40 protein-coding genes and 2 tRNA genes (2 of these 42 cut by a window edge) are annotated in these 57671 nt (G+C 69.7%); 15 read left to right on the top strand and 27 right to left on the bottom strand.

Features of this window, described 5'->3' with window-relative positions; all coding sequences use genetic code 11:
- Positions 1 to 313 carry the 5' portion of an alpha/beta hydrolase gene (locus ACZ7KI_RS21835; RefSeq protein ID WP_470274936.1) on the bottom strand. 734 nt of this gene lie to the left of the window's left edge, so the window shows 313 of its 1047 coding nt (coding positions 1–313); the start codon lies at positions 311 to 313; its stop codon lies beyond the left edge, outside the window.
- Positions 314 to 761: 448 nt separating this feature from the next.
- Between ACZ7KI_RS21835 and ACZ7KI_RS21830 the strand changes: the two genes are divergently transcribed.
- Genes ACZ7KI_RS21830 through ACZ7KI_RS21815 form a run of 4 tightly spaced genes read left to right on the top strand, consistent with a single transcriptional unit; the run spans position 762 to position 8974 of the window.
- Positions 762 to 1502: a hypothetical protein gene (locus tag ACZ7KI_RS21830; RefSeq protein ID WP_470274935.1), complete on the top strand. Its 741-nt coding sequence runs from the start codon at positions 762 to 764 to the stop codon at positions 1500 to 1502.
- A 46-nt stretch (positions 1503 to 1548) separates the two neighbouring features.
- Complete coding sequence (locus ACZ7KI_RS21825) at positions 1549 to 3294, top strand: fatty acyl-AMP ligase (RefSeq protein ID WP_470274934.1); 1746 nt, start codon at positions 1549 to 1551, stop codon at positions 3292 to 3294.
- Positions 3291 to 7493, top strand: coding sequence for a beta-ketoacyl synthase N-terminal-like domain-containing protein (locus tag ACZ7KI_RS21820; protein WP_470274933.1), 4203 nt, complete (start codon positions 3291 to 3293; stop codon positions 7491 to 7493). Before ACZ7KI_RS21825 ends, ACZ7KI_RS21820 begins: the two co-directional genes overlap by 4 nt.
- Positions 7490 to 8974, top strand: coding sequence for an MFS transporter (locus tag ACZ7KI_RS21815; protein ID WP_470274932.1), 1485 nt, complete (start codon positions 7490 to 7492; stop codon positions 8972 to 8974). The genes ACZ7KI_RS21820 and ACZ7KI_RS21815 overlap by 4 nt, the downstream gene beginning before the upstream one ends.
- Positions 8975 to 8998: 24 nt before the next feature.
- On the opposite strand, the gene ACZ7KI_RS21810 is transcribed toward ACZ7KI_RS21815, so the two are convergent.
- The 8 genes from ACZ7KI_RS21810 to ACZ7KI_RS21775 all read right to left on the bottom strand — a co-directional run bounded on the left by ACZ7KI_RS21810 (position 8999) and on the right by ACZ7KI_RS21775 (position 18492).
- Positions 8999 to 9244, bottom strand: a complete 246-nt coding sequence (locus ACZ7KI_RS21810; RefSeq protein WP_470274931.1) for a hypothetical protein — start codon at positions 9242 to 9244, stop codon at positions 8999 to 9001.
- A 98-nt stretch (positions 9245 to 9342) separates the two neighbouring features.
- Positions 9343 to 9414, bottom strand: a tRNA-Val gene (locus ACZ7KI_RS21805).
- Between the two features lie 35 nt (positions 9415 to 9449).
- Positions 9450 to 9524: transfer RNA gene (locus ACZ7KI_RS21800), tRNA-Val, on the bottom strand.
- A gap of 99 nt (positions 9525 to 9623) precedes the next feature.
- The gene (locus ACZ7KI_RS21795) at positions 9624 to 11468 is read right to left on the bottom strand and encodes a serine/threonine-protein kinase (protein WP_470274930.1); all 1845 of its coding nucleotides are present in this window, start codon (positions 11466 to 11468) and stop codon (positions 9624 to 9626) included.
- A gap of 265 nt (positions 11469 to 11733) precedes the next feature.
- A complete protein-coding gene (locus ACZ7KI_RS21790) occupies positions 11734 to 13617 on the bottom strand; it encodes a serine/threonine-protein kinase (protein ID WP_470274929.1) in 1884 nt (627 codons plus the stop codon).
- Between the two features lie 48 nt (positions 13618 to 13665).
- Complete coding sequence (locus tag ACZ7KI_RS21785) at positions 13666 to 15900, bottom strand: heavy metal translocating P-type ATPase (protein ID WP_470274928.1); 2235 nt, start codon at positions 15898 to 15900, stop codon at positions 13666 to 13668.
- Between the two features lie 149 nt (positions 15901 to 16049).
- Positions 16050 to 17171, bottom strand: coding sequence for a DUF6801 domain-containing protein (locus ACZ7KI_RS21780; RefSeq protein WP_470274927.1), 1122 nt, complete (start codon positions 17169 to 17171; stop codon positions 16050 to 16052).
- 91 nt (positions 17172 to 17262) lie between these two features.
- Positions 17263 to 18492 carry a DUF6801 domain-containing protein gene (locus ACZ7KI_RS21775; RefSeq protein WP_470274926.1) on the bottom strand — a complete coding sequence of 410 codons (1230 nt, stop codon included), beginning with the start codon at positions 18490 to 18492 and terminating at the stop codon, positions 17263 to 17265.
- Positions 18493 to 18990: 498 nt separating this feature from the next.
- On the opposite strand from ACZ7KI_RS21775, the gene ACZ7KI_RS21770 reads away from it, so the two are divergent.
- The 3 genes from ACZ7KI_RS21770 to ACZ7KI_RS21760 all read left to right on the top strand — a co-directional run bounded on the left by ACZ7KI_RS21770 (position 18991) and on the right by ACZ7KI_RS21760 (position 21362).
- Positions 18991 to 19560: a hypothetical protein gene (locus ACZ7KI_RS21770; RefSeq protein ID WP_470223345.1), complete on the top strand. Its 570-nt coding sequence runs from the start codon at positions 18991 to 18993 to the stop codon at positions 19558 to 19560.
- Positions 19561 to 19633: 73 nt separating this feature from the next.
- Positions 19634 to 20848 carry an alpha/beta fold hydrolase gene (locus tag ACZ7KI_RS21765; protein WP_470274925.1) on the top strand — a complete coding sequence of 405 codons (1215 nt, stop codon included), beginning with the start codon at positions 19634 to 19636 and terminating at the stop codon, positions 20846 to 20848.
- A 43-nt stretch (positions 20849 to 20891) separates the two neighbouring features.
- On the top strand, positions 20892 to 21362 hold the full coding sequence (locus tag ACZ7KI_RS21760; protein ID WP_470274965.1) for a GtrA family protein: 471 nt from the start codon (positions 20892 to 20894) through the stop codon (positions 21360 to 21362).
- Between the two features lie 48 nt (positions 21363 to 21410).
- On the opposite strand, the gene ACZ7KI_RS21755 is transcribed toward ACZ7KI_RS21760, so the two are convergent.
- Positions 21411 to 22607, bottom strand: a complete 1197-nt coding sequence (locus ACZ7KI_RS21755; RefSeq protein ID WP_470274924.1) for a PucR-like N-terminal domain-containing protein — start codon at positions 22605 to 22607, stop codon at positions 21411 to 21413.
- Between the two features lie 338 nt (positions 22608 to 22945).
- On the opposite strand from ACZ7KI_RS21755, the gene ACZ7KI_RS21750 reads away from it, so the two are divergent.
- From ACZ7KI_RS21750 to ACZ7KI_RS21735, 4 genes are all read left to right on the top strand, one after another.
- Positions 22946 to 24133: a PucR-like N-terminal domain-containing protein gene (locus ACZ7KI_RS21750; RefSeq protein WP_470274964.1), complete on the top strand. Its 1188-nt coding sequence runs from the start codon at positions 22946 to 22948 to the stop codon at positions 24131 to 24133.
- Positions 24134 to 24515: 382 nt separating this feature from the next.
- On the top strand, positions 24516 to 25526 hold the full coding sequence (locus ACZ7KI_RS21745; protein WP_470274923.1) for an alpha/beta fold hydrolase: 1011 nt from the start codon (positions 24516 to 24518) through the stop codon (positions 25524 to 25526).
- 339 nt (positions 25527 to 25865) lie between these two features.
- Complete coding sequence (locus ACZ7KI_RS21740) at positions 25866 to 27056, top strand: PucR-like N-terminal domain-containing protein (RefSeq protein WP_470274963.1); 1191 nt, start codon at positions 25866 to 25868, stop codon at positions 27054 to 27056.
- Between the two features lie 32 nt (positions 27057 to 27088).
- Positions 27089 to 28333, top strand: coding sequence for a PucR family transcriptional regulator (locus ACZ7KI_RS21735; RefSeq protein ID WP_470274922.1), 1245 nt, complete (start codon positions 27089 to 27091; stop codon positions 28331 to 28333).
- Positions 28334 to 29081: 748 nt separating this feature from the next.
- Here ACZ7KI_RS21735 and ACZ7KI_RS21730 read toward each other — a convergent pair.
- From ACZ7KI_RS21730 to ACZ7KI_RS21675, 12 genes are all read right to left on the bottom strand, one after another.
- Positions 29082 to 29759 (bottom strand): hypothetical protein, encoded by a 678-nt coding sequence (locus ACZ7KI_RS21730; protein WP_470274921.1) that lies wholly within the window; start codon positions 29757 to 29759, stop codon positions 29082 to 29084.
- An 11-nt stretch (positions 29760 to 29770) separates the two neighbouring features.
- The gene (locus tag ACZ7KI_RS21725) at positions 29771 to 30274 is read right to left on the bottom strand and encodes a hypothetical protein (protein WP_470274920.1); all 504 of its coding nucleotides are present in this window, start codon (positions 30272 to 30274) and stop codon (positions 29771 to 29773) included.
- Between the two features lie 5 nt (positions 30275 to 30279).
- Positions 30280 to 31380, bottom strand: a complete 1101-nt coding sequence (locus tag ACZ7KI_RS21720; RefSeq protein ID WP_470274919.1) for an MCE family protein — start codon at positions 31378 to 31380, stop codon at positions 30280 to 30282.
- Positions 31380 to 32363, bottom strand: coding sequence for an MCE family protein (locus ACZ7KI_RS21715; protein ID WP_470274918.1), 984 nt, complete (start codon positions 32361 to 32363; stop codon positions 31380 to 31382). Before ACZ7KI_RS21715 ends, ACZ7KI_RS21720 begins: the two co-directional genes overlap by 1 nt.
- Positions 32360 to 33364 (bottom strand): MCE family protein, encoded by a 1005-nt coding sequence (locus ACZ7KI_RS21710; protein WP_470274917.1) that lies wholly within the window; start codon positions 33362 to 33364, stop codon positions 32360 to 32362. Before ACZ7KI_RS21710 ends, ACZ7KI_RS21715 begins: the two co-directional genes overlap by 4 nt.
- Positions 33364 to 34374 (bottom strand): MCE family protein, encoded by a 1011-nt coding sequence (locus tag ACZ7KI_RS21705; protein ID WP_470274916.1) that lies wholly within the window; start codon positions 34372 to 34374, stop codon positions 33364 to 33366. The genes ACZ7KI_RS21710 and ACZ7KI_RS21705 overlap by 1 nt, the downstream gene beginning before the upstream one ends.
- Positions 34371 to 35384 carry an MCE family protein gene (locus tag ACZ7KI_RS21700; protein ID WP_470274915.1) on the bottom strand — a complete coding sequence of 338 codons (1014 nt, stop codon included), beginning with the start codon at positions 35382 to 35384 and terminating at the stop codon, positions 34371 to 34373. The genes ACZ7KI_RS21705 and ACZ7KI_RS21700 overlap by 4 nt, the downstream gene beginning before the upstream one ends.
- Positions 35381 to 36604, bottom strand: a complete 1224-nt coding sequence (locus ACZ7KI_RS21695) for an MCE family protein (protein ID WP_470274914.1) — start codon at positions 36602 to 36604, stop codon at positions 35381 to 35383. Before ACZ7KI_RS21695 ends, ACZ7KI_RS21700 begins: the two co-directional genes overlap by 4 nt.
- Positions 36601 to 37440 carry an MlaE family ABC transporter permease gene (locus ACZ7KI_RS21690; protein WP_007033208.1) on the bottom strand — a complete coding sequence of 280 codons (840 nt, stop codon included), beginning with the start codon at positions 37438 to 37440 and terminating at the stop codon, positions 36601 to 36603. The genes ACZ7KI_RS21695 and ACZ7KI_RS21690 overlap by 4 nt, the downstream gene beginning before the upstream one ends.
- A 4-nt stretch (positions 37441 to 37444) precedes the next feature.
- Entirely contained in the window at positions 37445 to 38248 is an 804-nt protein-coding gene (locus ACZ7KI_RS21685) for an MlaE family ABC transporter permease (protein ID WP_470274913.1), read from the bottom strand.
- A 2-nt stretch (positions 38249 to 38250) separates the two neighbouring features.
- A complete protein-coding gene (locus tag ACZ7KI_RS21680) occupies positions 38251 to 39024 on the bottom strand; it encodes a hypothetical protein (RefSeq protein WP_470274912.1) in 774 nt (257 codons plus the stop codon).
- 202 nt (positions 39025 to 39226) lie between these two features.
- Entirely contained in the window at positions 39227 to 40822 is a 1596-nt protein-coding gene (locus ACZ7KI_RS21675) for a DUF6801 domain-containing protein (protein WP_470274911.1), read from the bottom strand.
- Positions 40823 to 41178: 356 nt separating this feature from the next.
- On the opposite strand from ACZ7KI_RS21675, the gene ACZ7KI_RS21670 reads away from it, so the two are divergent.
- Together ACZ7KI_RS21670 and ACZ7KI_RS21665 are read left to right on the top strand one after the other, a co-directional pair.
- Positions 41179 to 42123, top strand: coding sequence for an ATP-binding cassette domain-containing protein (locus tag ACZ7KI_RS21670; protein WP_470274910.1), 945 nt, complete (start codon positions 41179 to 41181; stop codon positions 42121 to 42123).
- Positions 42120 to 42971, top strand: a complete 852-nt coding sequence (locus ACZ7KI_RS21665; RefSeq protein ID WP_470274909.1) for an ABC transporter permease — start codon at positions 42120 to 42122, stop codon at positions 42969 to 42971. The genes ACZ7KI_RS21670 and ACZ7KI_RS21665 overlap by 4 nt, the downstream gene beginning before the upstream one ends.
- Before the next feature lie 751 nt (positions 42972 to 43722).
- On the opposite strand, the gene ACZ7KI_RS21660 is transcribed toward ACZ7KI_RS21665, so the two are convergent.
- The 5 genes from ACZ7KI_RS21660 to ACZ7KI_RS21640 are packed head-to-tail and all read right to left on the bottom strand — an operon-like array spanning position 43723 to position 56342.
- Positions 43723 to 44853, bottom strand: a complete 1131-nt coding sequence (locus tag ACZ7KI_RS21660) for a glycosyltransferase (RefSeq protein ID WP_470274908.1) — start codon at positions 44851 to 44853, stop codon at positions 43723 to 43725.
- Positions 44850 to 45635, bottom strand: coding sequence for an alpha/beta fold hydrolase (locus ACZ7KI_RS21655; protein WP_470274907.1), 786 nt, complete (start codon positions 45633 to 45635; stop codon positions 44850 to 44852). The genes ACZ7KI_RS21660 and ACZ7KI_RS21655 overlap by 4 nt, the downstream gene beginning before the upstream one ends.
- Positions 45636 to 45639: 4 nt before the next feature.
- Positions 45640 to 45939 carry a phosphopantetheine-binding protein gene (locus ACZ7KI_RS21650; protein ID WP_465506946.1) on the bottom strand — a complete coding sequence of 100 codons (300 nt, stop codon included), beginning with the start codon at positions 45937 to 45939 and terminating at the stop codon, positions 45640 to 45642.
- A 15-nt stretch (positions 45940 to 45954) separates the two neighbouring features.
- Positions 45955 to 50010, bottom strand: coding sequence for a beta-ketoacyl synthase N-terminal-like domain-containing protein (locus ACZ7KI_RS21645; protein ID WP_470274906.1), 4056 nt, complete (start codon positions 50008 to 50010; stop codon positions 45955 to 45957).
- A gap of 8 nt (positions 50011 to 50018) precedes the next feature.
- A complete protein-coding gene (locus ACZ7KI_RS21640; RefSeq protein WP_470274905.1) occupies positions 50019 to 56342 on the bottom strand; it encodes an SDR family NAD(P)-dependent oxidoreductase in 6324 nt (2107 codons plus the stop codon).
- A gap of 302 nt (positions 56343 to 56644) precedes the next feature.
- Here ACZ7KI_RS21640 and ACZ7KI_RS21635 point away from each other — a divergent pair, with 302 nt between their 5' ends.
- Together ACZ7KI_RS21635 and ACZ7KI_RS21630 are read left to right on the top strand one after the other, a co-directional pair.
- Entirely contained in the window at positions 56645 to 57445 is an 801-nt protein-coding gene (locus tag ACZ7KI_RS21635; RefSeq protein ID WP_470274904.1) for an SDR family oxidoreductase, read from the top strand.
- Between the two features lie 2 nt (positions 57446 to 57447).
- A protein-coding gene (locus ACZ7KI_RS21630; RefSeq protein WP_470274903.1) for an aldo/keto reductase crosses the window boundary here: on the top strand, positions 57448 to 57671 show its beginning. It continues 742 nt past the right edge of the window; the window shows 224 of its 966 coding nt (coding positions 1–224); its start codon is at positions 57448 to 57450; the stop codon falls past the right edge of the window.

The following is a 57671-nucleotide window of genomic DNA, read 5'->3' as shown; positions in this document are numbered from 1 at the left end:
AGTCCTGCAGCCGCGTCTCCCCGGCGAGCAGGTACACCGACGGCCACTTCCGGTCCGGTTCGGCGGCCCAGCCCGACGGCAGGATCAGCCGGACCATCGCGTAACTCCCGACGCCGACCGAGCGCACGGTGAGGTCCAGCATCCGGGGATCACCGTCCACAGTGGTCTGGGCCACGACGTGTGTTCCGTCGTCGGCGCGGGCGTCCGGGACACCGTTCTCTGCCCGCGCCGGGGCGGTGGCGACGCCCGGCAGCAAGCAGGTCACCGCCGCCAGCACCGCGACGGCCCGCAGCCGCCTCGAAGTATCGCGCATACGTAATCCTTTGTCCCGGTCGTTCGATCGAATCTCGAAAATGTGACGGCGATTACTCGCAAATGAAATCAAGCGGTGCGGACACGTTAAGCGGAAGAGCACTCTCCAGGCAATTGTCCTGCCCACAATCCGGGAGGACAATGTGAATGCCAGGGAAACAAAAAATGCGCTCGCATCCCCCGTCCGGGTGACCCGTCCCTTACGGACCGTGAGCGACTGTGGCACGGTGGTACCAGATTGCCTCGCACACCTGCGAAAAGTACGAAAGTCGCAGGTCACCCGTAGTACACGAAGGACATTTACGTTCTCTTGATACCTTCCGGTATTCGATTTCCCGTCGTAGCCTTCGTCGTGCCGCCCGAGTTCGGCGTCCGCTGACGCGACTCTGGCGCCCGCGTCCCACCGAAGGGACCACGCCCCCATCAGGACCCTTCCGAAAGGGCTATTCATGGCTGCCCGAATTCGCCGCACGCCTCGTTTTCCGCCGCCGAAGTGGCGGGGCCGCACAGTCGCGCTCGTCGCCTCCGCCGCCGCGCTGGCCACCATTTCCGGCGCGCCCGGAGAATCGATTCAGGCGGCCGCGACACCGACCACTCCGGCCGCGCCTGCCGCGCCCGCCGCTCCCGCCGTTCCGCCCGCGGCCCTGCTTCCGCCGGAGACCGTCCCGAACGCGTCCGCGCGTGACGGTTTCGACCTGGCCCGCGCTCTGTCCACCTCGGACACCAGAGGCCGCGGGGAGAGCCGGATCGACGTCGACGGTTGCGAAGACGTCGTCCACGGCAAACTGGTCGGCGCCGACGCCACCGGGCAGGGCTTCCAGTCCGCGGTGCCCGGCGGGCAGGTCTCCGAACTCGTGGCACGTACGACGAACCCGCCCGACCTGACGGCGTGGGCCGGCCAGGCCGCGCGGTGCTCGAAGGTGACGGTCGACGACGCGGCCGGTACCGCGTTGTCGACCGTCACCGTCCACCCCGCGCCTGTTATTCCCGGCGCGAAAACCCTTTCCTACCAACAACTCCTGACGCTCCCCGGCCAGCCCCCCGAGCTGCCTGGACTGCGTCTGCGCACCGTCGCCATCGCCGCCGACGACGTACTGGTCGTGCTTCGTGACGCCGGGACCACCGGCCTCGATCTCGACGCCCTCGCCGTCGCCGCGTGGCAGCACGCCGCCGGACCGCTCGGCCGCTGAACCCCGCGCCATCCCCCAGCCTCCAGCCGAACCCCGAGGAGACGCCATGTCCCTGGCTACTGAAAACCTGCCCGCCACGGCCGGCCCCACCCTCCCCGCCTGCCTCCGGCATTGGGCGGACGTCGCGGGCGACCGGCCCGCGGTGACCTTCACCGATTTCGCGGTCGATCGCGCCGGGCGTCGGCGAACTCTGACCTGGCGGCAGCTGGCCGAGCGCGTCGACGCCGTCGCGGGCGCGCTTCCCGTCCGGCCGGGTGACCGGGTGGCCGTGCTGTGCCCGCAGAGCGCGGACTACGTCGTCGGTTTCCTGGGCGCGATCACCGCGGGCGCGATCGCCGTGCCGCTGTTCGACCCGGGGCTGCCCGGCCACGCCGGACGGCTCGCCGCGGTGCTGACCGACTGCTCCCCCACCGCCGTCGTCACCACCGCCGCGGCCGAGGACTCGGTCCGTGAGTTCCTGTCCGGTCTGCCCGGCGGCGAACGGATCGCCGTCCTCGCGGCCGACCAGCCCGACGAGGGACCCGCCCGCGCGTGGCCCGCGCCGGAAGCGGCGCCGGACGACGTGGCGTACCTGCAGTACACCTCCGGTTCGACCCGCAGCCCCGCGGGCGTGGTGCTGACCCACGCGAACGTGCTGGCCAACGTCGCGCAGGCGGTGCGCGGCCTCGGCATCGATCCGGCGACGGGGACCACGGTCTCGTGGCTGCCGCTGTTCCACGACATGGGTCTCGTCCTCGGCCTGATCACCCCGCTGGCGATGGGCATGCGGTCGGTGCTGATGGATCCGCTGGCCTTCATCGAACGTCCGGTGCGGTGGCTGGAACTGCTGAGCGACCACAAGGGAAGCTGGAGCGCCGCGCCGAACTTCGCGTTCCACTACTCGGCGACCCGGGTGCGCGAAGAGGACCGCGCCAGGCTTCGCCTCGACCGCGTCGCGGCGATCGTCAACGGCGCCGAGCCGATCAACCCCGGCGTCCTCGACCGGTTCCACGCCGCCTTCGCCGATTCCGGCTACCGGCCGGAGAAGACCCGCCCCGCGTACGGGCTGGCCGAGGCGACCGTCTTCGTCACCACCGGGCCGGGTGAGCCACCGCGCGTCGCCACGTTCGACCGCGCCGCCCTCGGAACCGGGACGGCACGGCAGGCCGACGACGGCCTGAAGCTGGTCGCCTGCGGTGTGCCCGTCGGCCAGCACGTCGCGTTGGTCGATCCGGAAACCGGTGTCGTGCTGGAAGACGGCTCGGTCGGCGAGATCTGGGTGCACGGGCCCAACGTCGGTAGCGGTTACTGGCAGAAACCCTTGGAAAGCACCGAAACCTTCGGCGCCCGGCTGACCGGCGACCACGAAGGGCTCCCTGAGTGGCCGTGGTTGCGCACCGGGGACCTCGGCGTCCGCCACGACGGCGAGATCTACATCGCCGGCCGGATCAAGGACCTGCTCATCGTCGACGGCCGCAATCACTACCCGCAGGACGTCGAAGCGACGGCGGCCTCGGCCGACCACGACATCCGGCCCGGCAGCGTCGCCGCGTTCGCCGTCGAGGGGACCGACACCGAAGCCGCGGTCATCGTCGCCGAACACCGCCGCCACACCGAACTGACCACGGCGGACGAACGCGCCCTCGCCGCGTCGATCCGGCGGCTCGTTTCCGACGCGCACGGCCTCTCGCTGCGCGACGTCGTGCTCGTCCCGGCTGGACTGGTCCCGCGTACCTCCAGCGGCAAGATCGCCCGCGCCGCCTGCCGCGGCCACTACCTCGCCGGAGACTACGGAAAGGCATTGGTGCGATGAGAAACCCGTCGTTCGACACCCCCGCACTGCGCCGCTGGCTGCTCGACACCGTCGCCGGGCACATCGGTGTGGACTCCGCCCGGCTCGAACCCGACCGCCCGCTCAGTGACTACGGCCTGTCCTCCCGCCAGGCCGTCGGCATCGCCGCGGACCTCGAAGACCTGCTCGGCACGCCGCTCCCGGCCACGCTGCTGTGGGAGAGCCCGACCATCGACCACCTCGCCCGCTTCCTCACCGGCGGCACCGAACCGGAACCGGAAACGACCGGAACCGATCGCCGCCGGACCGACCCGATCGCCGTCGTCGGCCTCGGCTGCCGCTGGCCGGGCGCGAACGGCCTCGAGGAGTTCTGGGACCTGCTGAGGTCCGGACGGGACGCCGTCCGGACGGCGCCGCCGGGCCGGTGGACCGCCGACGCCGCGCCGGTGGTCGGCGGTTTCCTCGACGACGTCGCCGGATTCGACGCCGACCACTTCGGCATCACTCCGCGTGAGGCGTCCACAATGGACCCGCAGCAGCGGATGCTCCTCGAAGTCACCTGGGCGGCGCTGGAACACGCCGGGATCGCGCCGGCCTCCCTGCGTGGCAGCCGGACCGGCGTGTTCACCGGCATCTCCACTCACGACTACGGGCATCTCACGATGGCGGGCGGCGACGTGGATCTGTGGACGGCCACGGGTGCGGCCGGGAGCATCTCCGCCAATCGGCTGTCCTACATCTACGACCTGCGCGGGCCGAGTATGGCGGTGGACACCGCCTGCTCGTCTTCGCTGGTCGCGGTGCACCACGCGGTACGCGCGCTGCGGGACGGCGAGGCGGAACTGGCCTTGGCCGCCGGGGTGAACCTCATGCTGCTTCCCGGGCCGACCGCCGCGTTCGCCGCGGCCGGGCTGCTCGCGGCCGACGGCCGCTGCAAGACCTTCGCCGCGGGCGCCGACGGCATCGCGCGTGCCGAAGGCTGCGGCGTCGTCGTCCTCAAGCGGCTGGCGGACGCCGAGTACGACGGCGACCGGGTGCTCGCGGTGATCCGCTCCACCGCGGTCAACTCCGACGGCCGGTCGCAGGGCCTCGCCGCCCCGAATCCGGTCGCCCAGCAGGACATGCTGCGCACGGCGTACCACGGCGCGCGCCTCGATCCCTCCACTGTGGACTACGTCGAGGCGCACGGCACCGGCACGCTGCTCGGCGACCCGATCGAGGCCCGCTCGCTCGGCGCCGTGCTCGGCAAGGACCGGACGGCCGACGCCCCCTTGCTGATCGGTTCGGTGAAGACGAACATCGCGCACGCGGAGGCGGCGGCCGGGATCGCCGGGCTGATCAAGGTCGTCCTCGCCATGACCCACGACGAACTGCCGCCCCAGCTGCACTTCGCCGCGCCCAACCCGCACATCCCGTTCGACGACCTGCGTCTTCGAGTGGTGACCGAGGCGACGCCGTGGCCGCGCCACTCCGGCCGTGCCACCGCGGGGGTGTCCGCGTTCGGGTTCGGCGGGACCAACGCGCACGTCGTCCTCGAACAGGCGCCGGTGCTGGAACCCGCGCCGGAACGCGCCGACGTCCGGATCGGGCTGCTGTCCGCCCGTACCTCCGACCGCCTCGCCGAACGGGCGACCCAGTTGGCGAACTGGCTGGAATCACCGGCGGCGTCGTCGGTTTCCCTCGCCGACGTCACCCACACCTTGTTCCGGCGCGACAACGGCGGGCCGCACCGCGCCGCCGTCGTCGCCGGGGACACCGCGGAACTGGCGGTACTGCTGCGCGCCGTCGGCACCGGAGCCGATCCGCTGCCCGCCGGGGCGGTCACCGGCTCCACCCGGGCCACCGGCGGACCGGTGTTCGTGTTCTCCGGCCACGGCTCCCAATGGCCCGGCATGGGACGCGGGCTGCTGGCCGCCGAGCCCGCCTTCGCCGCACAGGTCGACAAGCTCCACGACCTGTTCACCGAGCACACCGGCCGATCGCTGCGTTCCCTGCTCACCACCGAGGATCCCCTGCCACTGCCGGAAACGCAGGCGGCCATCTTCGGGACGCAGATCGCGCTGGCCGCCCAATGGGAGGCGCTCGGCGTCCGGCCGTCGGCCGTCATCGGGCACTCATTGGGCTCCGCGGCCGCCGCGGTCGTGAGCGGGGTACTCACCCCCGACGAGGCCGTTCACCTGGTCGCGACCCGCGCCCGGCTGCTCGGCACCATCGGCCCCGGCGGCGCGATGGCGGCGGTGGAACTGGCACCGGAGGAACTCGAGCTGTACCCGGACATCGAACTCGCCGTCGAATCCGCGCCGGGTCAGCTGACCGTGGCGGGCGACGCCACCGTCCTCGACCTGCTCGTCTCGGAACTGGTGGCGGCCGGGCTGACCGCGCGGCGGCTGCCGGTCGAGGTCGCCGGGCACTCCGTCCGCGTCGAACCCGTCCTGCCCGCACTCCGGGACGCGCTCGCCGAACTGGGCGGGCGACGCCCCACGGTGCCTTGGTACGACACGGTTCTGGCCGATCCGCGCGAGTTGCCGGACTTCGACGCCGGGTACTGGGCCGCGCATCTGCGCCGTCCGGTGCGGTTCCGGCAGGCCGTGGCGGCCGCCGCCGCGGACGGCCACGACGTCTTCGTCGAGGTGTCGCCCCATCCGATCCTGCGGGGTTCGGTGGCACGGACACTCGAAGCCGAGGGCGTCCACGACGCCGTCGTCACCGGAACCCTGCGCCGGGGTCAGGACGAGGTCCGCGCGCTCGGTGCCGCCGCGGCCGAACTCTATTGCGCGGGCACCCGGATCACCCCGGCCGATCCGGACGACGGCGCCAGGCTGGTCGACGTCCCGCCGATGCCGTGGCGGCACGAACGGCACTGGTACACCGCCGTCGAGGAACCGCCGACGTTCGCGGTACGCACGGCCGAACCCGAACCCGTCCGAAGCGGTGGCGGGAACCGGCTGACGGAGATCGTCGCCGCCGTCATGGGGCTGCGGCCCGACCGGATCGACGCCGACGTCCCGCTCGTCGAACTCGGCCTGGACTCCCTGATGGCGAACCGGATCCGCGAAGCCGTCCGCCGGGAGTTCGGCACCGAACCCGACGCCGCCAGCGTGCTCCGGGGCGCCACCCTCGCCGACTTGAACCGCGACCTCGCGCCGCGCGAAGACGAGGATCCGCTTCCGGCACGAGGCCGTGCCTGGGACGCGGCGGACCGGCTGGTGCTGCGCCTGTGGCAGGAGCACACCGGGTCCGAAGCGGGTGGCACGCAGGTCCGGCTGACCGACACTCCCGCGCCGGACCGCCTGGCCGGACTGATCGCCGAGGGGCTCAGCACCGAACTCGACACGCCGATCGACGCCGCGGAACTCCTGCGGCACGACTCGCTCGCGGCCATCGCCGACGTCGCCCGCGCCGTCCTCGACACGCGGGAGGAACGAGGACCGGTGCACGTCCTCACCCCGGGCGAGGCCGGTGTCGAACCCCTCCTGCTGTTCCACCCCGGCGGCAGCACCTGCACCGTCTACCGGCCACTGCTGGACCGGCTGCCGACAGCGGTGCCGTGTGTCGGGTTCGAACGCGTGCCCGGTGTCGGTATCGAGGAACGCGTCGAACACCTGCTGCCGCTCGTGCGGGCGCAGAACCGCGGTGGGGCGTACCGGCTGGCGGGCTGGTCGTTCGGCGGGGCGCTGGCTTACGGCGTCGCCGCGCGGCTCGCGGAGGAAGGCGAAGAGGTCGAGTTCGTCGCGCTGATCGACACCATGCTCCCGCTCCCCGAACCGGACCTCGATCCGCGGGCGTCGTCCGCCCGGCGGTTCCTGCGGTTCACCGGTTACGTCGAAGGGACCTACGGTCGTGAAGTCCGGCTCGGTCACGAGGAGCTGGCACCGTTGCCCGAAGAGGAGCAGATCGAGCTGACCATGCGGAGGGTCGCCGAGGCAGGATTGCTCAGCCCCGGTGTCCTCCGGCATCAGCGTCAGTCCTTTTTGGACACGCTGGCGGCGGAACGGGGCACGCCCCGCCGCTACGACGGCCGTGTCGTCCTCTATCGGGCGACAGAGCAGTACGCCGCCGGACTCGCGATGGAGCCGCGCTACTCCCGCACGGACCTCGCGGCAGGCTGGGCGGAACTGTGCCCGGGACTGGAGATCGTGCCGGTCGAGGCCCATCACCTGTCGGTGGTCGACCCGCCGCATGTCGATGTCGTGGCGAGGCATCTGGCAGGGCTCCTGTGACCACGGCCCGGGCCGAGCGGGCGGTCCGCGCCAGGCCGCTGCTGGCGGTACTCGGCGCCGGGCTCTTCCTCGTGGCGGTGGACGCGACCGTGCTGCACGTCGCGCTGCCAGACCTCGTCCGGCAGCTGCGGCCGAGCGCGGCGGCGCAGGTGTGGATCGTGGCGATCTACCCGCTGACCGCCGCGCCGTTGCTGCTGCCGTTCGGCACCCTCGGCGACCGGTACGGGCGGCGGCGCGTGCTGGTCACCGGGTACGTCGTGTTCGGGGTCGCGTCGCTCGGCTGCGCGTTCGCGCCGAACGTCCCGGTACTGCTGGGTTTCCGGGCGCTCCTCGGCTGCGGTGGCGCGATGATCATGCCGGTGACGATGTCACTGCTCCGGGAACTCTTCCCGGAGCAGCGGCAGCGCCGGACGGCGATCGCGGTGTGCAGCGGGATCGCGGGCACCGGTTCGGTGTTCGGGCCGATCCTCGGCGGCGTGCTCGTCGAGGCGTGGGGCTGGCGCGCCACTTTCCTGCTGAATCCGCCGGTGATCCTGGCGGCCGTGGTACTGGCGCTGTGGTGGCTGCCCCGGAATCCACCGGGGCGGCGGCCGTGGGACGCGCTCAGCGCGGGTCTCGCGGCGGGCGGCGTCCTCGGGATCGCGTTCGCCGTCGGACAGCCGGGTTCCTGGGTGACGGCCGTCGTCTCCGGCGTGGCCGGATGTGTCCTCATCGGACTGTTCCTGCGCCGTCAGCGCCGGACCGATCCGCCGTTGCTGGACCTGACCCTGTTCCGGCTGCCCGGTGTGCGGGCAGCGGTCGGCGGGGTGCTGCTGGTGATGAGCACGCTGGTGGGGCTCGGTCTCCTGTTCGCGCAGTACCTGCAGGTGGTGCTCGGCCTGTCCCCGACCGCGGCGGCGGCCCGGCTGCTGCTGGTGCTCGGCGCGTCGGCCGTCGGCAGCGTGGTGACCCCGGCGCTACTGGAACGCTTCGGCAACGCGAGGGTCCGCACGGCCGGATTCGCCGTGACGGCGGTGTCGTTGGTGGTCCCGGCGACGGGGTCGGCCGCGCTGACCTCGCCGGTGTTCCTCGGCGCCGGGCTGACGGGTTTGGGGCTGGGTATGGCGCTCGCGCTGACGTCGAGCACCGACACACTGCTTTCGGCGACGTCCGCCGAGCAGGCCGGAGGTGCCGCGGCGGTGGAGAAGACGGGCTACGAACTGGGCGCGGGTTTCGGCACGACGTTGTTCGGTTCCCTGGCGGCCGCCGTGTACGCGGGACAACTGGCGGTGCCGGACGCCGTCCCCGATCAGGCGCGGCTGCTCGCCTTGTCAGGGCCCGCTCAAGCGGAGACGGCCGCCTCGGGCCTCACGTCGCAGTTGGCAGGGGAATTGCTCGACGCGGCACGGGCCGCGTGCACCGCCGGGCTTCAGGTGTCGGCTGGTGTGGCCGGCGGGGTGTTCTTGCTGGCCGCGATCGCTTCCCGGGCTCGTGAGTGGTAATGACGGTTATTAATAGAACCGTCATTACCGCTCAGGAGACCAGGCACATCGGGTAACGCGTCCCGCGTCGTCGACGGCGACGATCGTGCGTTGGTCGCGCCACAGAACCACCCGGCGGATCGGCAAGTCTGATGCGACGACGCTGAACTGCTCAAGATCGGAGCTGTCCCACGTGGCGCTGTAGCCGTCGCGGGTCCACAGTGTCACGCGGCCATCGGCGTCACCGGTGAGGGCCAGGTCGCGTTCCGGGCCTCCGTCACCGGCGACCACAATTCACCTCAGCACGCTGACTGCCCACTTGGGACTGCAAGCTCAAAAAAAGTCCGCTGACCTGCGGTAACTCGCAAGTCAGCGGACTTTACACGATGTGGGCGATACTGGGATCGAACCAGTGACCTCTTCGGTGTGAACGAAGCGCTCTCCCCCTGAGCTAATCGCCCGTCGTACGAACTCCGGTCCGCTGGGGAAGCGAACCTGGTGCGCGATACTGGGATTGAACCAGTGACCTCTTCCGTGTCAGGGAAGCGCTCTCCCGCTGAGCTAAACGCGCGTGGTGAAGTTGTTCGTACTGAAGACAGCTTAGCGGACCCGTTTCCGGGCCCGCACAGGGGATCCCCTTCTCGATCGAACCCCAGGCGAGCAGGCGGATTCAGGGCTTCGGGAGCTTCGGCACGATCGAGGCGGCGATCTCCTTCGTCCGGTCGCAGGGGCTTCCGCTCCCATCCTTGGCGCTCAGCCGGACGGCGACGAGTTCGGCCTCGCGCTCCGGCAGCGGACGGTGCTGCCAGGTCACGGTGCAGTTCGTGCCCCCGAACTCCCGGATTTCGCCGGTGACGCCGTTGCCGAGGTCGACCGGCGAACCCTCGGGCACGTAGGCGCCCCGGCTCAGGTCGACGGTCAGCCTCTCGCCACCGCCCTGCCACTCGCAGATACGCAGCGTCTGCGAACCGGCCTGCGCGTTCGGGAGGTTCTTGGCGACCACCGCGGCATCAGGGACGGCGCACGGGTCGAACGGCAGCAGGCTCGCCGGGTCGCTCGGGCGGTCGACCTCGTGTGTGCGCAGTCGGGTGACGGCGGCGGTCAGCATGTCGTCGGCTGCCTTGCAGGGGTCGCCCTCCCGGCCCGGATGCGAGACGACGACGCCGAGCCGCCGATCCGCCGGGAGCTGGACGATCGAATCGCATCCGCCGCTGATCGTGCTGCGCAGCAACGGAAGTCCCTCGGCCGTCCGGTCCGTTCGCACGGCACCGCTGGTGCTCATGCCCTCGCCGAGCTGGATCTCGAAGGACTCGCCGTTGAGGCCGGTGTATTTGCACCGGGCGGGGTAGAACGAACGCGTGTCCGGCTTCAGGGTGCCGAACTCCTGCACGAACCGGCCGTCGAGGACCTTGCACGGGTCCACCAGGCGCAGGCGTTCCGGACTGAGCGCCTCGGTGACCGCCAGCGACGTCACGCCGGGGTTCTCGGGTTTGGCGTACTCGGCGATGGAGAGCACGAGCGCGACGATCCCGGTGACCACGAGCAGGACGACCGCGCCGAGCGCCCCGAACAGGATCTTCTTCGTCCGCGGCGCCATCTTCTTGGGCGGCGGCCGCCAGATCGGCAGCGGCAGCGCCAGCACCGAGCGCACTTCGGCGTCCTGCTGCTGGATGCGGGCGTGCACGGACGGCGGCCAGGGAGCCACGCCGGGCGGCACCGGGCCGAGGTGGTCCAGGATCTGGTCGGGGGTCGGGCGGCGCGCCGGATCCTTGGCGAGGCACGGCTCGGCGAGCCGCCGGATCTCGTCGGGGACCCCGGTGAGATCCGGGACGGCGTGCACGACGTTATACAGCGTTTGGGGTGCGGTCGGACCGGTGAACGGACCGCGACCGGTGGCCGCCATGACCAGGATCGCGCCGAGGGAGAACACGTCACTCGCCCCGGTGACCTGCCCGCTCCCGGCCTGTTCCGGGGACATGAACGCGGGCGACCCGATGATCGCGCCCGTCCCGGTGAGCTCCTGTGCCTCCTCCGCCACCCGTGCGATGCCGAAGTCGATCACCCTGGGCCCGTCACTCGTGAGAATGATGTTGCTGGGCTTGAGATCCCGGTGAATCAACCCCGCGCGGTGGATCTCGGTCAGCGCGGCGGCGAGCCCGGACGCCAGCAGGCGCACCGACCCGGCGGGCAGCGGGCCGGCGGCGTCCACCGCTTCCTTCAGCGAAGGCCCGGTGACGAAGACCGAGGCGAGCCAGGGGGTTTCCGCTTCCGCGTCGGCGTCCATGACCGCGGCGGTGTAGGCACCGGACACCAGCCGGGAGGTGGCGACCTCGCGCCGGAACCGTTCACGGAAGCGGGGATCGTGCGCGAACTGGGCGTGCAGCTGCTTGACCGCGACGAGCCTGCCGTCCGGCGCGAGGCCCAGTACGACGCGGCCCATGCCGCCCTCGCCGAGTTCGGCGATGATCCGGTACGGGCCGATCTGCCGGGGTTCACCGGGATTCAACGGTTTCACTGAGCTGTTCGTCCTTGGTCGAGGTCGTCACCGGGACTGTCGTGCGGCACTGTGTGGATTTTGTGTCATCTAACGCATCAAAATCCACACAGTGAAAGACACCGTCCACCGACGGGACCGGTCACCGGTACGCCGCGCCCGGACACGACACCTTGCCTCACCCTGAGTAACAACTCGCGCTCTCGTCGAACCGACACTCTTGCCTTACCTCTCGATAACCCGAATCGCCACTCACGACCAACCGGACCGGCTCGCCATCCCGGCCCTACGGTTTCGGAAGTTTCTGGATGAGCGCCCCGGCGAAGTTCTTCGCCTTCTCACAGGCCAGTTCGGCGTTCTTCTCCGCACCGCTGGTGCCGACGGTCAGCTCGACGTTCTCCCCGAGCCGGTCGTTGATCGACCGATGAAGCCAGATCAGCGAGCAGGTGGAGCGAGCGGCGCCATCGTCCGACCTCGCCAGATACACCTTGGTACCGCCGAGATCCAGGGTGGCGGTGGTCGCGTAAGCCGAATACGTCGCCTCCGTCGGCGGAGCTCCCCGCCCGAAGCTCAACCGGACACTGCCCGTCGCGTCGTACCGGCATTCGTGCAGATGCTCGCGGATCGTCTCCACCACCGGGCCGATGAGCCGGTCCACGGTCGCGGGGCCGACCAACGCGCACGGGTCCAGCGGCGCCAGCGTGCCCGCCGCGAGGTCGTGCTCGTGGCCACCGGCCCTGATCCGCTTGACCGCGTCGGCGAGGGCCGCCTTGGCCACCGAGCAAGCCTCGTCCTTTGTGGACAAGGAGTCCACGCGGGCGGTGAGATTGGTGTGCAGCAGCCCGGTGACGGGGACCGCCACCTCACACGAGCCGCCGGACCCCTTGACGGCCAAAGGAAGCCCCTCCAGTTCGCCGCCCGCTTCGGCTTCGAAGAGGTCGCCGGCGACCCGCAGGTCCAGCCACTTGCCCGCGGACGAGGAATACGTGCACCAATCGAACTGGGCACCGTTCTTCGTGCTCAGCTTGCCGAAACCAGGCACCTCGCGGCCTTCGAGCACCTTGCACAGGTCCACCTTGCGCAGGTTGTCCGGGCCGAGCGGATCCGGGTTGACCGGGGTGGCGACGGGTTCGTCCGGCGGCGGTGACGCGCTCGGTGCCGCGACGGCGGGAGGCGGGTCGTCCTTGTTCAGCGAAACCGCGGCGACGACGCCACCGGCCAGCAGTACGACGGCGGCCGCGGCGAGCCCCGCGTACAGGCCACGACGGGACCGCTTCGGCGGTGGCGGGTTCAGCAGCCGTTGGACTTCGGCCTGCTGCCTCTCGATGAGGTGCGGCACCACCGGCGGCCAGGGACTGGTCGTCGGGGGGATCGGGCCCAACCGCTCCAGCACCCAGGCGGGAGACGGCCGGTCCGCCGGGTTCTTCGCCAGGCACGGCTCGGCGAGCTGCCGGACTTCCGGCGCCAGCCGACGCAGGTCGGGCTGGACGTGCACGACGTTGTAGAGCGTGTGCGGCGTGGACGTGCCCGTGAACGGGCTGGTCCCGCTCGCGGCCATGACGAGCAGGGCGCCGAACGCGAACATGTCGCTCGCCGGGGTCAGGGGCTTGCCTTCGGCCTGCTCCGGCGACATGAACCCGGGCGAGCCGATGACCGCGCCGGTGTGCGTGAGCTCCGAGTCGCCCTCGGCGGCGCGGGCGATGCCGAAGTCGATCACCCGGGGGCCGTCACCGGTGAGGATGACGTTGCTCGGCTTCAGATCCCGGTGGATCAGCCCGGCGCGGTGGATGTCGCCGAGCGCCAGCGCGAGCCCCGCGGCGAGATACCGGATCGACATCGGCGGCAGCGGGCCGCCGGCGGCGACCGCTTCGGCCAGCGACGGTCCCGGTACGAACACCGAGGCCAGCCACGGTGTCGGCGCGTGCGGATCCGCGTCCATGACCGGAGCGGTGTACGCGCCGGACACCAGACGCGACGTGGCGACCTCGCGGCGGAACCGCTCACGGAAGCCGGGGTCGTGCGCGAAGCCCGGATGGACCTGCTTGATCGCGACCAGCCGTCCGTCGGCGGAGATCCCGAGCAGCACCCGGCCCATCCCGCCTTCCCCGAGCGCGGCGAACACCCGGTAACGCCCCACGCCGGTGGGTTCGCCGGTGTTCAACGGCTTCACGAAAGGCCCCCCTTGTCCGGGGCGATGGTACAAAACCACCCGTAAGTGTCACTCAGCGCGTCGGTCCACCCGGCCGAAGTCCCTCAGCCGGAGGCTGTTGGACACCACGAGCACGGACGACAGCGACATCGCCGCCCCGGCGATCAGCGGGTTCAGCAGCCCCAGCGCGGCCAGCGGGATCGCGGCCACGTTGTAGCCGAACGCCCAGGCCAGGTTCCCCCGGATGACACGCAGGGTGCGGTCGGCGAGCCGGATGGCGTCGGGGACCACCCGCAGGTCTTCGCGGACCAGCACGATGTCGGCCGAACGCAGCGCGATGTCGCTGCCCTGTGCCATCGCCATCCCGAGATCCGCGGTGGCGAGTGCCGGACCGTCGTTGATCCCGTCGCCGACCATCGCCACCCGCGCGCCTCCCGCCCGTAGTTCGTCGATGACCTCGGCCTTCTCCGCGGGCAGGACGCCGGCGCGGACGTCGGAGATGCCGACCTCGTCCGCGACCGCGCGGGCGGTGGCCTCGTTGTCACCGGTGAGCAGGACGGTCCGCAGGCCGAGCGCGTGCAGGGCGTCGACAGCGGCCCGCGCCGACGGCTTGACGACGTCGCGGATCACCAGCCGCCCCGCGATCCGGCCGTCCACCGCGACCAGGATCGCCGTCGCCCCGTCTCCTTGGGCGGCCGCGAACTCGTCCGGGACGCCGATCCCCCGCTCGGCCAGCAACCGCGTGTTGCCGACGAGGACCTCGTGCTCCTCGACCTCGCCTCGCGCACCGAGTCCCGGCAGCGCGCCGAACCGCTCCACCGGAGGCAGATCGGGCAGTTCGGCCCGTGCGGCGGTGACGACGGCGGCCGCGATGGCGTGTTCCGAACCGGCCTCCACCGCACCGGCGAACCGCAGCACCTCCGGCACGCTGAACCCGTCCGCCGGACGGCACGCGAGCACGGTCATCTTCCCGGTGGTGACGGTGCCGGTCTTGTCCAGCACCACGGTGTCCACCGAACGGCTGGCTTCGAGCGCGTCGGGGCCCTTGATGAGAATGCCCAGCTGGGCGCCGCGGCCGACGCCCGCCATGAGCGCCGTCGGCGTGGCCAGCCCGAGCGCGCACGGACAGGCGATGATGAGGACGGCGACGGCCGCCGCGAAACCGTCGCGAGCTGATGCGCCTCTGAGCAGCCACCCCGCCAGCGTCAGCGCGGCCACGCCGAGCACCGCGGGGACGAAGACCGCGCAGATCCGGTCGACCAGTCGTTGCACGGCGGCCTTCCTGGCCTGCGCGCGTTCGGCCAGCGCGGTCATCTGGGCCAGCTGGGTGTGCGCGCCGACCGCGGTCGCCCGCACCACCAGCCTGCCGTCCCGGTTCACCGAGGCCCCGACGACCCGGTCGCCCGCACCGGCCTCCGCGGGCACGGGCTCGCCGGTCACCGCACTGACGTCCACTGTAGACAGTCCACTCTCGACGACGCCGTCCGCGGCGATCGACTCCCCCGGTTTCACCACGAACAGGTCACCGGTGGCCAGCTCGCCGATCGGGACCATCCGCTCGGCTCCGTCACGCAGTACCCGGACGTCCTTGGCCGCCAAGGCGTCCAGTGCCGCGAGCAGCCCGGCCGCGCTCCGCCGCGACCGGCTTTCGAAGTACCGGCCTGCCAGCAGGAAGGTGGTCACCCCGGCGGCGACGTCGAGGTAGATCGCGTCCGCGCCCGCCGCCGTGGGACCGAAGCCGATCCAGTAGCCGGCTTCGGCGCCGCCGGAGAAGGCCGACCACCCCGACCACGCGAACGAAGCGAGCACGCCGAGCGAAACCAGGGTGTCCATACTGGACGAACGGTGCCGGAGGTTCCGCAGCGTGGCGCGATGGAACGGCAGCGCGGACCAGAACACCACTGGAACGGCCAGTACCAGGCAGAGCAGTTCCCAGCCGGGGAACCGCAGTCGCGGCACCAGCGCGAGGGTGATCGACAGATTCCCCAGCGGGATCGCCAGAAGGGCGGCCACGACCAGCCGACGGCGCAGATCGCGGACCCGCGCGAAGCCGGTGTCCGGATCCTCCTCGCCGCGGATCTCCGCCGTGTAACCGGCTTTGCGGACCCGTTCGATGAGGACGTCCTCGGCCAGCGCCTCGGGCACCTGCACGGTGGCGCGTTCGGTCGCGTAGTTCACCGACGCGCGGACGCCGTCCAGTTTGTTCAGTGTGCGTTCCACCCGCGCCGAGCAGGCGGCGCAGGTCATCCCCGACACGGTCAGTTCCACCGTGCGGACGGCGGCCTCCGGCGCGGAAATCGTCATTTCGTGGCACTCCCAGGGATTCACCAGTGGTTCCGGTGGTGGTGGAACAGGTGTCCCGAGAGGTGACGCGGGGGAAGATTACCGCCGCCGGGAACCGAGCCCGCCGTCGGCCCGACTACTGCGATGGTGGTGGAAACAGGTGTCCTGGATCAGGGCGTGCGCGGGGTCAGCACGAGATCGAACGTGTTGCCCTCACCTTGGACGAACGTGCTCAGGTACGGGGTGAACGCGCCGCAACCGGTCAACGGCGCGAGCACGTAGCCTCCGGTGAGCGCGCCGCCGCCCGCCATCGTGAAACCGGCCCCGGTACGCAGTTCCGCCGTCGACGGGCTCGAGGTCTTGCAGCCGGGGCCGCTGCTGACCGGCATGCCGAGGAGGGTGACGAGCGGCAGCACGGTGGTGAACCGCGGCCGGGCGACGAAGCCCGTTCCGGTGAGGTCGCCGCCTTGCGGTCCCTCGGCGACGAACTCGAGATCGGCCATGCCCGGCACGAAACCGAACAGCCGGAAGTCGGTGTGCGCCTTGTCGAACACCGGAGCGCCGGAGAAGACCGTGGCCGAGGTGGCACTCAGGTCGAACGCACCGGTCAGCGGCGCGGGGGCGCCCAGCGCCTTGACCGCCGTCTTCCCGGTGACGGTGTAGTGGCGTCCCGCCGGGGTCCCGCCGAGGTCGAAGGAGAGCAAGACCGCGTCCTGACCGGGGTCGAGGGTGCAATCCGACGTGAACGAACCAATCCCGGTGAAGGAGCCATCGGCCTTCTTCGGAGTCAACCGGGTGGTGAAGTCACCGATGGTGAGCGTGGTCTTGCCCGGCTTCGCCAGCGTCACCGTGGGAACGGAACCCGTCGCCACCGTGCTGAACGAGCCGGACGGCGGGAGGTCGGTCTTGGCGACGTTCAGCGGAATACGCACCGGGAGCGGGTTCGCGTCACCGTTGACGAGCGTGACGCCCGCCGCCGCGGTGCCTTCGACGGTGGTGGCGCCGACGAGGTTGAGCCCGCGCGCCGCCTTGTCCGGCACGGTCACGGTGATGGCCAGACCGGAAGTGGTGAGTGTGCCACCGGGCGCTGTCGGGACTTCGAAGTCGGCCTTGATCACCGCGTCGAGCTTCTGCAGCCCGATCAGCGGGAACGGACAGGTGAACGACAGCTTCTTCTCGACCGGCGTGCCCGCCGCCGCGCTGTGGACCGCCACGAACACCAGGCAACAGGCGGTGAGCAGGACGATGAGGCCCGCCGCGAGCAGCATCCGGACGTTGATGCGAAAGGGCATGGTCGCCTTCCCTGGTTGTCTGTCGGTGAATCCGCGACCGGGAACGGAGCCGGTCCCCGTCGCGGGAGGCGACGGGGACCGGCTTGCCCGACTACTTCTTGGTGAGGTTCAGATCGAGCGTGTTGCCGTCGCTCTTGGCGAACATGCTGATCATGTCGTTGAACGAACCGCAGTTCTGCAGCGCGGCCAGCGAGTAGGTGCCGGTCAGCTTCCCGCCCTTGAGCAGGTCGAAGTCCGGTCCGGTGGTCATCTCGCTGGTGGACGGGCTGACCGTGCCGCACTTCGGGTCACTGCTGATGGGGATCCCGAAGACCTGCACGCTCGGCAGGAACACGTTGAACTTGATGTGCGCCTTGAAACCGGTGCCGACGAGCTCACCGGTCTGCTTGCCGACCTGCTCGACCTTGATCTCCGAACGGCCGTCGACGAACCCGAACAGCTTGAACTGGGTGGAAGACGGGTCGAGCTTCAGGTCGCCGGTGAACGTCTTCGACGCGAGGTCCACGTCCGCGTCGAAGCCGCCGTTGATCACCGCCGTGCTGCCGAGCGCCTTCAGCGAGGTCTGGCCCTTGATGCCGAAGGCGTACTTGATCCCGCCGCCACCGGGGGTGGTGGTACCCGGCGGGGTCGTGGTGGAGCTCGGCGGCGGGGTGGTGCTGGACGCCGGCGGGGTGGTGGTGGTCGTACCGGTGGGGGTCGGACCGTCACCGATCTTGATCGTGGCCAGCGTGTTGTTCTGGCCCGGATCCTGCGTGCACGGCGCGTCGATCGTGCCGTCCGGGGTGATCCCGGTGACCGAACCGTCGGCCTTGCGCGGGGTGACCTTCAGCTGCAGGTCACCCACGGTGATCTTCGCCTCGCCGGGCTGGTTGAAGGTCAGCGAAGGCGTCTTGCCCGCCGCGTTGACCGTCATCTCGCCCGAGGTGGGGATGTTCTGCTTGGCGATGTCGTTGGGCACCTTGACCGGGAGGTTGAGCCCCGGCGCCGCCACGGTCGCCGCCGCGATGGCCTGGCCGTCCAGCGTGGTCGCACCGATCAGGTTCAGCCCGCTGACCGTGTCCGCGTTGATCGTGGAGACGGCCTTGATGTCGAACGTGCCGGTCGGCTGGCCGGTCTTGACCGAAAGCGGCAGATCGGTGTTGATCACCACCTTCAGCGACTGGGAACCCACGAGCGGGAGGTTGCAGTGGTAGTTGAGCGGGAGCGAAATCGGGTCGGCGGCACTGGACTGTGCCCCGACCACGAGTACCGCGGTGGCAAGCCCCACGGCACCGGCCGCGGCGGCGGCGACCGCCTTCTTGGTTCCTCTACGGTGACTCACGATCGTCCTTCCGTGGTATCAACGATGATACGAAACGGCGTACAATTCCCCAGAGCAATGAATATCGGCCCGAGAGAATTCTCCGGGTAGCGACGATGTCTGACGGATCGCAACCGAACAGTAAACTAACGACGCTTCCACGCCGCTATCAAGGGCTTCCCCGGAAAAGTTGACGCGTCGCCGGTAAATTGTCACGCTGGCACGGTGCGTTCGTCCGGTTCCTAGTAGCGGCACATGGGTTTCCCCAGCACAGAGCCGCTTGAGGCTGTCGCGAGAACTGCTGACGCGGGTGACAATCGCACGGATCGAAACTATCTCGCGCATGCCAATCACCGCTTTCCCCGCTTCTCTCGCCCGGCGACCTGCTTGCCTGACGGAATCATTCGTGAGTAACCTCGCTGTTCAGCAAGCCGGTCACCGCAGACTGCGCGGATTTCCCGCCGCACGTGCCGCAACCGGCCCTCTTTCGCCGAATTCGACGGGGAAACCATGAAGAGAATGCGCCGCACGGCAGCGCGAATCGCTTTCGCCACCGTCTCCGTGACCGCCTCGGCGGTCCTGCTGAGCGCCTGCGGGTCCGACGATCCCGCCGACGCCGGCCGTCACGCCGACCCCGCCGCGCTCGCCTGGGCGGACAAGGTGTGCTCCGGAGTCGCGGCGGGCTCGGCGAAGCTGTCCCAGCCGCCCGCGTTCGACCCCAACAACCCGCAGGGGGCGAAGACCGCCATGGTGGGCTTCCTGAACTCCCTCACCGTGGCGCTCGACGACATGGCGGGCGGGATCCGCAACGCCGGTGTGCCGCCGGTCCCGGATGGACAGTCCGCCGTGGACAAGGCGACCACCACACTGGACGAGACCAAGTCGAAGGTGACGGCCACCCTGGCGAAGATGCAGGAAGCGAAGGTCACCGACAAGGCCAGCCTGGAGAAGGTCGTCGCCGACGCCGACACCACGATGAGCGGGTTGAGCGAGCCGGAGGGCCCGATCAAGCACCTGCGCGCCAACTCGGAACTCAACCTCGCCTTCACCGAATCCTCGACCTGCCGCCAGGTCTACGGCATGTCGTGAGTGATCCGGGTCGTTAGAACGACCTGAATCACTCACGACCGTCCCTCGTCCCGCGCTCTCTGGAGGCCCGGCCGTGCCGATCTCGTTCCCCCGCCCCTCCCGCCGGACGCTCGCCGCCGCGCTGGCGATCGTCCTGTCCGCCGGTGTGCTGACCGCACTGAGCGTGACCCCGGCGAACTCCGCCGCCACCGCGGCGTCCGACGACTCGTTCTACACCCCGCCGTCCCCGCTCCCGGCGGGCAAGCCGGGTGACATCATCCGCTCGCGCGTCTCGAAAGCGGGACCACGTAAGGATTCCGTCAACGCCTGGCAGGTGATGTACCTGTCCACCGACGCCCTCGGGCGGCCGGACGCGGTGACCGGGACGGTACTGGTGCCGAAGAACGCCGATCCGGCGAAGGCGCCGATCGTCTCCTTCGCCGCGGGCACCCATGGCCCGGCGTTCGGCTGCACGCCGTCGAAGATGATCGACATCGGCGCGTTCTACGAGCAGTCCGGTCTCGACGACCTGCTCGACGCCGGGTACGCCGTCGCGCTCACCGACTACGAGGGCTACCGCCAAGACCCGAAGACGACCTACGTGGTCGGGCGTTCGGAAGGCCCCGCGGTGATCGACGCGGTCCGCGCCGCACAACGCCTGCCGGAGGCGAAACTGTCCGCCGACGCGAAGGTGCTCTTCCGCGGATACTCGCAGGGTGGCGGGGCCGCGGCCTGGGCCGCCGAACTGCATCCGACCTACGCCCCGGAACTGAACCTCGTCGGCGTCGCCGCCGGCGGTGTCCCCGCCGACCTCGTCCAGGTCACCCTGCAGCTCGACGGGAAGTTCGGCTTCGGTGTCTTCGCCTACGCCCTCGTCGGGCTGGACAACGCCTACCCCGAGCTGAAGCTGGATTCGTTCCTCAGCGACAACGGCCGCGCGAAACTGGCGGAGATGCAGAAGAGCGCGTGCACGTTCGAACTGCTCACCACCTACGCGAACCAGAAGATCGCCGACTACACGACCAGCGCCGGCTACGTGCGGCCGGAATGGGTCAAGCGGCTCAACGAGAACAAGCTCGGCGGCACCCCGATCAAGGCCCCGCTGTTCCTCTATCACGCCACCGGCGACCAGCTCGTGCAGTTCGCACAGGCCGACGCGCTGCACAAGACCTACTGCGCCGCCGGGGTCAAGACGACTTGGAAGACCTTCGACACCGACCACATCACGGCGGTCTACACCGGTAACGCCGACGTGCTCGCCTTCCTCAAGGACCGGGTCGCGGGCACCCCGGCGACGTCGAACTGCTGAGCCCGCGGTGCTCAGAACCGCCCCTGAGTCCTTTGTGGACGAAGTGGCGCCCGGCGGTGCGCGGAAGCGGCGCGAGCTGCTTCGTTTCGCCACCGTCGGGCTCGCCGCGTTCGGCCTCACCCTCGGGACCAACTACGGGCTGAAACTCACCGTCCTGCAGACCAAACCGGTCACGGCGCTGGCCATCGCGACCGTCGTGGCGACGGCCTTCGCCTACCTGCTCTCGCGGCGGTGGGCGTTCCACACCCGCGGCGGCAGGCCTCGCCTGCACGAGGCGGCGTTGTTCTTCGCCGTCAACGCGATCGCCGTCACGATCAACCTGTGCCCGCCGCTGATCTCGCGGTACGTCCTGCGGCTGGAAGTCCCCGAAGTCGGCTTTCTCGCGCAGGAGATCGCCGACTTCGTCAGCGGGATGCTGATCGGCACCGCGGCGGGTTCGGCGTTCCGCTGGTGGGGCTACCGCCGCTGGGTGTTCCCAGAGGCGGGCGCCCGTCAGCGCGGGCCAATGCCGTGAAGGCCTCTTTGAGGGACTCTGATTCCTTCAAGGAGGCCTTCACCGCGCTCAGACGTCCGCGGGACGCAGCCGTTCCGCGCGCAAGGCCAGCTCGATCCGCAGCCGCTGATCCGGGTCGTCCAGCCGCTCGCCGAACAACTCCGTGAGCCGCCGCAGGCGAGCCCGCACCGTCTGCGGGTGCACGGCCAGCTGCCGGGCGATCTCGGGCGCGCTCCCCCGCGTCTGCACCTGCGTGAGCAGGGTCGCCGCCAGCTCGTCGTGCTGCCTCGGCGCCAGCCCCGACAACGGTTCCAGTGCCTCTCCGGCCAGCCTGTCCAGCAGGAACTCGTCGGCGAGCAACAGCAACGTGGTGATGTGCTCCTCGCACCACAGCACCGGGCCGACCGTGGTGATCATCCCACGCTGTGCCAGTTCGGAGGCGCGGCGGGCGATCCGGAACGACTCGCCGGCCTGCGCCACCGGGACGGACACCCCGACCGTGGCCGACCAGCCGGAAGGCAGTTCCCGCAGACCACCGAGATCGGCTTCGGGGCAGGCCACCAGCGCACCGGGCGCGTCCGAGACGAGATCAGCGGGCGCCGCCGAAGGCAGCAGCCCCGAGGGGAACGCGGGCGCTGCTGGCGCGGCGGTGAAGACGACCGCGGTGATCCGGGCCGGGATCCGCCAGCCGATCGCGACGGCGAGCGCGCCGACGTCAGCCTGGGTGTAGCCCGCGCCGCCGGTCAGCAGCCGGAACAACCTGGCCCGCTGCTCGGCGGGCCCGGTGGCCTCGGCCTGTGCCGCGTTGTAGCCCTCGGTCAGCGCCATCGTCACTTCGACGACGTCGCCGAACAAGCACTCCGCCGCGCCGTAGAGGACGTCGCCGGACAGCCGCAACTGGCGGCCGGCCGTGACGATCGAACGCCACAGCACCCGGCTCGAGACCCGGAACGCCGCCTGCGCGGCCTCACGGCTGAGCCCTTGCCGGAACGCGAGCCTGCCCTGTTCGCGAAAGTCCGCCAAGAGATCGTTCTGCAGCAGTTCGGGGACGCCGACCCGGTCGATGGCGCGTTCGACGCTGCGCCGGGTCAGCTCGACGGCCGCGGCACGGGCGTCGCTGTCGCTGAAGACTTCGGCGCATTCGGCGATTTCGGCCGCCACGGCGTCGACGCAGTGCCCGGCGATCGCCGGGATCCGCGGCCGGAGGGCGTCGCCGAGTTCCCTCGGCAGGCGTGCCCACAACGAACCAACGGGCTGCCAGCTCACGTGTGTTTTCCCCCGCTCGGAAGTTTGCCGACGATTCCGGGCACCCATTCCCTTTCGTCCGCGCGCCACCGGCGCACTCGAATGCACGGAGCGTAGGACCGGCGCCACATCCGTGTCAAAAGCCGCCACACCGAAACGCCGTCCGTGGGACGGGCACGACTTTCCGTTGACAATTCAACGTCACATTCGTGGTACACGCCGTCGGCCGACCGAGTAGAAACACTCCCGGCACCGTTCCCGTCGATCCGACGTGGTCGTGCAAAGGGATTCACGTTTCCCGTCGCCCCGGTTCGTCGAAAGCAAAGGGGGTCTTCGTGGTCGAGTACCGCAGTTTTCGCATGCTGGCGACGCTGCCGCGTTCGCTCGGCGAAGAACTGCGTCCGTATACCGGGCACGCCGCGGCCGCGATGATCAAGGAGGTGCAACGCTCGGTCGCCGCGTATTCACGGCCGTTGCGCGGTGTCTTCGGCCGCGTCCTGGTCGTTTCCTGCGAACGAGCGGTGCGGCACTATGTCGACTGCATCGGCGATCCGGTGGTCCCGCACGACCGCTGGATCGACTTCTACCGCCTGCGCGGACGGAGCGAGTTCACCGAAGGCCGCGGCCTGGAACCGTTGCACGACAGCGCGACGATCGGTGCCCGTGCGGCATGGCGCGCGATGCGGCCCATCGTGCGCGGGCTCGGTGTCGGTCCCGACGTCGTCGCGCTCGCGGCGGAGTCCGTCTTCGTCTACGTCGACGAACTCTGCGCCACGACGATCGAGGGCTACCAGGAGGCCGAAGCCAAGGCCGCGGGCGCCGCCCCGCTCCGGCGCCGTCGTCTGCTCGAACTGATCGCGCAGGCGCCGGAGGGGTCCGCGTCCAGTATCGCGAGCCTGGCGAACGGGGCCGGGTGGCGGGTCCCGCGAACCGCGGCCATGGTCGCGCTCCAGCGCGCTCCTGGCGCCGGCGAATTCCCCACCCACCTCCTGGACGACGACGTGCTGCGCGACCTCGACGCCGCCGAGCCGTACCTGCTCACCGCGGATCCCGACACCGATCTCGCGGCGCTGGGCGGCGCACTCGACGGCTGGCGCGTGGCGATCTCTCCCGTCGTACCGCTCGCCGACGCCCCGGCCGCCCTGCGCACCGCGCGGCGCGCGCTACTGCTGACCAGCGAGGACGCTCCCGGGCCGATCATCTGGTGCCGGGATCATCTCGCCACACTGTGGCTGCTCGCCGAGGATTTCCTCGGCGCCGAACTGGCCAAGCAGAGCCTCGACCCGTTCACGTCGCTGAGCGAGAAGCAGCAGGAACGGCTCGGCGAAACCCTGCTGGCGTGGCTGGAGACCCGCGGCGGGGCACCGGAGATCGCGCACCGGCTGGGAGTGCATCCGCAGACCGTACGGAACCGCTTGCGGCAACTGGAAGAACTGTTCGGCGACCGGCTCAAGGACGCCGACGACCGGCTGGGCATGCAGCTGGCGCTGCGCGCCCAGCGGCTCATGCGCGCCCACCGCCGCGACGAAGGTGGACCAGGGAACTGACCCGCCGGACCCGCCGTTCCGGTGGCCGTACGGTGGGAAGCACCCAGCGCAAACCGCGGCGAGCGCGTTTCACCCTCGGCTGGTCCAGGTGGAAGTCCGCCCGGCAGGCCATCAGTGAACGGCCGCCGATCCGGCACGGGGCATCGTCGCATCCATGCTTTTCTCCGTGGTTACGGGTGTTTACGGACGCTTTCCTGAATACCGGTGCGGTCGGAAAATGTCGATGCGTAAATGTTCCGGTCGACGGGTTTTAGCATCCGACTCGGGGTCGACGCCGACATTCTTGTCACCCTGGACGCAATAGGCGGACGTGTCCAGCGACACGCTGACGAACCCGGCATTCCTCACGTTATTTTGACGCCTGACAACGGAAAGGCGGGACATGACCCTCGAAGCGCGCACACTGACCCTGCACGGGCAGGAAATCCGGCTGCGGGAATACCTGCCGTCCACAACGGACGAGGAAGGCGAGCCACTCGTGCTGCTGCACGGGATCTCCGGGAGCGGACAGACCTGGGTCCCGTTGCTCGACCACTTCGAGCGGACCGGATTCGGCCGCCGGGTCCTCGTCCCCGATCTTCCCGGCCACGGCGATTCCGGGGCGCCCCGGGCCGACTACGGCCTCGGCGCGATGGCCAGCGTGGTCCGTGACGTCCTCGCCCTCACCGGGAATCGTCGCGCGACCATCGCCGGGCACTCCCTCGGCGGCGGGATCGCGATGCAGTTCGCCTACCAGTTCCCGGAGATGTGCGCCCGGCTGGTGCTCGTGGGCAGCGCCGGACTCGGCCCGCAGGTGACCGCGGTGCTGCGCGCGACGGCGCTGCCGGGCGCCAGGGCGACCCTCTCCGCCGCCGTCAACCCGGCCACCGTCGCGATCGCCCGCGGAATCGCCGCCGGCTGCCGCAGGCTCGGCGGGAAACTAGCACCGGAGACCAAGGAGCTGACACGGCATCTTTCGTCACTGTCCGACACCGGACGACGGCGGGCGTTCCTCTTCATCGCGCGCAGCCTGATCGACCTCCGCGGCCAGCGCGCGAGTGCCGTCGACAAGCTCTATCTCGCCGAGCAGGTGCCGACGCTGGTTGTCTGGGGCGCGCACGACCCGCTCATCCCGGTCGAACACGGCCGAAAGACGGCAGAACTGCTGCCGGGTAGCCGCTTGACGGTGTTCGAAAATGCGAAACACTTTCCACATGTGGCCGACCCGGCCCGGTTCGGCGCGGAGATCGAACGCTTCCTCGACGAGACGGAACCCGCCCGGCTGACCCTCGAAGAGGTCGTCGCGGTCCTCGTTCAGGCGAGCGAGGCGGCGAACGGGGTCGAAAACCGCGTGACGACCCCGCGGAAGGCCCCGGAAAAGTTGTCACCTGGGCCCCATCTCAGGCGCGCCTAAATGTCACCCACCGCCGGATCGGACCACCCGTTCGGGTGTAGTCCATCCAGGTGGCCGATCCGGGCCCCGCCAGCCGTTGACACTCGTCACGGCCGGATTTTATGTTGCGTGAGCCACAAAATCTGGATCGGCTTCACCGTTGAAGAGGCTGATTTTGTTGCTAACAAGGATAAAAACATGACCGACTTGGATACCGGGTTCTCGCGGCACGATCTGCGGACCGCACGGCCTGACCCCGACGTGCGTCATCCCGCCACCCCGCACCGCCAGCCACCGGGTCCGGTCCAACGACCGCGCGCCTTCACGCCGGCACCGAGAACCCCTGTGGAGAACCGACCTGTGCGCAGCACCGGTGCGAATGGACTGTGGGCGTCACTGCCGAGGGAACTGGGCGAGCGGTTCCGGCCGCGCGCCGACCCCTTGGCCCGAGCCATCCTCCAGGAGGTACAACGAGCCGTCCCCGAATACGCGCAGCCACTGGAAGGCGCGTTCGGACAGACCATCACACAGGGTATCCGGCAGGCCATCCTGCACTGCCTCGACACCATCGGTCAGGGGACGGCCTCACTCGACAAGTGGTCGGCGGTCTTCCGTCACCTCGGGAAGGTCGAGTTCAAGGAAGGCCGCAGTCTCGACTGCCTGCAGACGGCCTACCGCGTCGGCGGTCGCGTCGCCTGGCGGCACGTTTCGGAATTCGGGCAGGCGATCGGAGCGGACGCCGATCTCCTCTGCACCGCGGCCGAAGCGATTTTCGCTTACGTGGACGAAATTTCCGCCCTGTCCATCGAGGGCTACACGGCCGCGCAGGAGCGGGCCGCCGGCACCAGGGCCAGACGCAGGCGCAGGCTGCTCGAACTCATGCTCTCCGATCCGCCGTCCTCACCGCAGTCGATCGCGTCCCATGCCGCCAACGCCCAGTGGGCGCTGCCCCCCGAGGTCACGGTCGTCGCGCTCGAACGCCGGAACGGTCCTCTCGACTCCGACAGCGCCGATCTGGACGCCGACGTCCTGGTCGACTTCGAGGGCCCGAAGCCCTGTCTGGTCACCGGCGACCCCGACAAACACCTGAAGGATCTCGCGGAACGACTTCCCGGCTGGCGGGCGGTGATCGGACCCGCCGTGCGGCTCACCGAAGCGCCGCGTTCCCTGCTGTGGGCCCGCCGTACCCTGCGGCTGGTCCAGCGCGGGGTACTGCCGGACAATCCGGTCACCTGGTACAGCGATCACCTGTCGACCCTGTGGCTGCTCGCCGACGAGTTCCTGGTCCGTGAGCTCTGCACGCGCAGCCTCGCGCCGTTCAACGACCTGACGCCCAAGCAGCGGGCGCGGCTCGGGGAGACGTTGCTGATCTGGTTGCAGTCCCGGGGCAGCGCTCCCGAGATCGCGAAGAAACTCAAGGTCCACCCCCAGACCGTGCGGTACCGCATGCACCAGCTCATCGATCTCTTCGGCGACCGGTTGAACAACGCCGACGACCGGCTCGACATGGAGATCGCCCTGCGCGCGGAGGCCTTGCTCGCCGAGGACTGATCAGCGTTTCCCACTCACAACGAGGTGACGAGGTGACCCGACCGCAGGATGGTCGCAGCGGGGTCGAGGCGACGTACGGCCCGCTCCTCATGCCCGCTCGGCCGGGTGGGTCGAGCGGGCGTCCGGTCCAGCTCTGGGCCCTGCTGCCGAGAGAGCTGGCGACGGTGTTCCGTCCGGTGCTCGCCGACGTGGCCGGGGAGGTGGTCCGCGAGATCCAGCGGACCATCCCCGACTACGCGCGGCCGCTGGACGGCGCTTTCGGGAAAGCGCTCAAGACCGGCGTCCAGATGGCGTTCCTGCAGTTCCTGGAGCGGATCGGGAACCCGGAGGCGCCGTCGGAAGACCGCCGGAGCGTGTTCCTGAGCCTGGGCGTCCAGGAGTTCCACCAGGGCCGCAACGTCGACGTCCTCCAGGCCGCGTACCGGGTCGGGGCCAGGGTGACCTGGCGACGGGTGGCCGAAGCGGGTCGGCGTACGGGCGTACCTTCGGCGACGCTGTGCCTGCTCGCGGAAGCCATCTTCGCCTACATCGACGAACTCTCGGCGCTGTCCGTCGAGGGGCACGCGGAGGCGCGCGAGAAGGCCGCCGGCGCGCTGGAGCGTCGGCGCCACCGGCTGATGGAGCTTTTGCTCGCCGAACCGCCGTCACCACCCGACGTCGTCAAACACGCCGCCGACCTCGCGCGCTGGCAGTTGCCGGAGCTGCTCGTCGCCGTCGCCCTCGACCAGCCGTCGGAAGAAGTTCCGGCGGCCGCTTCGAGCGCGCTGGCGGACTTCGAGAGCAGTTCGCCCTGCCTGCTGCTCCCTGCGCCGGAACCAGACGAACGAGAACAATTCGCCGAATCCCTGACAGGATGGCGAGCCGCTATCGGCCCCGCCGTCCCCCCGGCGTTCGCCGCCCGCTCCCTGCGGGCCGCACGAGAGGCACTGCGGCTCGTCGAGTCCGGCGTGCTCGCCGACGAGCCCGTGACGTGGTGCGTCGACCACCTTTCGCGATTGTGGCTGCTCAAGGAACCCTTCCTGGCCGCCGAGCTGGTTCGGGAGCGGCTCGGGCCGCTGGCCGGGTTGACCGGGAAGCAGCACACCCGGCTGGCCGGGACCTTGCTGGCGTGGCTGGAGACGTGCGGGAACGTCCGCGAGGTGGCGGAACGGCTCGCGGTCCATCCGCAGACGGTCCGGTCACGCGCGCAGGAGCTGGAGACGCTGTTCGCGGACGGGCTGAAGGACCCCGAACGGCGCTTCGAGATGATCCTCGCCCTGCGAGCGATCCCCACCTGAGCCCCACCGCGTTTAGAGGACTAAACGCGGGCGGTGAGCGACACTTCGCGACCTATCAAGCGCCAACCAAGGTGGCGTGTCCGTGAAGGCCTCCTTCCCTACCTTGAAAGTCAGGGTTGCGGCAAAGTCGCAGAGTTGCTGGTCGGCTGCACCTCTATAGCGGGACAAGACGAACGCGTCGTGGTGGACACGGCGGGAGCGGGCCCACGCAAAGGTGCCTCACCCGGGTCCGGACTGTCCATAAGGGACACTTTCCGAGACAAAAATGCCCGATTTGGGCATCTTGCACGGTTTCGCGTGGCTGGATGGATGGCGCGTGTGATCCGACGGAGGACACGTGTGACTGGATGGATGACACGCCGGAGCGGCAGGTTTCGTCGCGTGCTCTCCGTTCACTCACGCGTGGCCTCCGCCGGATCACGCGTGTCGCCCGATGGCAGGTACCTAAGACACAAGTAGCCCTCACCCGAACCGCCACTCACACCATTCCCCCGAAACCACACCTATAGCCCCGCGGCATCCAAAATCAGGCCCGCCCTACCTCGGCTCACCCTTGATCAACGGAAGATCAGGGACATTGAGTGTCCCCGATCTTCCGTTGATTAAGCTCTACCTCGACTTTGCCGGGACCCTGACCCTGAAAGTAGGGAAGGAGGCCTTCACGGACTTCCTGGCTTGAGGCTTCCGGCGAGCCATCCGACCTGAGCCCCACCGCATTTAGAGGACTAAATGCGTGAGGGAATGAGGGTCAAGCGGCGGCGAGGGCGGTCACTCGCCACTTGCCGTCGGAGCGTTCCGCGGTGACGCTCAGCTGGGCCGCACCGGTGCTCCGCTGCCCGTCGCCCCGCACGCCGGTCTGGTCGAGGAACACCAGCAGCGACGCCCGGTCGCCGTCGAGCACCTTGACACCCGAGACCACCGGAGTCGAAGTCACGACCAGTTTCTGCGTCACGGCCAGGTTCCGGACCTGGGCGAACAACTGGTCGTACTGCCCGAGTGCCGGGCCGGTCAGCACCTCTTTCGCGGCCTGTTCGCTTTTGGCCGGATCGTCGTAGCGGTAGGAAAAGACCGTGCCGAGTGCCTTGCCGACCTGGTCGCTCACCTCGGCGGTCGTGGCGACGTCGGTCAGCGCGGTGTTGTGGGTCAGCACCGCGGTGGCGTCCCGCGCCTCGATCGCGAACCACCCCGCGAGGCCCGCCATCACCAGCGCGACCGCGCCGAACACCACCGGAAGACGACGACGCCGCACAGGCGCGACCACCTCTTCGGACGCCTCGGCGGCCGAATCGACGGAATCAGGCTCAAGCACCTCATCGGCACGTTCTGGCTCGGGAGCCTCGATGACGCTCGTCCGGGCACTCCCGCCCATCTTCCCGGCCACCTTCACCGTGCGCCGTGCCGGTTTGACGGTTCGTTTCGTCGACATCGCGTCCTCCGTCAGGGCTTTCCGGTGTCGGTCACCGGCACCTGGCCGAGCGACGTGACGCGCCACCCGTCCGGCGTCCGGTTCAGGCCGGCGCGGAACCGGTTGTGCTTGGTCACGGCTTCACCGCCGTCGGGCCGGACCTCGAGTTCGACCGACGCGATCACCTCGGCGGTCCCGCCGCCACTGTCCACTTCGGTCACCGCGGCGTCGACGACCCTGCCGGTGGTGACGGTTTTCGCCTGGCCGATCCGAGCCAGCCCGCCTTCCCGGTCCCGCGCCAGCTCATCGTGCAGCGCGCCGCCGGAGAGGCTCAGCCAGTTCTGATATCCCTGGTCGGCCTGCCGATAGTCCAAAGTGGTCAATGCGGCGACCGCCTGCCTGCCCGCCTGCAACGCGTCCTCGCGGACCGTGGCCCGCGCGACGCCGTCGTCCCGGCTCGCGTCCCACCAGGAGTAACCGAACCAGACGGCGAGTGCCGTGGCGACCACGGCGAGAAGGGCGGCGAATCTGGTCATGGGCTTCACCTTCCCGGCACGTTCTGCGAACCACGCACGTTCGTCGGATTGCCCTTCGGCAAGGCACAGCGCGCGGCGGTGTTCAAAGGACGGGTCGAAGTGTCGAGTCCGTCGCGGTAGCCGGTGTTGTAGCCGGTCACGCACGGCGGCGGGTCGAAAAAGGTCAGCGACAGGCCGACGTGCGCACCGTCAGGCCCCATGATCGCGTGTCCGGCCGCGACCGCTTTCGGCGCGGTGACCAGCAACTGCTCGATGCCGTCCTGCCGTGCTTCCAGCACGTCCGCGGTGGTCAGCAGATTCGCCAGCAGGACGCCGAGGCTCGGGCCGGTCTCCCGCAGCAGCGTGCTGACCTCGTTCGCGGCCGCCGGGACGGCCGGGATCAGCCGTCGCAGGTCCCCGTCGGAACTCTTCAGCGTCTCGGCGAGCAGTTTCGCGTTCGCGCCGAACGAGCGGATCGCGTCCGCCTGCGACACCTGCGTGTCGAGCACGGTCTGCGCGTCGGTCACGAACCTGGTCAGCGGGCCGACGTGGGCGCTCGCCTCCTGGACGAACTCGATACCCCGCCCGACGAGCTGATCCAGCGCCGGCCCGGCGTCGGAAGTCGCCTTGTACAGCTCGTCGACCACGGTCCGCAGTGCGGGCTGCGGCACCGAATTGGCGAACGAGTCCACACTGGACAGAACCACGTCCACCGGCAGCGGGATCTTCGTATCCGCCTCGGAGATCACCGACCCGTCCCGCAACGTGGCGCCGTCACCACGACGAGGCCGGAGGTCGACGTACTGTTCGCCGACGGCGGATCGGTTGGCGACCACCGCTTCGGTGTCCGCGGGCACGTCCGGGCCACCCGGCTCGATGTCGAGTTCCACCTCCATCCCGGAGGCGGTCAGCCGCAGTTCGCCGACCCGGCCGATCGGCACGCCCCGGTAGGTGACCTCGGCGTTGTTGAAGATGCCACCGCCGGTGGCGAACCGCGCTTTGACGGTGTAGCCGCGGTCGAGCACCAGCTTGTCCAGTCCCGCGTATGTCGCGCCGACATAGGCGACACCGAGGACTGCGATGACCACGAAGACCACCAGCTGGGCACGGACGAACCTGGTCAGCATCAGCGGCCACCACTGTTCTTGAAGGTCAGGAACGTGTTCAGGTAGTCACCGCGGAGTGCGTCGAGCGCGGCATCGGGGAACGGGAAGGTGAAGATCATCTCCATCGCCTTCGGCAGTTTGTCCCCCGAGTCGGCCAGCTTCCGCAGCATCGGTTCGAGTGCCTTGAGATCCGCGACGAGGTCGTCCTTGCTGCGGTTCACCGTGTCGACCGCGACCGAGGTGAGCCCGTCCAGCGACTTCAGCATCCCGACCAGCGCCTGGCGCTGCTGGTTCAGCACCTCGATGCCGGGGGTGAGCCCGTTCAGCGTCGCCTTGATCTCCTCGGTGTTCGAGTTCAGCGTCGCCGCGAGCTTGTTGACGCTCTCGATGGCGCGGGTGATCTCCGCCTTGTGCTCGTCGAGACCGCGCACGAATGTGTCCAAATTGGACAACAGGCTGCGGGCCGCGCTCTCCTTGCCGCCGAGCGCGTCGTTGAGTTCGCGGGTGATGTTCTGTACCTGCGCGACGCCTCCACCATTGAGCAGCAAGGAAAGCGCGCCGAAGACCTCCTCGATCTCCGGGGTCAGCGACGAACGCGCCAGCGGGATGACCGCGCCGTCGGTCAGCCGCCCGCTCGGGGTCCCGTCGTCCGGCGGCGCGAGCTCGACGAACTTCTCGCCGAGGATGCTCGCCTGCCGCAGCCGCGCGACGGCGTTGGCAGGCAGGTTGACGTCGCCGCTGAGCAGCAGCCCGACCACCGCGCTGCGCCCGTCGGGTGCCAGCTCGACCGTCCGCACCTGGCCGACCGGGACGTCGTTCACCTTCACGCCGGATTGGGGAACGAGATCCAGCACGTTGGTGAAACTCGCCGTGACGTGGATCGGGTGCTCGCCGAGCGCGGCGCCACCCGGCAGCGGGATGTCATAGACGTCGACACCGCTGCTGCAGCCGGTGGCGGCCAACGTGACGGCTACCACGGCGAGGCCTTTGAACCGGGACTTCATTTCGCCCCCGAGAATTCGGTGAGGTTTCCTCGCCCGTCGAGTGTTCCGGCGCCCTGGTTGTACGCGCCGAGCACGTTCGCCAGCGCGTTCGGAGCGGCGTCGAGTGCCTCGCCCAGCGAAGCCTTCTGCTGGCTGAGCACCTTGGTGATCTCGGCCAGTTTGTCCACATCGGACTTGACCTTGCCGCGGTTGTCCCTGATGAAACCCTGGACGACGCTGAGCGCCTCGGTGAGTTCGGTCATCGCTCCGGAGAACTGGTCCCGCTGATCGGCGAGGATCTTGCTGATCGAGGAGATCTGCTGGATCGCCTGTTTCACCTGCCCGTCGTTGGAAGCGAGCATCGCGGTGAACTTGCTGATGTTGTCGACGGAGTCGAACAGATCCTTCTTCGAATCACTCGCCGTACGGGCGAATTCACCGAGGTTCTTGATCGCCTCGCCGAGTTTGCCGCCGTTGCCGTCGAGGTAGGCGGCGGCGTGGGTCAGGACGTCGCTGACCGCGCCGTCCTTGTTGGCGCCCTTCGGCCCCAGCGCGGTCATCAGCTGGTTGAGGCTGCCGAGGAGTTCGTCGACCTCGACCGGGGTCACGGTGCGTTCGCGGGGGATCTTGGCGTCGGCACCCAGCTCCGGCCCGCCCACGTACACCGGGGTGAGCTGCACGTACCGGTCGGCGACCAGGCTCGGCGTGATCACGACGGCGCCGACGTCGGCGGGCAGTTTGACGTCCGGCCGGACGGACATGGTCACCTCGACGTTCGTCCCCTTCGGCTCGACCTTGGTCACCGAACCGATCGCGACCCCGAGCACCCGCACCTCGGAGTTCGGGTACACCCCGACCGTCGCGGTGAAGTATCCGGTCAGGACGCGGTCGGCCTGGCGGGTCAGCAGCGGCCAGGCCGCCGTCACGAGCAACCCGGCGACGACGGCGAGCGCGAGCCGCCGCAGCCAGGCCCGCCGACGGGCCTGTCCCCCGAGATCGGCCAGCGTGAAGTGGCGCCCCATCAGCGTCCCCCGTTCCTCGAAGGCATGCAGCTGCCCGGTGTACCGCCGGTCGGGACCAGCCCGCAGATGTAGGTGTCGATCCAGCGGCCGTTGCCGACCGCGTTGCCGAGCAGCCGGTAGAACGGCCCGGCCAGCCGCAGGCTTTCACTGAGCTTGTCCTGGTTGCGCTGCAGCACGGTGGCGACGCGATCGAGCTGGTCGAGCGCGGGCCCGAGTGTCTTCTGGTTGTCCGCGACGAGCCCCTTGAGCTGCACCGACAGGTTCTTCACCCCGCTGAACAGCTTCGCGATCGCGTCCTTGCGCGCGTTCAGTTCCGTGAGCAGGGTGTTGCCGTCGCGGATCAGCGCCTCGATCTGCTGTGTACGGCCGCCGAGGGTCTGGGACACCTTGTTCGTGTTCTGGAACAGCTTCACCAGTTCCTCGTCGCGGGAGGCGAGCGTCTTGGACAGCGCGGTGATGCCGTCGAAGGCCGTCCGGACGTCCTGAGGTGTGGAGGCACCGAGTGTTTCCGACAGCGTCCCGAACGCTTTCGCCAGCTGGTCGGTGTCGATCGCGCCGACGGTGTTCGCGAGATCGTTGAACACCGTGGTGACGTCGTAGGGCGAACTGGTGCGCTGCACCGGGATCGGTTCGTTCGGATCGAGGTCCGCGTTGCCGACGGGGTCGATGACCAGGTTCTTCTGCCCCAGCAAAGTCTTGATCTTGATCGCGGCGGTGGTGCGGTTGCCGATCCAGGTGTCCTTGACCCGGAACAGCACCTTGACGCGCCCGCCTTCGAGGAGGACGTCGGAGACCTCGCCGACCTTCACGCCGGCCACCCGGACCTCGTCGTTGCGTTTGAGCCCGGCGGCTTCGGTGAACTCCGCCGCGTACGTGGTGCCACCGCCGACCAGCGGGAGGTCGTCGGAGAAGAAGGTCGCCGATCCGGCCACGGCCATCAGCAACGCCGTGATGGCACCGACGATGATCGGGTTGCGGCTGCGGAAGGGTTTGATCCTCGGTGCTTTCACCGGCACCGTCCTTGGGTCAGCGGGATGCCGACCGGCGGGCCGCCGGGGGCGGGCCGCGCGTCGGATTTGACCGAGCACAGGTAGAAGTTGAACCACGACCCGTAGGAGACCATCGCGCCCATGCGGTCCAGCTTCTTCGGGAGGTTCGCCAGGAACTGCTCGAACACCGGGGTGTTGTCGGCCAGGTTCTTCGACAGGTCACCGAGGGTGGTGATACTCGCCTTCAGGGGCGCGCGGCCGTCCTGGAGCAGGCCCGCGGTGGCCGTGGTGAGTTCCCCGAGCCCGCCGATCGCCTGCCCGATGGGTTTCGCGTCCGCGGCGAGCCCGGAGACCAGCTGGGCGGTGACGTCGACGAGTTTGTCGAACTGGTCGCCCTGTGAGTTGAGCGTGTCGAGCACGGTGTTGAGGTTCCCGACCACCTGGCCGATCACCTCGTCCTTGCCCGCCAAGGTTTTCGTGAGCGACCCGGTGTGCTCGATCAGGCTGTCGATGGTGCTCCCCTCGCCCTGCAGTACCTGGACGATCTCGAACGACAACTGGTTCACGTCGTTCGGTGACAACGCCTGGAACAGCGGTTTGAACCCGTTGAACAACGCCGTCAGGTCCAGCGCCGGACGCGTCCGCTCCGGCGGGATCAGCGCCCCTTGTTCGAGCACGGGCGGGCCGTCGGGGCCGGGGTCGATCGCGATGTACCGCTGGCCGACGAGGTTGCGGTACCGGATGGTGACCGTGGCGCCCGCGCTGAGGCGGCGTTTGCTCTCGATCGAGAACCGCACGTCCGCCAGGCGACGTTCGACCACGCCGACGGATTCCACCTGGCCGATGCGGACCCCGGACATCCGGACCTCGTCGCCGGGGTTGACCGACGTCGCGTCCGTGAACCTGGCCGTGTAGCCGACCGTCGTGCCGACACTGGAGTTCGCGATGGTGACGGCCAGGATGCCGGTCGCCACCGCGGTGATCACGAAGAAGATCAGGCCCTTGATCGCCGGTCCCGCGACACTCCTCATCGGACGGTCACCTCCGTTCCGCGCAACGCCGGGCCCACGAGCACGCTGCTCCAGTCCGGGACCTCGGCCGGCTTCATCCCGAGCGACGGCGCCAGAATCTCGGCGACCAGCCCTCGCTCCCCCTTCGAATTGGCCGGGCCGAGGTCCCCATCGGCGGCGAACGACGCCGCCGCCGAAGATCCACCGCCGCCGTAACACCGCGGCCCGCCCTTCTGGTCGAACCGCGGATCGTCCCGGCCCGGCACGTACTTGTCCCTCGGCTCGTGGACGGACAGCGTCACATGCAACCCCGGCTCGCCGGTTCCCTTGCCCAAGGCCTTCTCCATCACCGGCTTGAGCCTGTTCACCGCGTCGAACAGACAGGGGAACTCGGGCGAGTACCGCGAGAGCAGTTCCAGTGTCGGCCTGCTCTTCACGCTGACGCCGACGATGTTCTCCTTGTTCTGCACCAGGAACTTGTTCAGATCGCCGCTCGCGGCGGTGACGCTCGCGTACAGCTTGTCGAGGTCCGCGCGAGTGTCCACAATGGTCTTCGCTGTCGTGGAGAGATCCGAGAGCGCCTTGAGGATGTCCGGCGCGGCCCCGGTGTAGAGGTCGGCCACGTCTGCGGCACGGCTGACGTCGGCCTTGAACCGCGGCATCAGCGGGTTCACCTGGCCGAGGAGGTCGTTGAGCTGGACGACGCTGTCCCCCAACGACTTCCCGCGATTGTCGAGCGCGAGCGAGATGGCGCCGAGCGAGCTGTTGAGCTTCTGCGGCTGCACCGCGCGCAACAGGGGCAGCAGATCGCCGAGCACCCGTTCCAGTTCGATCGCGTTGGCCGAGTGGTCCTGGGTGATGACGTCGCCGTCCCGCAGCGAGCCGCCCGCGGGCCGATCGGGCAGGACGAGGTTGACGTAGCGCTCGCCGAACACCGTCTTCGGCAGCAGGCGGGCCGAAACGTTCCTCGGCAGCTGATCGATCTTCGCCGGGTCGATGGCGAGGTCGATCTCCGCGCCGTCCGCACTGCCCCGGACCGCCCGGACCTCGCCGAACGGCACACCGCGGACCTTGACCTCGGCCGGAGGGGCAAGCTGGTTGCCGACCCGATCGGTCTTGAGCGTGACAAGTTCCGCGCGGTCGAAGTCCTTGTTGAAGATGGCGACGGCCAGCCAGCCGAGCAATACCAGGATGACGAGGAAGATCACCCCGGCGAACTGCGTCCGTGCCCGCGTGCTCATCCGGACACCTTCACCGTCGTGGTCGCGCCCCAGATCGCCAGGCTGAGGAACAGGTCCAGCACGCTGATCAGGACGATCGACGTCCGCACCGCGCGGCCGACGGCGACCCCGACCCCGGCCGGCCCGCCCGCGGCGCGATAGCCGTAGAAGCAGTGCGTGAGGATGACGCCGACGCTGAACACCAGGACCTTGCCGAACGACCACAGGACGTCTTCAGGCGGCAAGAACAGGGAAAAGTAGTGATCGTAGGTCCCACCGGACTGTCCGAAGAAGACGACCGTCGTCACCCGCGAACCGAGGTAGGAGATCAGCAGGCCGATCACGTAGAGCGGGATGATCGCGATGAACCCGGCCACGATCCGCGTGGTGACGAGATACGGCATGCTGCGCACGGCCATCACTTCGAGCGCGTCGATCTCTTCGGAGATCCTCATGGCGCCCAGTTGCGCGGTGAACCCGGCGCCGACCGTCGCGGACAACGCGAGCCCCGCCGACAGCGGCGCGATCTCCCTGGTGTTGAAGTACGCGGTGAGGAAGCCGGTCATCGCGGAGATGTTGATCTGGTTGAGCGCGCTGAAACCCTGCAGCCCCACCGTGATCCCGGTGAACACGCACAGGCCGACCATCACGCCGACGGTGCCCCCGATCACCGCCAGCGCCCCGCTGCCGAAGGTCACCTCGGCGAGCAGGCGCACCACTTCGCGGAAGTAGCGGGTGACGGCCATCGGGATCGCCGCGAGCGCGCGGATGTAGAACAGCAGCTGGTCGCCCAGCTCGAAAAGACTGTTGCCGGGGCGTTTGAACGCTTCGCGGGCCCGTTCGGGGACGCTGGTCACGGGATCAGGTTCCCTTCGCGGGGACGAGCTGCAGGTACAGCGCGGTCAGGACGGTGTTGACGAAGAACAGGAGCAGGAACGTGATCACCACCGACTGGTTGACGACGTCGCCGACGCCTTTGGGGCCGCCTCTGGGGTTCAGCCCCCGGTAAGCCGCGACGACACCGGCGAGGAAGCCGAAGATGAACGCCTTGATCGAGCTGATGACGAGGTCGGGCAGCTGGGCCAGCGCGTTGAAGCTGGCGAGGTACGCCCCCGGCGTCCCACCCTGCACGATGACGTTGAAGAAGTAGCCGCCAAGCACGCCGACGACACTGACCAAACCGTTGAGCAGTACCGAAACCCCGATCGCGGCCTGCACCCGGGGGACGATGAGCCGATGGATCGGCGAGACGCCGAGCACCTCCATCGCGTCGATCTCCTCGCGGATGGAGCGGGCGCCGAGATCCGCGCAGATCGCCGAACCGCCGGCACCGGCGATGATCAGCGTCGTCACGATCGGGCTGGCCTGCTGCACCACGGCCAGGACACTCGCGGCGCCGTTGAACTGCTGCGCGCCGATCTGGCTGGTGAGCGAGCCGAGCTGCAGCGAGATGACCGCGCCGAACGGGATCGACACGAGGATCGCCGGCGTGATCGACACACTGGCGATGAACCAGAACTGCTGGATGAACTCGCGCACCTGTACGGGACGGCGGAACATGGCGAGGACGACGTCGAGCCCCATGGCGCACATGCGGCCGAATTCGCGCAGCGCGGCGGCGGCCTTCTCCGGGGCGCGGGCGAGAAGGGTGACGGGATTGGTCATCGTCAGGCTCCGCATCCGTTGGGGGGCGGCCCGGACCCGACGCAGCGCAGCCGGAGATTGGTCACCAGCGTGTTGCCCGGCCCGGACACGAGACCGGTGAGCAGCGGGCTCAGGTCCTCGCGCACGCCACAGCCGGTGAACGCCGGGGTGGCGAAGGTGCTGGTGGCCTTGACCGGCGGGGCGGGAAACCCGAGCGGCATGAGTGCCTTGATGTTCACCACGGCGGACTGCGCCGTCCGGCAGTTCGGGCCGACGTCGAGGACCCTGCCGTCCACTTTTACGTCGGACAGTTTGATGAACACCTTCGACGTGACGTCGGAATCCCCGCACAGGTTCGTGCCGACGGCCTTGCAGTTGGTCGTGGCGCCGGTCCGCACCTCGACGGTGCCGGTGGCGTCGCCGTCCGGGACGAGTTCGACCGTGCCGGTGGCGGGCATGAACCGGAAGGAGACGAAATAGCTCGACGTCACCGGGATCGCGAGCTTGCCCGTGATCGGGACCTTGCCGGACAGGCCGAGCAGCGCGCCGTCGAACCGGCCCTGCGGGAACGTGATGTCCGAACCGAGTTTCGCGACGTGGCTCGTCGTGGGCTGCTGCTCGTCGCCGACGTAGAAACCGAACTTCAGCCCGGCCTGCGCGGCGGACGGAGGCTGTTCGGGTCCTGCCTGTTGTGTCCGCGCGGGGTCCGCGGAGGCGGAAGCCAGTGAAAGCGCCCCCAGCCCCAGCACCGCCGGGAGCAGGAAGGCGCGCAGGACGCGCCCGGTCAGCACTGACATTCGGGCTTCCTCACTTCTGTTATTCCGGCCGAACGGCCAACTTGTGCAGCACGCTACTGGCGGAAGATCAGCGAAACAAGCAATGGCTGGCGGCGTCCGGAAAAGGGGGCGGTTTTTGTGAAGGGGGTAACTGTTTTGGCTTTGGGTTCGTGAGTGGTAATGACGGTTCCAACCGGCATTACCACTCACGAGACCGGTGAGCTCACTTCTTGGTGAGGTTCACCTCCAGGCTGTTCCCGTCCCCCGAAACCATGGCGCTGATCATCGGGGAGAGCAGACCGCAGCCGCGGAACAGCGGCAGCTTGTATTCCGCCGTCAGCTTGCCGCCCTTCATCGGGTTGAAGCCGTGCGCGGAAACCAACGGGATGTCGGCGGGGTGGGCCGTCTTGCACGCCGAACTCGCCATGATCGGGAAGCCGAACAGCCGCACCGTGAGCAGCTTGACGTCGGCCTTCACGGCGGCCTTGACCGCGCCCGCGGTGACGGTGCCCGTCAGGTCGCCGACCTGGTTGATCTTCACCGTCGCCGAGGCCGGGAAGAAGCCGAGGAAGCGGAACTGCACCGAGGAAGGCGGCAGCGACAGCTGCCCGGTGAACTTGCCCGACTGGGCGTTCAGCTTCGCGGTGAACTCACCGGGACCCAGCGGCAGCTTGGCGTTCAGGCCCGCGATGGTCGTCTTGCCCTTGACCCCGTAGATGATCTGCGTGTCACCCGGCGGCTGTGTCGTGGTCGGCACGGTGGTCGGGCTCGTGGGCTGAGTCGTCGGGGTCGGCTGCGTGGTGGGGGTCGGCTCCGTCGTCGAGGTCGGCTGGGTCGTCGGCGTCGGCTGCGTCGTCGAAGTCGGAGTGGGCTCCGTGGTCGGCGTCGGCTGCGTGGTCGGCGTCGGTTGGGTTGTCGGAGTGGGCTCCGTGGTCGGAGTCGGTTGCGTGGTGGGGGTCGGCTCCGTCGTCGAAGTCGGCTGAGTAGTCGGCGTCGGCTGCGTCGTCGAAGTCGGCGTCGGCTCGGTCGTCGGGGTCGGCTGCGTCGTGGGAGTCGGTTCCGTCGTCGGCGTTGGCTGGGTGGTCGAAGTCGGCGTGGGCTCCGTGGTCGGAGTCGGCTCCGTCGTGGGAGTCGGCTGAGTCGTCGGCGTCGGCTCGGTGGTGGGCGTCGTCGGTGTGGTCGGCGTCGTCGTGCCACCGCCGGCGGGCTTGATCTCGAACGTCCCGAGCTGCTGGTTCTGTCCCGGCTGGACGACGCAGTCGGAGGTGAACGTGCCGAGGTCGGTGGGCTGGCCCTGCGCGTTCTTCGGGGTCATGGTGGTACTGAAGTTCCCCACCGTCACCGAAGCGGTGCCAGGGCTGGGGAACGTGACCGCGGGTGCCTTACCGCTCGTCTTGACGTGGAAATCGCCGGATTCGGGCACCGGCGTGACCGGGATGGTCAGCGGCAGGCCGAGGTTCAGCGTCTTGTCGACCGGATACTTCAGCACCGCGGCGGCCTTGGCGCTGCCCTCGACGGTGGTGGCACCGACGAGCGCGAGTCCCGCGGTCGCGTCCGCCGGAACGGTGACGTCGACGTCGAAGGTGATCGGAGTGGACGTCTTCCCGGCCACGGCGTCGTCCGGCAGGACGGTGTCGATCTTCACGACCAGGGTCTGGTCGCCGATCAACGGGAACGGGCAGGTGTACTTCAGCGTCAGCGACGCGGGCGCCGCCTCGCTCAAGCCCGCGCCGACGACGCCCAGGGTGGCCGCGACGGCGGCCACCGTACCGGCGGCCAAGACTTGCACGGATCTTTTCGACTTCAGTGGGAACTTCACAACGGTCACTCCCGGGAATCGGAGAAATTGCGTGACACGACTGAAACAGCCGCGTCACGGAAGCGGTAAATTACCTGTGAGTTCCGTCACCGGCAAGAAACCCGTATGCGGAACCCTTTCTTTGTCACCCCCGTCAGGTCGAGCCCGGAATAGACTGGCATCGCGACCCGCCGGATCCTGTTTTTGTCACCCGGGTACTCAAACGGAAGCCGAGAACTGTCACGGGTGAATTCTTGTGATGCGGCGGCGAGGCACGGCGACCGGAATTGTCACGCGCGTCCGGAGTCCGCGCCGGTTCATTGCGGCCGCGTCGGATATCTCGGTAGGTTCGGCGGACGTGATCCCAGGGAGTGGCGATGGAGCAGGCTGCCATCGAGGTGACCGGCCTCGCCAAGCAGTACGGTGAGGTGACGGCCCTCGCCGGGGTCAGTCTTCGCGTCGGCCGGGGCACCGTACTCGCCGTGCTCGGCCACAACGGCGCCGGGAAGACGACGCTGATCGACATCCTCAGCACCCGGGTCCAGCCGAGTGGCGGCAGCGCCAAGGTGTGCGGTTTCGACGTCGTCCGCGCCGGGCATCACGTCCGGCGGCGGATCGGCGTCACCGGCCAGTTCGCCGCCGTCGACGACGCGCTGTCCGGTCGCGGCAACCTCGAACTCGTCGCCAGGCTGCTGGGCGCGAACCGGCGTCAAGCCAGGGCGCGGGCAGCGGAACTGCTCGCCATGTTCGGCCTCGACGACGCCGCCGACCGTCCCGCGCGGACGTACTCGGGCGGGATGCGCCGCCGGCTCGATCTGGCCGCGGGACTCGTCGGCTCCCCCGACGTCCTCTTCCTCGACGAACCGACCACCGGCCTCGACCCGGTCAGCCGGGCGGGTCTTTGGGACGGCGTCGAACGCCTCGCCGCCAGGGGCACCACCGTCGTCCTCACCACGCAGTATCTCGAGGAGGCCGACCGGTTGGCCGATCACGTCGTCGTGCTGGGACTGGGCCATGTCACGGTTTCCGGTCGGCCGTCGGAGCTCAAGGCCCGCCTCGGCGACCGGACCGCGACCCTGACCTTCGGCACCGATCTCGCCGCCCGCCGGGCACTGTCCGCGCTGCACCGACTCGGCATGCGCTGCACGCCGTCCGCGTCCGGGCTGGTCGTGAGCGTCGCCCTGTCCGGGCCCGCCGACATCACCGTGCTGGTCCGCGCGCTCGACGCGGCGGGGGCGCCGATGAAGGACCTCACCGTCGCCGAACCGACACTCGACGACGTCTACCTTTCCCTGCACCGGAATCCGGCGGTCCCGTCATGACCGAGGCACGGCACCGCGCGTCCTCGCCCCTGATCCTGAGCGATCCGGCCACCTGGCCGCCCAGCACCTTCGCCACGCAGGTCCGCGTCCTCGCCGGACGCTCGCTGAGGACCGCGTTCGGCGACCGGCGACTGGTGTTCTTCGGTCTGCTGCAACCGATCGTGCTGCTTCTGCTGTTCAGCCAGGTCTTCAACGGCGTCAGCACGCTGCCCGGCGTCGCCGCTTATCAGGGCTACGTGAATTTCTTGGTCCCTGCCACGCTGGTGAACATCGCGATGACCACGGCGATGAGTTCGGGGGCGGGCCTCCTCGCGGAGATCTACAGCGGCTTCACCGGACGTCTTCGCTGCATGCCCATCAGCCTGTCTTCGGTACTGGTGGCCCGTACGATCTCCGATTCGGCCCGGCTCGCGGTGCAGTTGCTCGTGACCGCGCTCGCGAGCGTGGTGCTGCTCGGTTTCCGGCCCACCGGCGGCGTTTTCGGGATCACCGCGGCACTTCTGCTCACCCTGGTGGTCGGCTGGTGCCTGAGCTGGATCTTCGTCGCCATCACGACCTGGCTGCGCAAAGCCGAAACCCTGCAGATGGCGTCGTTCGTGGTGATGTTCCCGCTGATGTTCTCCTCCAGCGCCTACATGCCGCTCGACACCATGCCCACCTGGCTGCGCGTGGTCTCGGCGATCAACCCGCTGACCTACGCGATCGACGCGACGAGGGCGCTCGCGCTGGGACGGCCGTCGGGCTGGTCGATCCCGGTGTCACTCGGGATCGCGGCGGTGGCGGCACTGGCGGGCGGCTGGATCGCGGCGCGGACCTTCCGGTCGCCTCGGGAGACCCCGCCACGGTGACGTCGTCGGTCCAGTGGGTCACCGCAGGCTTCAGGTGAGGAAGTCCGTGAAGGCCTCCTTCCCTACTCTCAAGGCAGGGCCCCGGCAAAGTCGCATAAGTGCTGGTCGGCTGCACCTCTATAGCGGGACAAGACGAACGCGTCGTGGTGGACACGGCGGGAGCGGGCCCACACAAGGGGCCTCACCCGGGTCCGGACTGTCCATAAGGGACACTTTCGAGACAGAAATGCCCGATTTGGGCATCTTGCACGGTTTCGCGTGGCTGGATGGATGGCGCGTGTGATCAGACGGAGGACACGTGTGACTGGGTGGATGACACGCGGGAGCGGCAGGTTTCGTCGGGTGTCGTCCGGCTGGACACGCGTGTTCTCCGTTCACTCACGCGTGCCCTCCGTCGGATCACGCGTGTCGCCCGATGGCAGGTACCTAAGACACCAGTGGCCCTCACCCGAATCGCCACTCACACCATTCCTCCGAAACCGCACCTGTAGCCCTGCGGCATCCAGAATCAGGCCTGCCCTACCTCGGCTCGCCCTTGATCAACGGAAGATCAGGGACGTCGAGTGTCCCCGATCTTCCGTTGATCAAGCTCTACCTCGACTTTGCCGGGACCCTACTCTCAAGGTAGGGAAGGAGGCCTTCACGGCGTGGGCCTGGACTGGCGGCGAAAAGCGTTAGCCCTCCCCCTCAACCGTCGCGTCGCTGGTACGGGGCTCACGACCACCTCGCACCGAAGCGGCACCGAAAGCGCCTAAAGCACCGACTCCAGGTGGTCCACCGCGGCCACCACTCCCCCGGCCGCCGCGAACGAAGCCCGCACCCGCGCGGCCGCCGCGGCGTAGGCGGGCTCGGTCAGCACTTCGTCGATCGTGCGTCGGATGTCCGGCGCCTTCACGCGGTCGAAGCGCAGGCGCAATCCCGCCCCGACGGCCTCGACCTGCTGGGCCAGCATCGACTGGTCGTCCCGGATCGGCGCGATCACCAGCGGCAGCCCCGACGCGAGGCTTTCGCTGACGGTGTTGTGCCCGCCGTGGCAGATCACCGCCGCCGCCTTCCGCACCACCTCCGCCTGCGGGATCCGCTTGGCCAGCAGCACTTCGTCGCTGAACAGCTCACCGGTGGGATCGACGACCAGGCCTTGGACCTCGGGCATCGCGGCGAGGGCGTCGACGCATTCGGACAGGAAGCGGCGGCCGAGGGCGGCGTTGGCGGTGCCGAGGGTGGCGAGGACGAGCGGGCGGCCGTCGAGCCGGTCCCACGAGAAGCCCACCGGAGGCGCGGGAGCCAGCGCCGGGCCGACGAAGCGGACCGTGTCCGCCTCGGCGATCGGGCCCGTCAGCGTCACGGTGGTGAACGCGAGCACGAGGTGCGGCGAAAAGCGCAGGTCACCGCACGACACCCGGTGCCGCGTCCGGAGGCCGTCCTGCAACCCGTCGACCCAGGCGGCGACCTTCGGCAGGGCACGCAGCGGATCGCCGAGTTCGGTCGACGTCGACGCCGAGGTCACCCACGGCACGGCCCGGCGGCTCGCCACCAGGGCGCCCGCGAAGGCCTGCTGATCGGCGATCACGATGTCGGGCCGGAAATCGGCCACCGCCTTCTCGACGCCGGGGACCATCGCGTCGGCGAGCGGGACCAGGTACTGCTCCCACAGGAACTTCAGCGCCGCGAAACCACGCAGGCCCTCGGGACGACGTTCGACGGCGAACTCCAGTGCGTCCCCGGCCGCGTACACCCGGCCCGCCCGGCTCAGCTCGGACGTCGTGGGTTCCGGACCGCACCAGGCGACGTCGTGGCCGCGGCGCAGGAGTTCGGCCGCCACCGCGCGCAGCGGCGCCACATGCCCGGTCAGTGGCGGGACGACCAGCAGGAACCGGCTCATCCGCGCGGCCTCCCGTGCCGGGCGATCCAGTTCAGCAGCAGCTCTCGCACCTCCCGGTGCTGCTCGACGAGCACCGAATGCCCCTGGCCCTCGAACACGTGCAACTCACCGCGAGGCAACAAGGAGGTCAGCGCGGTGAGATCGTCGGCCTGATAACCGTGACTGCCCAAAATGGACAGTACCGGGCAGTCGATCGCCGCCACCTGGTCCAGGGTCAGCAACGGGCCGAGCGGGACCTCCTCGGCCATCGTCGTGGACATGATCCGCTCGGCCGCCATCCTGGCCAGCCGCCGGTGATGGGCGCTGTAGTTGGCCTCGATCCAGTCGAAACTCTCCTCGACCTTGAGAAACCGCACGGTGTGCTCGAGGATCTGCGCCATCTTTCCCGCCCAGAGCTCGGTCGCGGGTTCCGACTCGATGCACACGATGCTGCGCACCCGCTCCGGTTTCGCCACGGCGTAGCTGTAGGCCAGTGTGCCGCCGAAACTGTTGCCCACCAGGTGAACCGGCCGATCGAGGTCGAGCTGGGACAGCAGATCGTCGAGGTCGGCGATGAAGTCCGCGATCGTGTACCCGCGCTCGGGGCGTTCGGTCTTGCCGTGGCCACGCAGGTCGTAGCTGACCACGTCCACCCCGGCGGCGGCGACCGGCGGGGCCAGCGTCAGGTAGAAGCTCGCCAGGCTGTCGGTGCCCATGCCGTGCAGGAACACCACGGTCTCCGTGCCCCCGCCGGGGACGAGGTGCACGTTCGTGCGCAGACCGTTGACGGTCATCGTCGGCACCGCGTCAGCCCCGTTCGCCGAGGCGGGCGGCCACGTAGTCCGCGATGTCGCCGACCCGCAGTCCGATCACGTCGTCGAGATCCTTCTCCGCCAGGAACTCCGCGAGGTTGACGTCCGCGCCGAAGAACTCGGCGAGGATGCTCGCGAACGTCACCAGGTCGATGCTCTCCAGCTGGAGATCCTCGTGGAAGGTGGTCTCCGGGGTGATCTCGATGCCGAGGACGTCGGTGTCCCCGACCAGTTCCTTCAGCAATTCGGCCACGGTGCCGAAGACGGAAACCGGGCTCTGCTGTTCGATCGTCATGCTCTGCTCCTGTTCTTACCCGCGGTTCCAGGCCACCACGTGCCCCGGTATCCCAGCGAACTCCACCCCGGTGCCGATCTCCTCGCCCAGCCCGGTCAGCTCGCCCTCGGCACGGACCGCGATCCGGGGCGGTGGCTCCGACGCTTCCCGCACGAGGGCGACCGCGAGATCACCGGACTTCGCGAGCGCGACGGCCACGGTGAACTCCGGCAACGTCCTGCCGTGCTGTCCGGTCACCGTGGTCCCGTCCGCGCTCACGCGGATCTCCGCCGGGTAAACCCCTTCGACACCGTCCTCGGCGAGCCGCGCGCGGACGGCGTCCTTGATCGCGATCCGTTCCAGCAGCCAGCCACGCTGCCGTCGGGGCGCGCAGGCGGCGAACTCGGCGCGTTCCTCCGCACCGAGGTAGATGCCGGCGTAGATGTCGCGGGCGGCCGGGCTCGGCCACCGATCGGTCACGAGCGTCCAGGCACCGTGGTGATCCTCGGAAAGCCGGTGCCGGTCCGGGAAGGCGTAGACCCGGTGCGCAGGCCGGTCACACGGGAAACGGATGTCCCGCCACTGCTCGATCCGCGCCAGCACGGTGCCGCCGGACACCAGTTCGGCGTCCATCTCCAGCACCTCCGGCCTCGGCAGCCGCACCCGGACCACGCACCGCAGCGAGGTGCCGGGCGCCGGTTCGGGTCCGTACCAGGTGATCCGGCCCATCGACGTCGGGAACGCCAGCAGCGCGTCCGCCTTGGTGGCCATCAGCCAGCAGCCCAGCAGCTGGCCGACGTTGTCCAGCAGCGCACCGGGCGCCGACGGCACGACGAGGTCGCCGCGGATATGCCGTTCCCCGAGCCCGATCAGCCGGGCGAGCCCTTGGTAAGAGGGACCGTGGAACATTTCGCGGCGCGAATAGATCTCGGCGGCGCTCAGCGGAGGCGCGGTTTCCGGACCCGGCAAGGGAGACGGTCGGGGCGCCGTGGGATACCGCTCCGCGAGGTGGATGTCCATACTGGCGTACGGTCCGATTTGGACGCTGATCCGGTCGCCCTCGCGCGTCATCGACATCGGCACGTGCCGCGCCGGGGCGGCGATCAGCCACCGTGAGAACGCCGCGTTGCTCACGCCGGCCGCGATCGTTCCCGGCCAGGCCCGTTCGGCCGCCCGGCAAGCCATGTCGACCAGCGTCGTCGCGGGAACGGTGGGACGGAAATCCGCCTCTTCCGGCCATCCGTCGCGCTGACGGAAGAACCGGTGGTCCACCAGATACGGCATCGTGGCCACCGAGACGTCCACAGTGGACTGTACGGTGCCCTGCTCTTCCCGGCGCTTCGCCGCGTTGACGACGCTGACCGCCGCCTGCCTGGTCTCGGCGAGCAGCGCGGTGAACTCCGCGACGATCGCCTCCGGAACGCCGTCGGTCAGCTCGGGCATCTCACCGGCGCCTTCGAACATGCCCTTGACGTCGTCGGCGACCGAGAGCAGCGTGCCCGCGGTGTCGATCCGGGTCCGGCGCGGCTCCAGCGCGTCGAACGCCGGCCGCCCACCCTCCACCCAGACCGCGGTGGCGACCCGGCGCAGCTGGGCGAGACCTGGCCGGGTGCCGGACGACGCCGCGACGACCAGATGCGTGCGGTCTCCCAGCGTGTCCGACACGAACGAGCCGACCTGACCGGCGCCCGCCTGCACGAAGACGCGGGCGCCGTCGGCATAGAGCCCGTCGACGAGCTCACGGAACCGCACCTTGCGCACCAGATGGGCCAGGTACAGCTCGCGAACCTCCACCGGATCCGTGGGATAGGGCCGCGCGGTGGTCGCCGACCAGACCGGGACCCGCGGCGCTTTCAGGTCCAGTTCCGCCGCGAGGCGGGTGAACGGTCCGAGCCGGGACCGCATCAGCGGGGTGTGGAACCCCGAGCGGAACGGCAGCGTCCTGGCCACGACGCCGTGCTGCGTGCACAGTTTGGCGAGCCGGGCAGCGGCCGCCGGATCGCCGCAAACGATCGTCTGCCGCGGCGCGTTCTCGTGCGAGATCATCAGTTCCGGCTCGGCGCCGAGCAGGGCGGCCGCCCGGTCCGCGGAACAGCCGAGTACCAGGAATTCCGCGTCGGGCAGGGTGAAACCCTGCGGCCAGTACCGGCTCAACATGTCCTTTGTGGACCGACCTGGGTACATCCCGGCGGCCTGCATCGCGGTCCACTCGCCGACGCTGTGCCCGGCGAGCGCGTCCGGGCTGATGGCGAGCCGCCGCAACGCGGTGTCCAGTAACAGCCCCACCTGCGACACACTCGACGCGCGTGCCAGCACGCTCGTCGTCGACCACTCCGGTCGCTCCAGGCCGAAATGCCGGGCGACGTCGGCGCACCGTGGTTCCGCGTCGGCCTCGAGACCCGGGTAGACGAACACGGTCTTCGCGCCGTCCTGTTCCAGCAACGGTGCCGTGGTGCACCAGATGTCGTTGGGCCCGTGCCAGGACTTGCCCCCGGCCGCGACCTTCGCGAGCACCCTCCGAGCGACTTCCAGCCGCTTTTCGGTGGGACCGACGATCCCGACGCGGCAAGGGCCCTCGCCTCCGGATCGCGGATCCGGCCGGTCGAGCAGGACGCGCAACTCGTCCGGAGTGGACGCCGCGAGCAGCAGAACCCGCTCGGGTTCCTCGGTCACCTTCGCCCGGCGCGGCCGCGCGGGCGCCGGGTCGGCCTCCTCCAGCACCACGTGCGCGTTGACGCCGCCGAAACCGAAGGCGTTGACCGCCGCCCGGCGTGGCACGTCACCGGCGAACCACCGTTCGGCCATGGTCAAGGTCCGGAACCGGGTCTTGTCCAGCAGCGGACTCGGATCGGCACAGTTCAGGGTCGGCGGCAGGACCGCGTGGTGCAGCGCGAGCGCGGCCTTGACCAGCCCGGCGGCCCCGGCGGTCGGCATGGTGTGCCCGATCATCGCCTTGACCGCCCCGATCGCGGCGCGGGGTCCTTCCGGCGGGCCGAACACCTCGGCGAGGGTGGCCAGTTCGGCCGCGTCCCCGGCCGGGGTCGCGGTACCGTGCGCCTCCAGCAGGCCGAGCGCGCCGGGCGCGGCGGGATCGAGACCCGCCGACGCCCAGGCCCGGCGCAACGCCAGGATCTGGCCCGCGACGGCCGGGCTGAGCAGGCTCGCGCCCTTGCCGTCGCTCGACGTGCCGGAACCACGCAGCACCGCGTAGACCCGGTCGCCGTCGCGGCGCGCGTCGTAGAACCGTTTCAGCACGACGATCGCGGTGCCCTCACCGATCAGCAGGCCGTCCGCATCGCGGGAGAACGGGCTGATCCGCTGACTCGGGGACAACGCGCCGAGCTGGGTGAACATCGACCAGAGCGTGTCGTCGTGGCAGTGGTGCACCCCGCCGGCCAGCACGACATCGCACCGGCGCCGGGCGAGTTCGCCGATCGCCTGGTCCACGGCCAGCAGCGACGAGGCGCAGGCGGCGTCCACCGTGTACGCGGGGCCGCCGAAGTCCAGCCTGTTCGCCACCCGCGACGCGGCGAGGTTCGGCACCAGCCCGATCGCGGTGTCGGGACGGAACTCGCCGAGTGGTTCCAGCAGCGCGTTCCGGAGCCTGTCGAGCATCTCCGGACTCGTCGACGGGAGGAGTTCCCGCACCGCGCCGGTGATCTGCCGGACCGACCGTACCCGCTGGTCGAACCGCTGCAGGCCGGGCGAGAGGTAGCCACCCCTGCCGAGGATCACGCCCACGCGTTCGAGGTCGCCCAGCCGCCGCAGGCCACCGGCGTCGTCGACGGCGGAAGCGGCGACGGCCAGCGCGACCAGCTGATCGGGCTCCATCCCGGCGAGGGAACTGGGCGCCATACCGAGCGACGTCGCGTCGAAGTCGAGGTTGTCCGCGACGAACCCACCGCGTCGCCCATAGGTGCGGTCGGGCGTGCGGCCGTCACGAGCGTGAAAACTCGGATCCCAGCGGTGCGGCGGGATCTCGGTGATCGCGTCGGTCCCGGAAACGATGTTCTGCCAGTACTCGTCCACAGTGGACGCGCCGGGGAGGAAGACGCCCATCCCGACGATCGCGACCGGCTCCTGGTTCACCACGGCTTGATTCACCACAGTGACGCCGTGTACAGCACTGACCGGACGTCGGCCGGGCCGTAGGCCAGCTCGCGCAGCAGCGCGGCGGTGCCTTCGTCCGGGTCGATCAACGCGACCTCCCGGCGTTCGTATTCACGCGCGAGTTCCGGCGACACCATGCCGGCATGGTCGTCCGAGGGAGCCCACGGTCCCCAGTGGACGGTCAGCGCGCGGCAGCCGGTGCGCTCGGCCCACTGCTCGCCGAGGGTCTCCAGCGCGTCGTTGGCCGCCGCGTAGTCGGTCTGGCCGCGGTTGCCCAGAACCGCGGCGATACTGCCGAAGAACGTGACGAATCCGGGCCGCACGCCGAAGTGCTCCAGTGCGTCGAGCAACGCGCGCGCACCATCCACTTTGGTCCCGTAGACCGTGCGGAAGGAGTGCTCGTCCTTGTCCGCCATGAGCTTGTCGTCGATCACCCCGGCCGCGTGGACGACGCCGTCGATGCGGCCGTATCGCGTGTGCAGATCCTTGACCACCTGCCGGACTGCGGTGGCGTCACGGACGTCCAGCGATCGGTAGGCCGCGGTAGCACCGGCCGCGCCGATCTGGTCGAGTGTCCTGGCGATCTCGCGCTGGGCCAGCACGGTACGCACCCGGCGTTCGATGTCGGCCAGCGAACCACCACGCGCGGCCAACGCCGAACGCATTCCCTGCGCGTCACCGGGCAGGTCCTCGTCACCGGGTTCCGCGGGCCACGGCGTGCGCCCGGCCAGTTCGATCCGGCAGCCACTGGCCGCGAGCGCGATCGCCGCCCGCGCGGTGATCCCGCGAGCGCCGCCGATCATGAGCAGCACCGAATCCGCGCCGAGCCCGAGTGCCTTGGTCTCCCCGCCGTCCGGGCCCGCGCCCGCGTACGCGATCGAGCCGAGGGATCCCGCCGACGGTTCGAAAGCGGCGCGACCTGCGGTGTCGTACCGCACGGCGGCCGGGCCCTCGGCGATCACCTCCTCCAGCACTATGCGCGCGAGGTCCACTGTGGACTCCAGTTCGACCAGTCTGGTCGGCTCGGTCCGTTCCCTCGCCGCGGCGCGGACCAGGCCGCGCAGTCCGGCGGTGTGCCCCGCCCCCGGGCGAGCCACCACGACCACCGCGCCCTTGGCGTCCTTGAGCAGCCCGAACACCTGCGCGGCGACCGGTTCCTCGGCGTCCGACAACGGGTTCAGCACGATGACGACGTCGGCGACGTCCCGCTCCCCCGCCGTCGCGCCCGCCTCGGTGAACACCGCGCGGACCGACTCGGCCAGCTCCTGCTGGCCGGGTTCGAAGCTCACCGCGATCGTCTTGCCGACGACCTTGGTGAGATCGGGCGTGCCGAGCGGCGCGGGCACCCTGCTCAGCAGGTACCGGCCGGGCGCGCGGCCCACCGGGGACTCGGCGGGTGCCGGGGTCACGGTGACCGGCGCCGAGGGTTCGAGCCACTTCCGCAGCCGCGCGGCCAGCGCGCTCGCCGTCCGGTCGCGGCTGAGCTGGTCCTGGGCGTCGTCGTGCACCCGTCCGGAGAGGCCGAGCTTCGCCAGCAGCGAGCCCGCGATTTCGGTGCGTTTGATGGAGTCGATGGAAAGATCCGCTTCGAGGTCGAGATCGGCGTCGATCATCTCGGCCGGATAGCCGGTACGTTCACTGATCGCGCCGATCACGGTGGCGAGGACGTCCGTGACAGCGGCCTCGGCGAGGGGCTCCGGCTCCTCCGCGGGCGCGGCCACGACCGGTGCTTCGACCGGCGGCAGCAGTACCGGAGCGACCGGAGCCGACACCGGCGTCGCGGGAAGCGGCGCGGTGCCGAGGTACCCCAGCATCACGTCCCGTTGCGCCGCCAGCATCTCGCGGCTGGTGCGGAGGAATTCGACGACGGCCTGGTCACGACCGGGCGCGGGCTGGTTCATGGTCGTCCTCGGGATTCGTCGGGCGGGCACGAGCCCATGGGCGGGGACCTCGCCGCCGGGCGCGCGGACGGTCTGACCGTCCACGGTCCAGGCAGGCTTGGGAAGCGGTCCGACGCGGACTCGGCCGCGGAAGAGCCGCTCGGTGCGGACATCGACGCCGGTGAGCGCCAGCCGCGCGAGCGCGGTGAGGAACCCGCGCAGACCGGGGCCGGCGGGATCACACGCGACCACGGTATGCGGCCGGTCGCCGAGGATCTCCTTGGCCAGCCGGGAAAGCACCTGTCCAGGGCCGACCTCGACGAACGTGCGCGCACCCGCGGCGTACATATCCTCGATCAGGTCGACGAACCGCACCGGCGCCCCGATCTGCGCGGCGAGTTCGGCGCGGACCTTTCCGGGCTCGTACGGTCCGGCGGTGCGGTTCGACCACACCGGCAAGGCGGGATCGCCGATCTCGGCGTTGTCGAGGTCGACGGCGAATACGTCGCTCGCCCCGGCCACCAGCGGGCTGTGGAAGGCACAGGCGACGGGAATCCGTTTGGCCGCGATCCCTCGCTCCCGCAGCTCGCGGACCGCGTCTTCGACCGCGGCCGTCGGTCCGGAAAGGACGGTCTGCGCGGGTGCGTTGTGGTTGGCCAGAACGACATCAGGCCGATCGAGGACGGCGGCCAGGTCTTCACGGGACGCCTTCACCGCTGCCATCGCCCCGGGATCGGTACCGGCGACTTCGGCGATCGAGCGGGCCCTTGCCCGGCTCAGCGCCACCAGGGTCGGGGTGTCGAACGCACCGGCGGCCGACAACGCGGCCAGCTCACCGTAGCTGTGCCCGGCCAGCAGATCCGGCTGGACGCCGAGGTCGGCGAGCAGACGGCAGACGGCCGATTCGACGAGCCCGAGCGCGGGCTGCGCGACACGCGTGTCCTTGAGCGCCTCGTCCTGCGCCGCCCGGGTCTCCTCGCCGAACGCGCGAGGCGGGAACGTGGTCGCGGCGACGTCGGGCGCGAGCCGCAGGACGTCGGCCAGCTCGGGGAAGTGCACGAACAGCTCCGCCAGCATGCCGGTCCGCTGGCTGCCCTGTCCGGGGAACAGGAACGCGACCGCGCCGGATCCGGTGCCGTCGGCGGTGAGCCCGCCCCTGCCCTCGGCGGCCTCCCGCAGGTCCGCGAGGTCGCTCGCGACGACCGCGAGCCGCACCGGGCCGGAGCCGTCCCGTTCGGCGGCGAGCGCGGCGATCTCCCGCAGCGGACGACCTTCGTTCGCCGACAGCAGGTCCCGCAGCGCGGCGCGGGCACTGTCCACATCGGAGCCCCGGAGCAGGACCAGCTCCGCGTCCCAGTCGCGCGGCCCGTGCCGCCGGTCGGGCGGGACCCCCGGGGCCGCCAGCACCGCGTGGAAATTGGTCCCACCGAACCCGAACGCGCTCACTCCGGCGAACTCACGGCCGCGCGAAACCGGCGACGGCCGGGCGCCGGTGGAGAAGGTGAAGGGACTGCTCTTGGCGTCCCAGGCGGAGTTCGGCCTGGTCAAATGCAGCGTGGGTGGCACGATCTCGTGCCACAGCGCCAGCGCCGCCTTCATCAGTCCCGCCAGCCCCGCGGCGCATTTCGTGTGCCCGATCTGGCTCTTCACCGAACCCAGCGCACAAGCGCCCGGCGCGGCACCGGCGTCGAGGAAGAACTCGGTGAGCGTGGTCAGTTCGGTGGCGTCGCCGACGACCGTGCCGGTGCCGTGCGCCTCCACCAGCGAGACGTCCGCCGGCGAGACCCCGGCGTCGCGGTAGGCCCGTTCGAGCGCCCGGCGCTGTCCCTCGGGACGGGGCGCGGTGAGGCCGAGGGCCTTCCCGTCGCTGGCCGCGCCGACGCCCTTGACCACGGCGTAGACCCGGTCGCCGTCGCGTTCGGCGTCGGCCCGCCGCTTCAGTACGAGGCAAGCGACGCCCTCGCCGAGCGCGATCCCGTCGGCCGCCGCGTCGAACGGACGGCATCGTCCCGTCGGCGACAGCGCGCCCGCCGAGGTGAACATGAGGTAGTCGTTGATGCCGTTGTGCAGGTCGACCGCACCGCACAGGACCATCTCGCTGGTGCCTGCCCGCAGTTCCTTCACCGCGAGGTCCAGCGCCGCCAGCGACGATCCGCACGCGGCGTCCACGGTGTAGTTGGTGCCGCCCAGGTCGAGCCGGTTGGCGATCCGGCCGGAGATGACATTGGCGAGCGTCCCGGGGAACGAGTCTTCGGTCAGCTCCGGCAACTGCGTGAGCAGCTCCTCCGGGACGTCTTCGAGATAACTCGGCAACAATGCGCGCAGGACCCCGGCGTTCGCCAGGTCCCCCCCGGCTTCGGCACCGAAGATGACACTGGTGCGCTCGCGGTCGAAGCCACCGTCGCCGTATCCCGCGTCTTCGAGGGCGCGCCGCGCCGTCCGCAGCGACACCAGCTGCGCCGGGTCGATGCTGCCCATCGACGTCGGGGGGATGCCGTAGGAAAGCGGGTCGAAGTCCACCGGCGGCAGGAAGCCGCCCCACTTCGACGTCGACTGACCGGCGTAGACCTCTTTGTCCCAGCGCTGATCCGGCACCTCGGTGACGGCGTCCGCGCCGCGCAGGATGGTGGACCAGAACGCCGGGAGATCGGGCGCGCCGGGGAACACACACGCCATGCCGACGATGGCGATGTCACCGTCCACAACGGACTCTTCGACGGACGGGCTGGCGGCGAGCAGTTCCGCCGCGCCTTCGGTGACCTCACGGTGCAGGGTGGCGATGTCGGTGCGTCGTTCCCGCAGGACCGTGACCTGGCCCGCCATGTACATCCCCTCGGCGAGCTGACCGAGGGTGTCGACCTCGACCAGGGCGTCACCTTCCCGCCGGATCCCCTTGCTGGCGATCCGCAGCCGGCCGGTGTTCAGCTCCTCAAGCCGTTGCCATGCCTCCTGCGGCGGGACGCCGTCCGCGCGGAGCCCGGCCTTCAGCGCGGCGAACTCCTCGGTGTACGGGCTGGGCAGGCAGCGGGTGAGGTGTCCGGGCGCGGTCTCCAGGGTGACCGTGGACGCGGCGTCGAGCACCCGGTCCTGGAAGACCCCGGTGATGGCGCCGTGCGTGACGGCTTCCTCGGTGAACAGGTACGCGGTGCCCATCAGGACGCCGACGCCGTCTTTCAAGGGTTCCGCCATCGCGGCGACCATGGCGGCGGACCTGGCGTCGTGGATCCCGCCCGCGAACAGCACTTCGACGTCGTCGGCGCCGTGTTCACGCAGGACGTCCAGCTGCTGCTCCCACAGCACGAAACTCGACCGCGGGCCGACATGCCCGCCGCATTCGGCGCCCTCGAAAACGAACCTGCGGACCCCCGCGTCGAGGAACTGCCTCAGCAGGATCGGCGACGGCACGTGGAGGAAGGTCGCGATCCCGTCGGCTTCCAAGGCCTTGGCCTGCGCGGGTTTCCCGCCCGCGATCAGCACGCAGCGCGGGCGCGCGGCCCGGATCGCCGCGAGTTGTTCGGTGCGCAGGGCCTCCGGGACGAAGCCGAGGATGCCCGCTCCCCACGGCCGGTCGCCGAGCGCCTCGGCGGTGCGGCCGAGCAGTTCGGTGGTCTTCGCACCGTTCGCGGTCGCCACCGCGACGAACGGGAACCCGTCATGCGCGGCGACGGCGGCGGCGAAACCGGGTTGGTCGCTCACCCGCGTCATCGGCCCCTGCACGATGGGGAGGCTGGTTCCCAGCGTCCGGCACAGTCGAGCGCCCAGCTCCGCGGGCCTCGCCGAGGGCGGCACGGCGAGCGAACGCACGACCGAGCGGACAGCGCTTTCCGCGTCCTCGAACCGGTTCGCGAACAGTGTCGCGAGCCCGTCGTCGGCCCTGGCCAGCTCGATCCGGGTCGCCGCGGGCACGTCGGCCTCCGGGAACAGGCCCAGTCCGTCGAGCACCACCCCGGCCGCGCCACCGGCGATCGCGGCCACCGCCGACCGCGCTCCGATGCCGCCGAACGCCCACACCGGGACTTCTTCGCCGAACCGATCCAGCAGGCGCTGCAGCAGGACGAACGTGGTGAGATCCGCGCCACCGGCCTCGGCACCCTTGGCGACCAGACCGGAGGCGCCGGCGTCGAGCATCCGGACGGCCTGCTCGACACCGGTCACCTCGGCCAGCACGGGAACCTCGGCCCGGCCCTGCCAAACCGCCCCTTCGGCCAGCAGGACGAGCCCCGCGCCGCTTTCCCGCACCTCTTCGGGCCGCACGCGGCGACCGGCCACGATCCTGACCCCGAACGGGAAGCCTCTGTCCACTATGGACCCGGTCGGCCCGATGTCGAGGATGCCGAGCCCGCCACCCCTGGCGACGGCGGCCGCCAGCCCCGGATCCGGCCGTCCGAGCGGGTTGACGCCGAGTACCCGCGTGCGCGCCGTCGCATGACTCACCGGCGGACCTCCTGTTCGGCTTGGCTGGGTCGAACCTCGCCGGGTTCGGCGATCTTCAGCGGGATTCCCAAGAAATAACCTACTTGCCGCAGAGAGCGCAATACTCTCCTAAGAGAAGTCGAAAAACAAGGGATCGCATGCTAAAGTCCGGCGCCGGAAACAAATAAGTCGACATGACCAGAACAGGTCGCTGACCTGCACTTTTATCACCTCGACTCCAGTTTTCGACCCCGCATTACTCACCGCCATAACAAAACAGAAGAATTGTCATCGCCAGCAGAACGAATAACCATGGAGCGCATGTGGAAGTGACAGGACGAGTCGTCGTGCTGACCGGCGCGGCACACGGTATCGGCGCCGCCATGGCCCGCCGGTTCGCCGCCGAAGGCGCCGCCGGAGTGGTGGTCTCCGACCTCGACCTCGACGCGGCCGAGAAGGTCGTCGCCGGGATCACGGCCTCGGGCGGTGCCGCGATCGCCCGCCATGCCGACGCGGCGTCCAAAGAGGACTTGAAGATGCTGGTCACCGAAGCGCGCGCGGAGTTCGGGCCGGTGGACCTGTTCTGCTCCAACGCCGGCGCCGCCTTCGGTACCGGCGTCCACGCCGCGGACGAACAATGGACGCGATCGTGGGCGATCAACGTCATGCAGCATGTGCACGCCGCGCAGGTCGCGCTGCCCGCGATGCTGAGCCGGGGTCAGGGATACCTGCTGATCACGGCTTCGGGAGCGGGTCTGCTAGGCACCCCCGGAGACGCGCCTTACTCGGTGACCAAACACGCGGCCGTCGGCCTCGCCGAATGGCTGGCCATCACCTACCGGCCGCGTGGCGTGCGGGTCAGCGCACTGTGCCCGCTCGGGGTGCGGACCGCGTTGCTGGAGCCGGGGATCGCCGCCGGTCATCCCGCCGCGCTGGCGATCGCCGCCGCGGCACCGCTGCTGGAACCGGAGGACGTCGCGGAATCCGTCGTGCACGGTCTGGCGTCGGAGGAATTCCTGATCCTGCCGCATGAATCGGTGCGGGAGACCTACGCGCGCAAGGCCGCGGGTCTCGACGAATGGATCGACCGCACCATCCTCGAAACCGGCGCGCTGAAGAGGTGAGCATGGACTACCGCAGGCTCGGCGCGAGCGGGCTGTCCGTCAGTGAGATCTCCTACGGCAACTGGCTCACGCATCCCGGCGGCGCGGAGTGCGTCGAGGCCGCGCTCGACGCGGGCGTCACCACGTTCCACACCGCCGCGGCCTGGGACAACGGCGCCGCCGAGGAGAACCTCGCCGCGGCACTGACCCCCGCCCGCCGCGACGATCTCGTCCTGTGTACCGGCGT

The sequence above is a fragment of the Amycolatopsis sp. NPDC039088 genome (assembly GCF_055598845.1).
The sequence above is the reverse complement of the archived record's forward strand: the minus strand, read 5'-3'. Positions and strand labels throughout refer to the sequence as shown.

Coding starts and splice junctions, on each gene's coding strand:
- ACZ7KI_RS21770 (WP_470223345.1), top strand. CDS start 18,991: ATGCGCCGCACGGCAGCGCGAATCGCTTTCGCCACCGTCTCCGTGACC.
- ACZ7KI_RS21660 (WP_470274908.1), bottom strand. CDS start 44,853: ATGAGCCGGTTCCTGCTGGTCGTCCCGCCACTGACCGGGCATGTGGCG.
- ACZ7KI_RS21725 (WP_470274920.1), bottom strand. CDS start 30,274: ATGACCAGATTCGCCGCCCTTCTCGCCGTGGTCGCCACGGCACTCGCC.
- ACZ7KI_RS21680 (WP_470274912.1), bottom strand. CDS start 39,024: ATGTCAGTGCTGACCGGGCGCGTCCTGCGCGCCTTCCTGCTCCCGGCG.
- ACZ7KI_RS21650 (WP_465506946.1), bottom strand. CDS start 45,939: ATGACGATCGAACAGCAGAGCCCGGTTTCCGTCTTCGGCACCGTGGCC.
- ACZ7KI_RS21685 (WP_470274913.1), bottom strand. CDS start 38,248: ATGACCAATCCCGTCACCCTTCTCGCCCGCGCCCCGGAGAAGGCCGCC.
- ACZ7KI_RS21710 (WP_470274917.1), bottom strand. CDS start 33,364: ATGGGGCGCCACTTCACGCTGGCCGATCTCGGGGGACAGGCCCGTCGG.
- ACZ7KI_RS21695 (WP_470274914.1), bottom strand. CDS start 36,604: ATGAGCACGCGGGCACGGACGCAGTTCGCCGGGGTGATCTTCCTCGTC.
- ACZ7KI_RS21820 (WP_470274933.1), top strand. CDS start 3,291: ATGAGAAACCCGTCGTTCGACACCCCCGCACTGCGCCGCTGGCTGCTC.
- ACZ7KI_RS21830 (WP_470274935.1), top strand. CDS start 762: ATGGCTGCCCGAATTCGCCGCACGCCTCGTTTTCCGCCGCCGAAGTGG.
- ACZ7KI_RS21785 (WP_470274928.1), bottom strand. CDS start 15,900: ATGACGATTTCCGCGCCGGAGGCCGCCGTCCGCACGGTGGAACTGACC.
- ACZ7KI_RS21730 (WP_470274921.1), bottom strand. CDS start 29,759: ATGTCGACGAAACGAACCGTCAAACCGGCACGGCGCACGGTGAAGGTG.
- ACZ7KI_RS21825 (WP_470274934.1), top strand. CDS start 1,549: ATGTCCCTGGCTACTGAAAACCTGCCCGCCACGGCCGGCCCCACCCTC.
- ACZ7KI_RS21715 (WP_470274918.1), bottom strand. CDS start 32,363: ATGAAGTCCCGGTTCAAAGGCCTCGCCGTGGTAGCCGTCACGTTGGCC.
- ACZ7KI_RS21750 (WP_470274964.1), top strand. CDS start 22,946: ATGCTGGCGACGCTGCCGCGTTCGCTCGGCGAAGAACTGCGTCCGTAT.
- ACZ7KI_RS21665 (WP_470274909.1), top strand. CDS start 42,120: ATGACCGAGGCACGGCACCGCGCGTCCTCGCCCCTGATCCTGAGCGAT.
- ACZ7KI_RS21720 (WP_470274919.1), bottom strand. CDS start 31,380: ATGCTGACCAGGTTCGTCCGTGCCCAGCTGGTGGTCTTCGTGGTCATC.
- ACZ7KI_RS21700 (WP_470274915.1), bottom strand. CDS start 35,384: ATGAGGAGTGTCGCGGGACCGGCGATCAAGGGCCTGATCTTCTTCGTG.
- ACZ7KI_RS21745 (WP_470274923.1), top strand. CDS start 24,516: ATGACCCTCGAAGCGCGCACACTGACCCTGCACGGGCAGGAAATCCGG.
- ACZ7KI_RS21670 (WP_470274910.1), top strand. CDS start 41,179: ATGGAGCAGGCTGCCATCGAGGTGACCGGCCTCGCCAAGCAGTACGGT.
- ACZ7KI_RS21780 (WP_470274927.1), bottom strand. CDS start 17,171: ATGCCCTTTCGCATCAACGTCCGGATGCTGCTCGCGGCGGGCCTCATC.